Source organism: Clostridium sp. YIM B02500, from assembly GCF_022324665.1.
In the GTDB taxonomy this organism is placed as follows: domain Bacteria; phylum Bacillota; class Clostridia; order Clostridiales; family Clostridiaceae; genus Clostridium; species Clostridium beijerinckii.
In genome coordinates, this window is sequence record NZ_JAKGTE010000010.1 from 1 (window position 1) to 57,671 (window position 57,671).

Consider the following 57,671-nt stretch of genomic DNA (forward strand, 5'->3'; position numbering starts at 1 on the left):
TCCACATGAAAAAATGCACCTCCAAATATTAAATATGATTATATCATATGTCTAACATTTGGGGTGCACTTCAAAATGTTTATTGCCTTTCTTCACGTGGCACTATATTAATTATATATAACTCGGTCTGTATCTATGATAGTTACAAATATCATTAATTTATTAATTTTAATTGCTCTCTATAGTCAGATGGGCTCATGCCGGTAATTTGTTTGAAAGTTTTACTAAAGTGGAATTGATCTGGATAGCCAACTTTTTCACCAACTGTGCTAATTGGTAAAGAAAAATTCCATAATAATTGTTTTGAAATATTAATACGATACTCTTTAATAAATTTTGAGGGAGTCATATTCATGTATTTAGTGAATATTTTTGTTAAGTAAGAAATTGAAAATCCAAAATGTGATGCAAGTGCGGCTAGATCGATTGTTTCATGGTAATTATTTTTTATATATTCAGTCACAAGCTCCACGATTTCATTAGGCTTTTTGTAAGAAAACTCATCAACTTTAAAATCATTTTGATTTGCCAGAAGATTTTTTTCTATTGTATCTAAGGTTGTAGTTAATTCCCCAAGATTAATAGGTTTCAATAAATAGTCGGACACCCCATATCTTATGGCAGTTTTAGCATAGGAAAAATCACTATGTCCACTAATTATTACACAATGGATAAAAGGATATTTTTCGAAAATGAACTTGGAGAGTTCAAGGCCATCCATTACTGGCATGCAAATATCAGTGAGTACAATGTTTGGAAGAAAGGATTCTATTAGTTCTAATGCTTCTTTGCCATTACTAGCAGTTCCTACGACTTCAAAGTTCTCATTAGCTCTATATATGTTTTTAATTATGTTTTTAGCAATTAATCTCTCATCCTCTACAACAATAGCAGAAAAAGTAATCTTATTTGTCATAATTTAATCCCTCCCATAATAACAGTCGCCCCATTTGGAGTGTTATTGATTAATCTAAAAATTTGTTTTCCATTGTATAAAATTTTAAAGCGAATATAAATATTCATAAGACCCATTCCGTTTAATTCTAAGTTTGGAAGAACTCCATTTGCGTTGATTGAATCTATCTTTTCTTGCAATTGTTTTAAATTGTCTTCTGCAAATCCACTTCCGCTATCTTTAATTTGCATTTCCCAGTGAGTATCAGTTACATAACCTGTAATATCAATATGCCAAGGTAGCTCAGTTTTTGTAGTGAATTTTACTGCATTTTCTACAATGAGCTGCAAACAAAGTTTTGGGATTTTAATGTTTTGCATCTCATCAGGAATATTTAGGGTATATGTTAAATCGTTATCATAGCGAATCTGCATACACTGAAGATAATCAATGGTATGAGCTATTTCATCGGTTAAACTAACTAATTGTTGACTGTCTGATGAAATATATCTTAATATTCTTGAAATGCTTTGGCACATTATTATTATTTCTTCATTCATTTGTTCATCAGCCATAGCTTGGATGGTTGACAGGGCATTGTATAGAAAATGTGGATTCATCTGTGATTGAAGAGCCAACATTTTTGACTGCATTTCACGATTTTGAAGAATTAATTCATTTGTCATTGCTATTTTTGCTTTTTGCTGCATTTTTAAAAAGGCTTTGAATAAAGTATTTAATTCAGTAATATGTGTATCTATTTCTTTAAAATTAGTAGATGCATCGTCAGTTATTTGAAAACCTTTAACTTGATTATATATTTTATTCAATGGGGTGGTAATAATTTTTGCAATAAAATAAGATAATGTTGCAGTAGCGAAGGTAATTAATAACGATAGCACCACATTTGTTTTGATATATTCATAAATAGGAGACATAAGTTTTGAGTTGTCTATTGTTGCCACAATAGTGAAATCACTATATGAAGAGGTATCAAATAATACATATTCATTTTTATATTTAAATAAATTATTGCTTATATTTTTATCGACATTAGTAGAGATAAGATTATAATAATTAGTTGTAGATGAACTTTGATTTATAGGGTATATTGGTTGTCCATTTTTATAATAAATATAGACATTACTGCCATAAGTATTATTAAAATCTTTAATAATAGTAAAAATATTTTTAAATGACTTCTTAACTTCAATAATTCCTTGTGGGACATTAAGGGTATTATAGTAAACGCGATATAATGAAAGGAAATACTGACCTTCCTCATAAGGTGAATATCTGCCCAATCGATCATCTTTATTAAAGTAAATAACCTTACCGCCTTTAGAAGATAAAACATCATCATACCATGCTTTGTTATTCACTGAAATATAGGAAGAGGAATTATCTAAACCAACTCCTAATTCAAGATTATGCAAATCATAAAGATAAATCTGATCTATAGGATGGTTAGGTCCCATCATTGTGACCAATAAATCATATAAAATTTTTGTGTTCTGAATATTATCAATTTTTTGGTGTTCAGATAGATTGGACAAAGATTCAGAATTATAATTTATATATTTAATAAAATGATCCTTGATTAAATTAGAATAGATGATATTTTGAGATAGAGTATCTAAAGAATTAATCTCTACATCTAAATTATTATTAATATTTTTTATATTGCTATTAAGAGTTGTAAGAGCATTTGTTTTAATTTTAGTAGATTCATTCATTACAAAATAAAACATAAGAAAATTAAAGATAATTATAAATAATATGGTATATGGGATAAAGAGAGTTTTTAATATGCTACGTTGTTTCAAAAGTTTCATGCTAAATCAATCCTTACAATAAATAATTTAGTCAAAAATATACATGGAATAGGAGAGATATGAACATTCAAAATCAGCTTAGTACAGATATATAATATAACCATAGCAACAAATAGTCAATAATATATAAATTGGGAGGAATTATTATGAAACATTTTAAAAAGTTATTGTCAGTTGTGACTTTAGCCGGATTAACTATGTCATTAGTAAGCTGTGGTAATAGTACTAGTACTACAGAATCTAGCTCAAAGAACAATGACGTTACTATTTCTTTTATGGCAAGTCAGGATTGGATTCAAGATGCTGAATTGAATTTAGCAAAAAAATTTACTGAGAAAACAGGAATCAAGATTGATTATCAAATTGTTCCATCAGATCAATATAATAACTTGTTAATGACAAAATTAAATTCTGGAGAAGCTACTGATATTTTTGCTGTGAATGCTGGAAGGTTTGATTTAGAAACACAAGTTAATGCAGAAAAAAATGCGTTGGATTTAACAAATGCATCTTGGGCAAAAAATATAGATAAAGAAGTTGCTAATGAGCTGACTGTAAACGGTAAACTATATGGAGAACCTATTCAAGATGTATCATCTGTCTGGGCAATTGGTTATAATAAAAAGATTTTCAAACAATTAAACTTACAAATTCCTAAGAATTATCAAGAATTTAAAAACATATGTGAGAAAATAAAGGCATCTGGTGTTACTCCTATTTATGAAAGCGTTTCAGATGGATGGCATCACACATTATGGTTCCCAGAAATAGCTTTAGCAGCGGATACAGCAGATTCAGGATTAGTAGATAAATTGAATAATAATACTGAAAAGTTGGAAGGAAATAAAACATTTGAAACTATTTTAGGACAAGTTAATGAAATGGTGAAACTAGGATATTGGGGAGACAATTATATGTCTAACAAATATGCTGATGCTCCCAAAAATATCGCTTCAGGGCAATTTGCAATGACAATCGCTAACCAAGGTTTTGGTGCAGAAGTCAATAAAGCGGATTCTAGTTTTAGTGTAGATGATATTGGATATTTTGTGATTCCTTTAGCAGATAATCAAATATTAAATATTAATCCAGTAGGACCATCAAGACTTATATATTCGAAATCTAAACATGCAAAAGAAGCACAAGAATATTTAGATTTTCTTGCATCAGATGAAAGTCTTACTTATCTAACTGAAAACGTTTCTAAATTTAATAAGCTTCCATATAGTAATGCTCCAGTTAAATATACTGATACAGTCAAGGAATTTTATAAATCATATCCTAAGAATGCTGTTGTATTACAATCAGCAGTCAAGTATATAAATCCTCAATGGATGGAAATAGGTAAAGATATGTCTGCAATGCTAGTTGGAGAGATGGGGCCAGAAGAACTTCTAAAAAATATTGATAAAAATAGAGGAGATCAGGCAAAGGCTGCCGGGGATAAGGATTGGAAGTAAAATTCTAAATTATGTAACCAGATATACTTGTCTGGTTACAGTACTATAAAAATAAGGAGAAGTGTAAATGAATAAGAAAAAAATATATCCGAGTTACTTTATATGGGGAGCACTTATAATTTATGGAGTCTTATTTGTAATTCCGGGAATTATTGGCATTGCATATTCCTTTACAGACTGGTCAGCTTACAGTGATAAAATAAATTTTGTTGGATTTGATAATTTCAAAGTAATATTTTCAGGCAATGAGAATTATATGAAAATTTTAGGTAATACCTTATGGTTTACAATAATTACAACAATATTAAAAAATGCGATAGGATTGTTATTGGCAGTATTGCTAACAAAATCTATAAAATTCTTGAATTTTCACAGAGGGGTTATGTTTATGCCATCTGTGTTATCTACATTAATTATTGGTATGATTTTTACATCAATTCTTGATCCTAAGATAGGAATTCTAAACGTTTTTCTTAGAGGCATTGGTTTAGATACATTAGCAAAACAGTGGCTTACTTCACCACAATTTGCTTTTGGATCCGTAGTTGCAGTTGATGTTTGGAGAGGTATTGGATACATTATGACTATTTTTATAGCGGGTATTTTATCTATCTCTAGTGAATATTATGAAGCGGCTAATATTGATGGAGCAACAGGACTACAAAAATTTCGATATATTACATTTCCGTTAATACTCCCAACATTAGCTACTACTACAGTATTAAATGTAATTTATGGATTGAAAGTATTCGATATGATTTACGTATTAACAAATGGTGGCCCAGGAAAATCTACAACGGAAGTATTGTATACAATAGTATTTAAAAAATTTGGTATGGGTCAGTATGCTATTGGTACTGCATTATCATCTGTTATGTTCGTAATTATGGTGTTTATTGGAGTCTTTATGATTAAAATAATGACTAAAAATGAGGTGATGGAATAATGAGAATAAAAAAAACATTACAAAATATATTTTCTAATGGAATTGCATGGGTTATAACGATTATATCTCTTATACCATTAGTGTTAATCCTATTTAATGCTCTTAAAACTAGCAAAGCAGCTTCAGATATGAATCTGAAACTTCCTACATTTCCAATACCAGTTGAAAATTTTTCGACAGTAATAGAAAGAGGAAAACTTGCAACATCTTTTATTAATAGTTGTGTTTATTCTATAGGAAGTGTAATCTTATGTGCCATTTTAGCAGCAGCAGCTTCCTATGTATTATGTAGAAATAAAACAAAATTAAATCGCATCATTTACATGTTTATTATATTAGGAATTACAATGCCTATAAATTATGTAGCCTTAATGAAGGTAATGTCTGCATTACACTTAATGAATTCAATGCTTGGAATAGTGCTACTATATACTGCAATGCAGCTTCCGTTTTCGGTGTTTCTCCTTCATGGGTTTATAGCAAGAATTCCAGTGGAATTAGATGAAGCAGCTGTAATTGATGGATGTTCTCCAATTAGAATATTTATCTATATTATCTTTCCACTATTAAAACCAGCATTAGCAACAGTTGTAGTTCTTACTTTTTTAAATACATGGAATGAATTTGTATCTCCATTATACTTTTTAAGTAGTTCTTCAAAATGGCCAATGACTCTTTCAGTATATAATTTCTTTGGAATGTATTTTAAAGATTGGAATTTAGTTTGTTCAGATATCATGCTAACTAGTTTGCCAGTTATTGTAGTTTATTTATTAGGTCAAAAATATATCGTTTCAGGAATGACAGCTGGAGCAGTTAAAGGTTAATGAGGGCGGTGATTATATGGAGATTTTAGGATATCGTAAGGATGGCAGAATAGTAAATTTGAAATTAGAAAATGGAATAATTCAGTTATCTGCTGTGGGTAAAGAAATTATTCGATGTACTTATACTAAAGAAAAAAATATAAAGAATTCATCAGTTATTGGGATTAATTATGAAATAGAGAAATTAAATGAATTTGTTGTGGAAGAGACACAAGATAGTATTATTTTAAGAACTGGATTAATTACTTTAACTATTAATAAGAAGACAGGACAATTTGTATGGAAAAATGGCAAGAATAATGAAATATTGCTGCAAGAAAGAGATAAGGAACTTGTTTCAATCCCGGTTGAAAAATATTCTACAAATGGTGAAAAAGCTATTATTAAAAGAGTAAAAACCGTTGATGGGGAACGGAGTTTCGTTGAAAATTTAAAACCATATATTGATAGAATAGCATATAGAGCAAAATTATCCTTTGAGTGGCAAGAAAAAGAAGCAATACATGGACTAGGACAAGGAGAAGAAGGAATCTATAACTATAGAGGTAACTCTCAATACTTATATCAGCACAATATGAGAACTCCGTTTCCATGTTTGGTATCAAATAAAAATTATGGTATCTTATTTGATTGTGGATCATTGATGACTTTTAATGATGATTCAAGAGGAGCATATGTTTATTTAGATGTAGTGGAGCAATTAGATTACTATTTTGTTTTTGGTGAAAAGCTCGATGATATTGTGGGAGGTTTTAGAAAAGTAACAGGGCGAGCTGTCATGCTGCCAAAATGGGCGTTTGGTTATATTCAGTCGAAAGAAACATATAGAAACCAAGAAGAATTAGTTGAAGTAGTTAAGGAGTATAGAAAAAGAAATGTACCGATAGATTGTATTGTACAAGATTGGCATACTTGGGAAGAAGGTTTATGGGGGAATAAGCGATTAGATAAAAATAGATATCCTAATATAGGTAAAGCAAATAAAGAAATTCACGATTTAAATGCTCATACTATGGTTTCTATTTGGCCAAATATGAATGCAGGTGGAGAGGATTATGAAGAATTTTTACAAGCTGAATATTTATTAGGAGACAATTCTACATATGATGCTTTTAATGAAGATGCAAGAAAAATGTACTGGGAACAAGCAGAAAAAGAGTTATACAAGGGAGGCTTTGACGCTTGGTGGTGTGATTCAACGGAACCATTTAGTGGACCAGATTGGAATGGAGAAAAAATTAGAGAACCTTGGGAACGATTTATGTTAGTGGGAAATGAGCATAAAAAGTTTTTAGACCCAGCTAAAGCTAATTTATTTGCATTAATGCACGAGAAAGGCATTTTTGAAAATCAAAGAAAGGTAGCGCCTGATAAAAGAGTTCTTAATCTGGCAAGGTCTGGTTATATTGGCTCTCAAAAATATGGCGTTGTATTGTGGTCAGGTGATACTAATGCAACCTGGGGAACTTTTAGAAAACAAATTACAGAAGGTTTGAATTTATGTTTGAGCGGTTTACCTTATTGGACATTAGATATTGGAGCATTTTTTACAGTAGGAAGTGAATGGAGAAACAGAGGATGCGGTTGCAACAATAACCCGAACCCACTTTGGTTTTGGCAGGGAGATTATAATGAGGGTGTAAATGATTTGGCTTATCGTGAATTATACGTAAGATGGTTTCAATATGGTGCATTTTTACCAATGTTCCGCTCTCATGGAACAGATACTCCAAGAGAAATATGGAACTTTGGAGAAAAGGGAGAAATGTTTTACGATGCCATTGAAAAGTTTATAAATTTACGATATAGCTTAATTCCATATTTCTACTCTTTGGCTGGGAAAGTAACGCAAAATCATTATACTATGATTCGAAGTCTTTTATTCGATTTTAGTAATGATGAAATAGCAAAGGAAATTAGTGACGAATTTATGTGTGGAGATTCTATATTGGTATGTCCTGTTACAAATCCGATGTATTATGAGGCAAATAGTAAGTCAATTGACGAGCCTAAAATGAGAAAATGTTATTTGCCAAAAGGAGCTGACTGGTATGATTTTTGGACGAAAGAACGATTAAGTGGGGGAAGCTATGTAATAGCAGACGCTCCAATAGATAAGATTCCATTATTTATACGAGTAGGTGCTATTATTCCAATGGAAGAAGGGTTACAATATGCGGAGCAAGTGAGTGATAAACCATTTCAAATTCATATTTATCCTGGGGATGATTGCGAATTTGAATTTTATGAAGATAGTGGTGACGGTTATGAGTATGAGAAAGGAATTTATAATAAGATTTTAATGAAATGGGAAGATAAAGAAAGTAAATTTACTATTGGAAAAGCAGATTATGATTTCCCACAATCTATTAAAAATCGTTCTTGTACAATTTTTGTAAATGACAAGAGCGTAGAGTTTATTTATCGAGGTGAATCACTAACTTTTGTTATAAAATAATAAAGAATATCATATAGAGAACCAGTTTCATATTTAAACCCTCTTATTTTTTATATAATACTCTTATAAATTTACTATAAAAAATCTCAAACCTATTGGGTTTGGGATCTTTTTTTATTCTTAAGGAAATTATAATGCAATTAAATCTGGGGATAACTTTTATAGTAGTCTATTTTACTAGGGGAATTACTATAAAAGAATAAAAAAATAAATCATATTCGCCTGCCAAATTTTTCTCACATGCGTTCGAAAAGGCAGATGCGTGAAAAAAATCTACACATATGAAAAGAGTGCGAAGCACAATACGGAACTTAACCACAGTCGCTTGTGATTTTTTTATTCTCAATAAATTTATAATAAAATCAAATTTATGAATAGTTTATGGAATAATGTTACTTATAAAGTTGCATTTGGAAAGGAAATAAAAAAGGAATTTGATAATTAATGACGAAATCAAGGAGTATAGAGTTAATATGATTTAACACCTAGAGAAGGTTAAAATTTTTTAGAGGGCAGGAGGGAGATAAGTATGAAATTAAATTCAATAAAGTTCAAATTGATTCTATTTATTTTTGGACTAACAATTTTACTGTTTAGTGCTAATATAGCTATCAGTACAATCAGCTTTAATTCTTATTCATATCATAACAATAAGACGGAAGTAATGAATGCTAATGAAACAATAAGCGAAAAAATTAAGGAATTGAAAAATGAGTCTTTAAGTATTGGAAGTCAATTGGCCTTAAATCCTAGAATAATAAAGGGAATTGAAAATAAAGATAACCAGGAGATTTTTAATGATTTAAAAGATATATTAAAAGATTTAGATGTAGAATTTGTTACAATAACTGATGAAAAAGGTAATGTAATTGTAAGATCTTATGAACCAGATAAAAAGGGAGATAGCATTTTAAATCAGGCAAATGTAAGAAATGCTCTTGCTGGTAAATTAAACTCCCAAGTTGAAAGTGGAACTCAGATTAAACTTGCAGCTAGAGCAGGTGCGCCAGCAAAGAACGAAAATGGAGATATTATTGGAGTTGTGTCTGTAGGATATAGATTAGATTCTAATAATATAGTAGATTATGTTAAAAGTAAATTCGGGTGCGATGCCACTATTTTTATGGGAGATGTAAGAGTTGCAACAAGTATAATGAAAGATGGCGAAAGAGTTGTTGGAACTAAACTTGATGAAAAAATTGCAAAAGTTGTTTTAAGTAATAATGCATATTCTGGGGAGGCCAATGTTTTAGGAAGTAAATTTGATGCTTACTATTCGCCAATTACTGGAGATAACAATGAGGCGGCTGGAGTTATATTTACAGGTAAAAGTAAAGCTGAAAGTCAGCTATTTATAAAAAAATTTGTTATAAATAATATTATATCTTCTATTATCGTGTTAATCTTGGTTGGGATAGCAATATATTTATACATAGATAAAAAGGTATCAAAACCATTAGCAAGTGCAGTGACGCACTTTAAACACTTATCAGAAGGTGATTTTACTAAAAAGACATTAGAAAAAGATTTAAAACGCAAAGATGAAATTGGAGATATGTCCAGAGGAATTGAGCATATGAGACAGGATTTAATAAATTTAATTAAGAAAATAATGAATAATTCACAAGATATGAGCGCAGCGAGTGAAGAATTATTTGCCACAGTTGAAGAATTTTCAGCAATGTCTCAAAATATTAATTCTGGAATTGGTAATATTAATTTTGGTATTCAAGAAACTAGCTCAGCGGCAGAAGAAATAAACGCTTCAGTAGAAGAAGTTGAGGCAAGTATTAATGTATTAACTAATAAGGCAGTAGAAGGAAGTAATAATGCAAGTGCTGCAAAAACTAGAGTAGAAGATATGCAAAATAGATCTTTGGAATCCATTAAAGAAATAGAAATGGTGTTTAGTGAAAAAGAAGAAAAAATACTTCAAGCAATAAAAGAAGGACAAGTAGTAGAAAATATAAAAGTTATGGCGGATACTATTGCAGAGATATCAGAGCAGACAAATCTATTAGCACTAAATGCAGCGATAGAGGCGGCAAGGGCTGGTGAACATGGAAAAGGATTCTCAGTAGTTGCTGAAGAAGTAAGAAGGCTTGCAGAACAATCTTCAGATGCTGTAGAATCTATAAAAAGTACAATTTTAAAAGTTCAAGATGCATTTAGAAATCTTTCAAACAATAGTGATGAGGTACTAACTTTCATGAAGGAAAGAGTAAATCCTAAGTTTCAAGATATGATTGAAATTGGAAAAGAAAATCATAAGGATGCAGAATTTGTAAGTAAAATGTCAAATGAAATAGCTGAAATGACTAAAGAAATTTCAAGTACAATGGAACAGGTTACTAAAGCGGTGGAGAGTATGGCTGATACAGCACAAAAATCTTCACAAGAAACTGATGAAATGGTAAACAATATTGATGAAGTTAATAGAGCAACAGATGAGATAGCAAAAACGGCTCAAGAACAAACACGCCTTGCTCAGGATTTAAATGAAATGATACAGAAGTTTCAAGTTTAGTATTGCCCCCCTTTATAGTATGCAGTTAAAATAATAAAACTGTTTCTATAAAGGGGGGATTTCGTTTTTTATAAACTTAAGATTTCGTAAGGTTTATTTATAATTCTTGTAAAGTCTATCTTCTACAATGAAATTATGACATTTGAAAGGAAGTAGAGGATATGAGAAAAGTATATAAAAAGATATCAGGATTTATAATAATAATGATAATAATTTGCGGATTTTGGTATATTGAAGGAAATACAAGTAATTATGGTTCAAATGATAAAGACAAGTTGTTTGAAGTAAACACGGCTAATGGAAGCGAAAAAATACTATTAGTAAATGAGAAGTATGGATTAAGTGGAAATTATGTACCAGAAGGATTAAGCATACCTAACATACCATTTTCAAATGGATCAGATGATGAAGAAAAACACGTAGCAGGAACTGTTGTAAAGCCATTAGAAGAGCTAGTAAATGCGGCTAAAAAAGACGGGATAATATTACTTGGTAATTCGGGTTATAGATCTTATAAGTCACAAGAAGATGTTTATGAAAATCGAGTGATATCTCAAGGGAAAAAGCTTGCAGATGCATATGTAGCTAAACCTGGATTTAGTGAGCATCAAACAGGGCTGTGCATTGATATTACTAATAAAAATGGATATTTTGCAAAGGGAACTAAGGAGGCAGATTGGCTTGCAAAAAATTGCTATAGATTTGGTTTTATTATAAGATATCCTTATGGAAAGAAAAGTGTAACAGGAATTGAATATGAACCATGGCATATTAGATATGTAGGTAAGGAAGCTGCTAAGTATATTCATGATAATGGAATTACATTAGAAGAATACTTACAAAAATAATTATAAAAATGGAGGAATAAATGAATAATATTCTTGTAGTAGATGATGAAAAAGAAATAAGAAATTTGCTAGAAATAAATCTTAGAAATGAAGGATACAATGTATTTAAGGCAAGTTGTGGAGAGGAAGCCTTAGATATTTTGGAGAAGGAAGAAATTCATTTGATAGTTTTAGATATAATGATGCCCCACATGGATGGTCTGGAGGTTTGCAGAAGGGTAAGGGAAAAGTATAACATACCAATTCTTATGCTAAGTGCAAAATCAGAAGATATGGATAAGATTCAAGGGATTATGACTGGTGCAGATGATTATGTATGCAAACCTTTTAACCAATTGGAACTTATAGTTAGAGTTAAGGCATTAATGAGAAGATCATATTTTTTAAATTTAAAAATGCAAGTTTCAGAGGATCTAATAAGAATTGAATCAATGGTTATAGATAAGAGTAAGCATAAGGTGACTATAGATGATAAAGAAGTAGATCTAACAGCTAGAGAGTTTGAAATATTATATCTGTTAGCGACAAATAGAGGAAGAGTTTTTAGCGCGGAGGATATTTTTGAAAAGGTATGGAAGGAAAGATATTATCAATCTAATAATACTGTTATGGTACATATGAGCAGATTAAGGGATAAAATAGAACATCATATGGAAGGAAATAAGATAATTCATACTATATGGGGAGTTGGATATAAAATTGAGAAATAAAAGATTTTATAAATATTGGCTGTCACCATTAGGTGAGATTGTAACCACGTTATTATTAACTTATATAAGTTTAATGGTAGTTAGTAGAATATTAATATATTTATATTTAAATACTAAAATTCAACTCATTAATTATATTTTTAAATTTCGAAGACTCATTGACTCTGTAATGTTTGAAGGTGCAACCTATGTGATTGCTGGAATTTCATTATTTGTAGGAGTATATTTACTCATTACTTATAGAAAAACTAAAAGTTTGGTAGCTATTATAGATCAAACTGAAATGATGGCGAGTGGTGATTTGGACAGATTAATAGAAGTTGATGGAGAAAATGATATTAGGAATTTAGCAGAAAATATTAATAATATCTCAAGGCAGCTTAAGGAGATAACAATAGTAGAAAGAAAAGCCCAACAAACTAAAAATGACCTGATAACTAATGTTTCTCATGATTTAAGGACTCCATTAACGTCTATAATAGGTTATTTGGAAATAATTGATGCTGATAAGTATAAAGATGAAGTAAGACTAAGATATTATGCTAATATAGCATTTGAAAAAGCAAAAGCATTGAATTTACTTATTAATGACTTGTTTGAACTCACTAAAATGCAAAATAACACCATTAATTTAGATAAAGTTGATATTAATTTAGTAGAATTATTAGGTCAGGTAGTTGCGTATTTCGAATATCAATTTAAAAATGCAGAAATGCAATCAAGAATCAACTTTTCTGAGGATAAGTTAATTGTAAATGCAGACGCAGGAAAACTAGTTAGAGCATTTGAAAATTTACTATCTAATGCAATTAAGTATGGCCGAGATGGTTTTTATGTTGATGTAATAACAAAAATGGAAGAGAATATGGCAGTAGTTCAAGTTATAAACTATGGTCAATCGATATCAGCAATAGATTTGCCATATATATTTGATAGATTCTATAGAGTAGAAAAATCAAGAAATAGCGATATAGGTGGTTCTGGATTAGGGCTAGCTATCACAAAAAATATTATAGAGTTGCATGAAGGGACGATAAAAGCCTATAGTGATGATAATAGAACTATTTTTGAAGTAAGATTACCAGTTAAATAAAGAGATTTCCTTACAAGTAACAAATTTAGAGTAGTTAGAAGACTTGACTCATATTTAGAATGCCATAAGTGCAGTATACTAATTTTTGAATTTGATATTAGATTATAAAGGAGGAAAATTCAAATGGAAATTAAATGGTATGGTCAATCATGTTTTATGATAACATCTAAAAATGGAACTAAAATATTAACAGATCCTTATAAAAAAATGTTAGGATATGAATTACCTGAAATTGAAGCCAATATAGTATCTACAAGTCATAATCACGGCGATCATAATAATATAAAGGCAGTAAAAGGTAATTTTATGCATATAAATGAGACAGGTGGATTTTCAAAAGATGGGATTGAGATAAAGGGTGTACAGACATTTCATGATAAAGCTTCAGGAGCTAAGAGAGGTAAAAATACTATATATAACTTTAAAGTTGATGGAATAAATGTTTGTCATTGCGGGGATCTTGGACATACTCTAGATTCTAATTTTGTGAAGGAAATAGGCAATGTAGACATACTGCTTCTTCCTGTTGGCGGGAGAGCTACAATAGATGCTGTTGATGCAGTTAATGTAATGAAGCAGTTAAACCCTATAGTGGTTGTACCTATGCACTACAGAACGAAAGCATTGGGGATATTTGGTTTCATATTTGCCAAGGTTGATAAATTTATATCAGCTTCAGGATTAAAAGCAAAAGAGTATTCAGAACTGGGATTAACTAAGGAAAATATTAAAGAGTACTCAGGGATTGCTGTGCTTAAATATAATTAGGATTTGCTATATTTTATTAAATGTCATGTTAGAGTGATATAGTTTTTTTTCAAAATGCCAGTTAGTTCTAAGCATTTGTATCATATTAATACTAAAACACATGTGGAGACGGTTGTGATGATACATAAGAAATAGCCTGATATCAAATGGTTTGGAGGCTTTTAAGTGAATGTTGAAGTGTGTTTTATGTTCCCTCAAACTGTTGTTTGAGGGATTTTTGCTTCAGGTGGCTAACAAATACGCAGAACTAAGGATATTTGCGTTAAGGTATAGGTTTTGCGTATTTGTTTATGTTGATAGAGGAAAGATTAACCGTTAATCAAAAATAAATCGTATATCATTTTTGCCATGTCTTCATCACTTTCCTTCATACCGTTTTTAGTCCATTCTATTAATACTTTATAAAGACCTCCGGATACAAATTCAACACTATACTTATCTATTTCAGGAGAATGTAATTTCTTACATTCAAAATCCTTGGAAAATGAATGGAAAAATTTAACATACCTATCAAATATTAAATTGGTCAAATTTGCATTAATTAGATTTGTAATTAACTTTTTATGTTTTCTGAAGTAAGCAAAATACAAGCATACACTATCAAAGTTATTGTTTTTTTCGTGACTTGATATTTGTAAAGAATACTCTTCGAAAAGTTCATCAAGATAAGTTGTTATAATATCTTCCATTGAATTATAATTTCTGTAAAAGGACATTCGAGAAACACCAGCTTTTTTAGTTAGTTCAGTTATTGAGATATCTCTAAAATACTTATTCTCCATTAAAATCATAAGTGCTGTAAAAATACTTTCCTTTATTATCTTATTTTGCGAATTAATCTTTTTATTTACCATGAACAATATCTCCTCATTTGTCACACTTGATGTTTGTACTATTGTAGTGTTTTAATTATTTTATTATACTATATTAAGAGACGTGTTACAATTGTAACAAAATTGAGGAGGTATTGTATGAAGGTATTATATTTCACAGCAACTGGTAATAATTTATATGTAGCAAAGCAATTTGGAGAAGAGTACTATTCAATTCCTAAGTTATTAAAAGAAGGTCAATTTGATTTTGAAGATGAAAAAATAGGTATTATTTTTCCAGTTTATTCTTTTGGTGTTCCTAAAATAGTTGAGGAATTTCTAAATAAAGCAGTCTTGAATAGTAGCTATGTTTTTGCAATTGCATCATATGGATCTTTCTCAGGGGCGACAACAAGACACCTCTTAAAAATAGGAAAAAGGAATGGAATTGAGTTTTCATATATTAATGAAATATGTATGGTTAACAATTATATTCCAGATTATGATATGGATAAGCAAGTAAAGGAACAACACAAAAAGAATATAGATGGGAATCTTAAGAGGATAGTTGAAGAGGTAAAAGAAGGAAAGAAATATATAAATAAACATTCCATTGTTAGGGAACTAGCCAGGTTATTGGCTAAAAAAGTACATGATAAACCATTTGAAAAAAATTTCACTGTAGATAGCAACTGCAATAGTTGTGGAACCTGTGAGAAAGTATGCCCTGTAGAGAATATAAAAGTAGATAAGATACCATTGTTTATGAGTAATTGTCAACAGTGTTTAGCCTGTGTACATCACTGTCCAAAGAGGGCTATAAGTATTAGAAATGAAAAAAGTAAGGCAAGGTTTATTAATCAGAATGTTTCATTGAAGGAAATAATAGATGGAAATAAATAATTCTATAACCTATTCACCATTGCCAACATCATAATAACAACTGCAATAAGTGGGTTGGTTACTTTTAAAGCTCCTATTGCCTTAGGAATATATTTTATAACCACAAGCTTATTCTCATTTGTTGAAGAAGTAGTTTTTAGACTATATGCTAAAAGAAGAGGTTTGGCAGTTTAAAAAATTATGTTTGATACTATTAAGTAAAATTTATTTTAAACTTATAATTATAGAGAAATTCAGAAGGTAACTGAGTCTAAATTAGATTTAGTTACCTTTAATAATTTATAATATATATGTTGCAATTAAATTTCTAAATTTTAGTCTTAATTGAGTGCTTGGCTTAATGGAGATTTAAATGTAAATTTATTATTACAACATATATAGCAACCAAATTTTTAATGTTTTCTTTACATAAGTCTGAAATATATAATGCTAAAGAATAGAATAGTATAAATTCCATTTTTAAGGTTTAATCCTTTTGGTGAATTTTATATAGTAGTTGATCAGAGCAGTTTCTTAGAAAGTATAGAAACTGCTTTTTTTGCTGCATGGATATAGTAAAAAAATTTACAGTAGTTTATAAATAGTTTAACATTGATTTGCTTCTATTTTAACTTTCTATCCTATACTATGGTTATAAGAGATTGTGATATGAGGAGTGACGAAAATGAAAATAGGGCTTTTTACGGACACGTATTATCCACAAATTAACGGGGTAGCAACTTCTGTATTGATGTTAAAAAGGAATCTTGAAATGAGAGGTCATAAAGTTTATGTGTTTACAACCACAGATCCTAAGGCAGATAGTGAAGAAAAAAATGTATATAGAGTGCCAAGTATTCCTTTTATTAGCGCTAGGCGTGTTGGAATGTTCTATAATCCACGTTTATCCAAATTTATTAAGAAGCTAGGGCTTGACGTGATTCATACTCATACAGAATTTTCGCTTGGTATTTTTGGGAGAGCTATGGCTAAGGAATTAAATATTCCTTTTGTGCACACTTATCATACTATATATGAAGATTATACTCACTATATAGCAAAACTTGAAGTATTTGATCCGATTGCAAAAATAGCAGTAAGGAAATTAAGTATTAAATTTTGCAGCTCAGCAGACAAAGTTATTGTGCCAACAGGAAAAGTGAAGGAGTTACTTCTATCGTATAAGTTAAAAAAGGATATTTCTATTATTCCTACTGGAATAGAGCTTAATAAGTTCTCTAAACAAAATTACAATCTTAAAATGGTACAAGAATTACGCATAAACTTAGGAATTAAAGAAAAAGATAAGATTTTACTTTATATTGGCAGGATATCAAAAGAAAAAAATATTGATGAAATCTTAATTGCTATGAAATCTTATTTTAGTGATAGAGAAGATGTTAAGTTTATTCTTATTGGTGATGGACCAGAGAAGAGTGTTTTGGAGAATAAGGCAAAGGAATTAGGAATAGGCAATAAGGTGATTTTTGCAGGGGAAAGACCATGGAATGAAATCAATCTGTATTATCAAATAGGTGAGGTTTTTGTAAGTGCATCTCAAAGCGAAACTCAAGGTCTTACTTATATTGAGGCCCTAGCATCAGGGCTGCCTGTAGTAGCAAAAGCAGATAAATGCTTGGAGGGGGTATTGAAAGATAATATAAATGGATACATGTTTTATAATCAAGAAGATCTTATTATAAAGTTAGATTCAATTCTTTATAATGAGCTAAAAAGAGAAAGATTATCTGCTAGTGCTATGGAATCAACAAGAAAATTTTCATCTGAACATTTTGCATACACCGTAGAACAAGTCTATAAAGATATGCTTATAAGGCAAAACCAATATGAAAAAGTTTCTATATAGAAATTTTAGCAATATATTCATAGTTTTTTAGAATCAAAGTATTTATAATTTCGGTAAGGTATAACATAAGTCTGAATTATATATTGGGTATCTATAAATAGCTTTTTAACTAAAAATTAATAATAGATTGGAGAATTTTATTATGAAAGTTAGAACTCATGTTAAACTGGCGGAACTTGCACTTAGTAATAATATTAAAATGATACCTCAAGGATTTTCAAATTTTATGTTTAAATTCGGTTTAGTTATGGTTGATCAAAGTTGGCATGTCAAGACCCACCCTCATTATAGGCAGAAATCCTTTGACTATGTGCTAAAGAAGATAGAAAAGCTTATTTCAGCTAAAAATTTCAATGCATATTCTTCACTGGAATTAGGAATAATTATTCACTATTTATGTGATTTTTGTTGCAATGCTCATAAGTCTGGATCAGTGGGGAATATCGCAGCTCATATTAAATATGAACGTGATTTGCAAAAATATTTATTAGAAAACTTTCAGGTATTAAAGGATAAGTTTAAAAATCCTCTAAATAATAAAAGAGCTAATAAAAATTGCCTGTCATCAATAAAAGCATCAATTGAAAATATTTTAGATAATTACGCAAAAGGAGAAGCGTCATATTTACTAGATATTAAGCATTGTGTTGAAATAACATTTATGGTTTGCTCTTATGTTTTTAATTTAAATTTAAGTGTAGTGAAGAATTTTAAATTTGCAGCGAAACAATTGCAAACTTAGATTTAAAGCTTAAAATCAGATGGAAATAAATACGCAGAAGGAAAGTGGCTTTTGCGTATTTATTAAGGAAATGTGCGAAACTGATCTACACAGTAAATTGATAATGTAAAGTATCTTTTATGATTGAGCTGTCAATTAAGATGTATTATTCATTTGATAGAATATATTTTTTGTTTAAGCTTTTCTAATGTAGAAGGTGAAGCAGTATAAATCATCAATTTAAAATCAGGACAGTTTGATACTTGCAAATTCACATGTTCAAATTCCAATTCTCCAATCTCAGGGTGATTCCATAATTTATGACAATCAGTAACAGTTTTAACTTCATAACGAGGCCACCACTTGCTGAAGAATTCATTTTCTTGCTTAAATTTCTCAATCATTTCATTTAATCTTGCATCCTGGGGATACCTAGCACAATCTGCTCTAAATCTTGCAATCATGATTTTAGCTCGTTCTTCCCAATCTGGATTAATTTCTTTTTTGAATGGATCAATTAAAAATTGATGTAATATGTTTGGTTTTGAATCTATGCTGGTAGAATATGAAGGAAATCGAAATAAAAATTCTGCTGCACGATTCCATAATAATACATCCCAGTATTTATCCATTATATATGCAGGATTAGGTTCTAATGCGAAAACAGTTCTTTCTAATCCTGTACTAATTTTTTTATAAATTTTTGATTCTTCTATCTCATCAGATTTAGATAATAAAAAAAGATATCGGCGTTCATCTTCGGATAATCTTAAGGCAGTAGCCAAGCTTTCCAATATTTGATAAGAAGGGTGTACATCTTTTCCTTGTTCTATAGATGTGTACCAAGAAACTCCCACATTAGCAAGCTGAGCCACTTCTTCACGACGAAGTCCAGGCGTGCGGCGACGTCCATGTGAAGGTAATCCAACCTGCTCTGGAGTAAGGCGTTCTCTAATTGCACGCAAAAATTCACCTAACGACTGCTGTAATGTAATTTCTTTCATTTATTTTCCTCCTCCTATCCTACTACTCTCAATCGTAGGATAACCACAATATGGTTGAATTATTTTAACTCTGATATATTAGCAATATAACATAAAAATAACTGATGAACAAAACTATTTAGATTGGAGTGAATTAATTTATGAAAATATTTGTAACAGGGGCAACAGGTAAGGTTGGAAGTCGATTTGTACCGTATTTACTTAAGCAAGGCCATGAAGTTCGTATTCTTGTAAGAAACTTAGAAGGTGTATCCACTTTAAAAGAACAGGGGGCAGAAGTAGTATTAGGAGATCTTTTAGATAATGAAAATCTAATCGAAGCCGTACGAGGTGTTGATGCTGTTGTACATATAGCAGCTCAATTTAGAGGTGGTATTAGTGAAGAAATGGCTAAAGCCATCAATATAGATGCAACTATTACACTCGCTAAAGCAGCATTAGATGCAGGTGTCACAAGATTTGTTTTTACAAGCACGGGCAATGTATATAACAATTCTCTAGTAAATAGACCATGCAGAGAAGATGATGTTCTTACAGCAACGGCATTATATCCTAAAACAAAAATGGCTGCAGAAGAAGCTCTACTTAGGTTATATAGTGAACAAGGACTAGATATTCGTATTATGAGACTAGGATTTGTTTATGGTGATAATGACCCACACATTCAAGAAATTTTACCGTTTCTAAGTAACTGGAACCCTTCAAAAGCGATGTCAGTAGTGCATCACCAAGATGTCAGTCAAGCATTACTGATCGCTGCTAGTACACCAGGTATTGGAGGTCGCATATATAATGTTGCTGATGATAATCCTATTACTGTAAGTGAATTTTATAAGCTACAAGGTGAATCAGAGCAGGTACCTCCAAATGGTGGGTGGCCAAGTTTTAACCAATGGGATATGATATTAGATACATCGCGTATTAAAAGTGAACTAAATTTCAATACTAAATATCCTTCTCTTTATATTGCTAGAGATATGGGTGCATTATAGTTGTGATTTGAAAAAGTGGTATATTAAAATGTATGTAAACAATGATTATAATATTAGTTCTTTATAAAAAATCATGGCAAAATTATCAATGTCATAATTCTAATTAAATTATTTTTTATTGTAAATTGTTTATATATGAAAATTAAGAAAAAATAGTCGTATCAAAGCCTTTAGTACATGACTTTGTAGAAGTTACTGCTAGCTAAAGACTCATTGATATGACTATTTTTTTGTTTAATGATTTAGAGCTTGCCTTAAAGCTACATCAATTATACATCTTAATAAGAAAAATTCTAGTTTATAAATAGTTTAACTGTTGTCTTCAAATTTTCTTATTCTATCAGCAACTAATTGAGGAGGTAAATGGAAGTAGAATTATGTATAAGAGCATAAAGTACTATTTTTTTATACATAATTCTCTTACACTTATAGCTGTAAGTACAATTAATCCTCCTATAAAGGCATAAGTTCCTGGTATTTCACCAGTGAATAAAAAGACCCAAAATGGATTGAGCAGAGGTTCTAGGACAGGAATTAGAATTGCTTCAATAGGAGAAACCTGCTTAACAGCTAATGTATAAAATATATAAGAAATTCCTAATTGGAATATTCCCAAGATTAATAATCCTAAAATGCTATTTAAGTTTGGAACTGATTGAAAGAAAAAAGGTATAGCTATAATAAATGTAATTATATTTCCAAGAAAAGTAATTTCAACAGGAGAACCATCTTTTATAAGTTTTAGAAATATAACAGTTCCAGCCATTGAAATACCACTGAGTATTGCAATAAAATTTCCTATAATATTGCCACGTCCTAAATCTCCTATAAAGAATAAAATCATTCCAAGTATAACAAAAATAATTACGACCAAATCAGATTTTTTAATCTTTTCCTTTAGGAAGAACTTTGAAAATAATAATACCCATATAGGCGCTGTAAACTGTAGAAGTATAGCGTTTGCAGATGTTGTGAGTTTGTTAGCAGTAACAAAAAATATGAGAAGGGATGAATACGTGCATGCGCCTAATAGCTTTGTCTTTCCTAAGTGTATTACTGGCTTTTTTAAGTATAATAACATAACTATTGCAGCTATACCGCTACGTGCTCCGGCAATAGCAATAGGATTCCAATTTACTAATTTGATAAATAGGCCTCCGATACTCCATAAAATTGATGCAATTACAAGATATAATATTGCTTTTTTTTGATACTTTTCCATACTTAACTCCTTTATGTTTGTTGTAATTTTATTAAAAGATAGATTAAATAGTATATATTGAAATTAAATGAGTAATTAATTTACAATTTATTATTCATTAACTATATAATGGAATTATAAGAATTTAGAGTATGCAGTACAATCTTTAAAAAAGCATTTTGTACCGGTATAAAAGTGTTAAGATGCTTGGGAAATTAAGATAAATAGAAAGGATACGATTATGAAAAAGAAATATGAAATTATCATAGAATATATTGAGGAACTTGCAGAAAGAAATGAATTAAAGCAAGGACAAAGGTTACCGCCAATAAGAACTTTGGTTGATAAGTTTGAATGTAATAAGTCCACAATAATAAGAGCTTATAAAGAACTTGAAATGAATCATAGAATATACTCTATTCCTAAGAGTGGATATTACCTTGTGGAAAATAATTCTGAAGAGAATGATGAAAATGGCATTATTGATTTTTCTTTAGTAGTTCCTGATTCTAGATTACTTCCGTATAAGGAATTTAATCATTGTATAAATAGAGCGGTTGAGTTATATAAGAATGACTTGTTTATATATGGTGATACTGAAGGATTTAAATCTTTAAGAGCATCATTGGTTAACTTCTTTTCTGAATATCAAATATTCACCTCCATGGACAAAATATGTATTACATCAGGTTCACAACAGGCAATAAGCATTCTTTCAAAAATGTCTTTTCCAAATGGGAAAAAGAATATTTTAGTTGAGCAGCCAACATATAGTTTGATACACAAATTGGTAGAGATTAATGGAGAAAGATTAATAGGAATAAACAGAGATTTTAATGGCATAAATTTGGAACAACTAGAGAATATATTTAAAAATCAAGATATAAAGTTTTTCTATACAATCCCAAGATTACATAACCCTTTAGGGACAAGTTATTCGGAAAAAGATAAGAGATGTATTGCAGAGTTAGCTGAAAAATATGATGTTTACATTGTTGAAGATGATTATTTAGCTGATTTAGATAAAAACAAAAAATCATTACCAATTTATTATTATGATATATGGGAACGGGTTATATATTTAAAAAGCTTTTCTAAAACATTTATGCCTGGAATAAGGCTAGGAGCAGTATTACTTCAAGAAAAATTAAAAAGTGAATTTTTGAAACATAAGAGATATTATGATTTAAGTACATCAGCATTAGAACAAGGAGCTTTAGAAATTTATATTAATAGTGGGATGTATAAAAAGCATATTCAAAAAATCCAATTTGCATATATGAAAAAAATGAATTATTTAAAGGATTGCTTAAAAAACATAGATACAGAGAGAGTGGAACTATTTATTCCAGATACAGGATTTTTTATATGGATGCAGTTTACTAAGCATATTGATATGGAAACGCTAAATAAAAGATTAAATGAAAAAATGATTTATATAGCAGAGGGAAAGGCGTTTTTTATAGATAATAGTTCAAGAATAAGCTGTTTTAGATTGTGCATATCTAAACTTACAAAAGACAAGATAAAGTTAGGACTTCAGATATTATTTGAAGAGATACACAAATTGATTTAGTATATTATTAATTTAAGTATCAGAGGAGAGCCAAATCCATATAGAGGAGGTTCTCTTAATTTTTGCAGATCATTAATGCATCTTATTTTATTTAAATTGCATCTTAAGCAAAATCTATGGTTTTAATTCATGTTTTCTAATAGAATGGAAATATAAAAAAACGGAGGTATTGGTTATGAAAATAGTTGTTTTAAATGGGAGTCCGAAGTTTGAGAAAAGTGTTACAATGCAATCAATGAAGTATTTGGAACAAAATTATGAAAAACATGAATTTCAGTATATCCATATTGTTAAAGAAGTAAAAAGTTATGAAGAAGATGCTGAAAAGTTAAAAGCTTTATGCACAAAGGTTCAGGAAGCAGATGCAGTTATATGGGCATTTCCACTATATCATGCTTTAGTGCATTCTAATTATAAGAGATTTATTGAACTTATATTTGAAAATAAATTTGAAAGCTATTTTAAGGATAAGTATACTGCTGCATTTTCTACATCTATTCATTATGCAGATATTCATGCACATAATTATATCAGGGCAATTTCTGAAGATTTAGGCATGAACTATGTAGAATATTTATCTCATGAGATGCAAGATTTAACTAAGGAAAATAGAAGAAAAGAGCTTAAAGTGTTTTTTGAAAATTTGCTTGATTTTGCAAATGAAGGTTTAACAACTAGTAAATTGTATAATTCAGTAAGTAAAAGTAACTTTAAATATAGTGGAGGAGTAACAGACAAAGTTATTGATACAAATAAAAAAATAATTATAATTACAGATGCAACTAAAGAAGATGCGAGTCTTAATGAGATGATTGACAAATATAAAAGTTGTATAAAAGGTTCTGTAGAGATTCTTAATCTTAATGATGTTGATATAAAAGGGCCATGTCTTGGCTGCTGCAAATGTGCTGCTGAAAATAAATGTGTTTATGATGGTAAAGATGGTTATAGGGAGTTTTTAGACCATATTATTAATAATGCAGATATCATAATTTTTTCAGGAAGTATAAAAGATAGATATTTATCTTCACGTTTTAAGCTTATTTATGATAGAAGTTTTCGTTATAACCATGTTCCTATATTCAGAGGTAAACACATAGGATATATAATTTCAGGGAAATTAAGTGAAAATCAAAATTTAAGACAGATACTAGAGTTTCATACACAAGGAGGCAATTTAATAGGATTTGTCACTGATGAAGCTGAAGATAACTCTCTTATAGATAATCAAATATATGCGTTGGCTAAAATGAGTATAAATTATGCTGAAAGAAACTACTTCAAGCCTGAAACCTTTTTAAATATAGCTGGAAGTAAATTATTTGCAGATGCATTGGAAGGAGAACTAGGAGCTATTTTTATAGAAGACTATAAATATTATAAGAAAAATAAGCTGATTAAAAAAGTTCCATTAAAAGAAAAAGCTCAAGGGAAAGTAATGAGATACCTTATGAAAAGAAAAAAATTCAAGGAGCATGTACAGAAAAATATGGTTGATTTCATGATCACAGGCCATAAGAAGGCACTTGAGAAAGATACAGGAAAGAATAATGGGTAGCAGTTTAAAAGCATTTTTAAATGTAACCCTAAGCTTTCTGCCTTTAATGCTTTTTTGGAGTATTTCGAGTAATTTATGCCTTGTTTTAGGATTTGCTTCTATACTGATGCTTTTTATAAGAGATATAATTAATAAGAATATAGGAATTATGTCAAGCGTTCTAGTAGCTTATTTTGCTATTTCTAATATATTGTATTTTTATTTAGGAATTAATTCTGTTATGGAATATAAATATTTAACTTCATATACGGTATTAGCTTTAACGGGTTTCATTTCAATTATGATGGGAAGACCTTATACAATGTATGATGCTAGAAGAGGATATGAAAAGGAATTTGGAAAATCTTCTTTATTTATAGAAGTTAATATAGTAATAACAAAAATATGGGCTACAATTTATTTGATTAATGCTATTATAGAATTATCAGGGCACAATATTATGACTGTTATAATTATGAATGGGCTGGTGATTTTAGGAATTATGCTATCAATTATAATTCCAGGGGTATTGCCTGAAGTTTAAAGTAGGGGATGTGAAGGAAAATAACAAGTAAAAGATGCAATGGGAAATTCTTATATGCAGCATAACTGCTATTTTTAAGGTGTAAATTTTGTGTTAGACAAGGAGCTAAAGTTGCAGGATATTAGTGAGATTTATAGGCGAAGTATAACACAAAATAGACTAGCATACTGATTTGTTATTTTTTTGAACATCCTCGAGAGGATAGATTTTAAGTTTTTAATATATCCTTGTCAGAAAGGCATTGCTTAAAGTTTAAAGCAAAAGGGGAAATTACATGGAGTTAGATTTAATTTGCAGCGAAAATTTAAAAAGAATGCTGGAAGAAATCCTTACAAATCGCAAAATAAAGATTAATGAAAATGCTGATGTATGTTTAATTGAAAAAGGATTTGATTTAAAGAGCGGCAAAATAGGGATATACTTTGATATAGAAACCATAAATATTTTGATTGGTTATTTAGATTCTATTTCGGGCAGCAAAGAAGAAGTTAAAAATATAATCACAGGAAGATGTGACGAGGATGAGCTTAAAGTATTAAATTTTGATGAGATATATTATTTTGAGGCTATGGGAAATGAGGTCTTTTGCATGGCCAAGGATAAAAAGTATAAAGTAAAAGAAAAGCTTTATGAACTTGAAGAAAGATTGGAAGCAAAAGGTTTCATAAGAGTAAGTAAATGCTTTGTTGTAAATATAGTGAAAGTAGATAGAATAATTTCATGGTTTAACAGCAAGCTTATACTAAAGCTCATAGATATGGATGAAGAAGTATATGTCACAAGAAAATATCTAAATAACTTTAAGCAATATCTCGGATTGTGAGGTGTGTAAATAATGAAACAGAATTTAAAGGATTTTTTATTTAATCTTATTATATCCATGCTCCTTGGAATAGTTGTTGGAATGACTCAAATGATTGTTAAAAATATAAATGCAGGAATTATAGAAGAATTAATTATGTTTTCAATTATTGGAGGTGTTATTGGTACTATTTCTAGATTTGTTTTTATTTATCTAATTGGAATAAAACAAAAAAGTGCATTACTAGCTTTTGTTTGTGTATTTATAGTAATAGGGGGGATTTCCTGTTTACCATCTATTTACTACTATTTTGTATATAAAAAAATTGCTTCAATTATAGAGCTAATATCTATTTTAATAACTGCAGAATTTTTGGGGATGAGTTTTTGCTATTATTCATATAAAAGAAATTTAGAATTTAATTCAAAACTTATGAATAAAAAAAATCAGCTATTAAGAAAAAACTAAATATAAAATTGGGAGAGGTTGCAATATTCAGAGTGAAGTTGCGACCTCTCCAATTTTTTTGTTTGAAAGGCTTTATTTTATTTAAAGGTTAACCTAAAAGGCAAAGTATTATTTTTAAAAGTTTGAATTTTTTTCAAATGAGGATAATTTAAATTTAAGTTCCAAATAATAATTTAAAGATATGTTTATCGTTTTAAAGGAGATTTTTATTTATGAAAAAAATATTTACTTCAATTGTTATTGTAAATATTATTGGAATAATAATTGGATTTATGATAGCACCTAGGGAAACTATAATGGCAAATAGTTCAATAGAAAAAGATAGATTGGAAATGATAAAAGAAAAAGGAATAATAACTATTGCTGCACCATCAAAGGAAATTCCATTCTTTTGGATAAATGAAGAAACGAATGAGATGAGTGGAATTGATGCGGATATTATGAATGAAATTACACGGCGGCTTGGAATTAATAAAGTTGAAATTAAGGAAGTAACATTTGCAGATTTGTTAGATAAATTTAATGCTGATGATAGTATAGATATAGCAGTTGGTGGAATATTTATGACTCCTGAAAGTGAAAAAATAGTAGCGTTTACTAAGCCATTGTATAAAGAATCAGAAACTGTTATTGTACCAAGATTTTCAAAAATTAATTTTATGAGTGATTTAAAAAGTGCAGTAGTTGGAGTAGAAAAAGGAACAATATTTGAAGATCTAGCGAAAAAGTGGAAGGAAAATAACTTAATAAAAGATGTATTAAGTTTTGATAGTACAACTGATTTATTTAATGCTATAAGTAGCGGGAAAATTGATGCGGGTTTAGCTGATTCTATTATTATAAACTACTATATAAAGGAAAAAGATCCTTTGTTAAGGCAGCTAAAAGGCTATACGCCTGAATTACAAGGAGTAATGGGAATAGCAGTTAAAAAAGATGATGTTTTCTTATTAAACGCATTAAATAAAGCAATTAATGATATGAAAGCAGATGGTGCGTTATATTCTATTCTTGTAAAGAATGGATTAGATAAAAATAATATGATTAGTAACTGAGTACACAATTCTAAAATATTGTTAAGAATATATCTTCTTAACAATATTTATTCTTCAGAATATTAGAATATATATTCTGATATTCTAATATTCTGAAGAATATGCTTGTATAATGCGGGTTTGAGGATTATTTGCTTGAGAAAGCCCTAGGTTTTTACATAATTTTAAGATGGAAAAACAGATCTTTAGATTAGAAAAGAAAAATATTTGGGTGATAATAAAATTATAGCGTTTTTTTTATTGGCTAAAATGTAAATCATTAAGATCAAATTCTCATTACTTAGAACATGTAGATGGAAACTTAAAATATATTGATACTTAATTATTGATCATTTGAGTGTAGTTTGTTAACTTCATTTGTATATCTACTTACATATAAAGTATTTTTGTATCGTAGCCAATAATTCGTAAAATACCCTATGGTAACTAAAATGCATAGAAGCATATCAAAACCAATGAGTAGTTGATAGCTCTTACTGATATCAAAGGAAACACCTCCGATTAAGCTACCAATGATCCCGCCTGCTTGATGGAATAGAAGGAGACTTCCAATGAACTTTCCTTTTTCTTTTGTATTCTCGTTAGCAATTAACATTCCTCCTGGTACAGCACCTAGGTAAGTAAATCCGAAGAAGACTGCAAACACAATTGGCGACCATGGCGAATGTACAAACAAAATTATAAACGCTAAGATGCGTATCCCGTACAACAACGACATCGCTGTAAATTTATTGATACGATCCAAAAGATATCCGAAAATAAAGGAACCGATTATTTCCATAATTCCTAAGGTACTCATGGATACGGCAATCAAAGCAGGCTTTACGCTAGACAATTGATAAATAGCCACTAAATTCATTTCTACAGTACCCATATTAAACCCACATGTAAATAATGCAAAACCAATAAATAGAAATAATAACATATGAGAACCTTTGAAAAGCATTTTCACTTTTGGTTGTTCGGATTCTTTTGCTTTCTTCTGTGGATTTTGAGGATTCCGAATAAGAAACTGAATAACTGGCAATGCAACAAAAAGGCTGAGCAGGCAAGAAATCAGAAATGCGTCCTTCCATGTTAACCAAGTGTTCGAGATAAAAATTGGAGTGCAAACGGCGAGACCAATAGATGATGAGCTTGCCAGAAGTGCAGTAGCTTTTGCTCGATGATGTTGGAACCAGTCAAATATTAGAATATATGTGGCAGAGGCTCCTATACCGTAAAAACCTGATATGACTCCATATCCGATAAAAAACAAAGTAGAATTATGCCCCACAAAAACGATACTTGTCCCTAAGATACTAAACATTGTACTTAGTAGCATTAATTTCTTAGGTCCATAGCGGTCCGCAATCCATCCTCCTATTGGGGTGCATAATGCTGCAATTAGTAGGTTGGTTGACCATGCCATAGAAATCAAGCTTCTACTTATATTCAAATCTTGAGAAATTTGAACTTGATAAGTAGCCATAATGAAACGCAATAATGCGCCAATAAAGCCGATAATCCACAAAGCAGCCAAGCCGATCCAAGCATACTTACGTTCTTTAAACCATGTGTCGTTCATTTTCTTCACCTCATTTTAATATAATAAAAAGATACTGAACGATATCTTTTTTACTATGTTAACACAACCATTAAGAAAGTGCAAATTTATATTCATATTTCTGGTGTTGAGAATATTTTTTATTATTTATAATTATATAATTGGCATTTTGGATTAATAGATCAGGTTCATCCAAGAAATAAACCCTGGCTTGCAATAACTGTTTAAATTTTTGGAGATATGCTATAATAATTAAAAAAATAACATGTGCAATGAGGAGGAAATTACGAAGAATTACATTCCTTGGAGGATAGATACTATGACTAAAGGAGAAAATACACGCAAGTATATAATTAAGAAATCGGCTGAACTTTTTAACCAGCGAGGTTACGCAGGATCTTCGCTCTCTGATATTACTGAAGTAACTGGAATCAAGAGAGGGGGGATTTATCGTCACTTTGCATGTAAGGATGAGATTGCGCTTGAGGCATATGATTACGCAGTAGGAATTGTTAATGAAAAATTTACCGAAGCCGTAAATGAACAACAATCAGCGATTAATAAAATTCTAGCTATATTCAAGGTTTATGAACAAGTTGTTGAGTTTCCCCCTTTCAGTGGAGGATGTCCTGTATTAAACACGGCTATTGAAAGTGATGATACTCACTCTGAATTACGAAAAAAAGCCCAGCAAAGCCTTGAAAGGATGCTGCAATATATTAAGGAAATTCTTTATCAAGGTATACAGAACGGTGAGTTAAAGCCAAATCTTGATACCGACGCTCTTGCTACTTTCATTTTTTCCGCCTTAGAAGGTGGGATAATGCTAAGTAAACTTGAGGGGAATAATCGTCATATGCAATTTAATATTGAAAGTTTATCCAAGTATTTAGAACAATTTTCATTACAATCATCTTAGTTCTTTAATTCTAAATTGTAACGTTAGTGAATATGAATCAGAACCACCGGTTAAGCCGGTGGTTTCTTAGTTTTTTAGAAATTTATATTCCAGTAAAATCTGTGGACGAGGCACTCCTTGAGGGAATAACTTAAAAAAGGTTGATTGAATAGTTTTGGTATTTTAAACAGTGGAATCTGTTCATTAGGTATTACAAGTGCTTAATTAAATCTAAGAGTAAGTCTTTAAAGTAAAAAATGTTGACATGGAAGAAATAATATTATAATATGATATTACTTCCGAGGAAGTAATATTGGGGAGGAAATTAATATGGATATTGTTAATGAAATTATATTTTCACTAAAGGAAATACAAGAAAATAATGAAATAGATGTTCCTAATATAAAGAATAAACTTACTTTTTCACAAATTCATTGTATTGCAGCTATAGAATATATCGAAGATGCAAATATAACTAAGCTATCACAAGAATTAGGAATGACAACAGGTGCTATAACTAAAATGTGTAAAAAGTTATTAAACGAAGGCTATGTATCGAAGTATCAAAAGGAAGGGAATAATAAAGAAGTATATTATGATTTAACGGAATTAGGATTAAATGTGTCTGAAATTCATAAAAAAATTCATGAGAAATCATATAATAAGAAAAAAGATATTATAGCTCAATATAATGATGAGGAGAAAGCTACCATATTAAAATTTTTACATGACATGAATTCAGTGACAAAGGATACGTTTATAGAAATTGCAGAAAAATATATTAAAAGTGGTGATTAAGTCTAATAAAATATGAGGAGGATTTTATGAGTAATATTACTGTAGTTAGCTATATTTGGGGCATATTTTGGATTTACTGGATATTAGCAGCGATAAAAACTAGGTCAAATGTAAAAAAAGAATCAAGTGGTCAAGGGAACATACCAAGAGTAGTGCATTTAATATTAGTAATAGTCTCTTATGCCATTACCTTTTTTCAGTTTAAAAGTATATTCTTATGGAATAGGATATTACCTAGTTATGAATATGTTGACTATATAGGTATCGCAATTTTAATATTCTCTCTTTTATTTGCAATATGGGCTAGAATAGTATTAGGTAGAAATTGGAGTGGAGCCATTCAAAAAGTAGAGGAGCAAAGATTAGTTCGTAGTGGCCCATATAAATATATAAGAAATCCTATTTATACAGGAATAGTATGTGGCTTTTTTGGAACTTTTCTTACATTTGGAAGTTTAGCTTCTATTATTGGATTTTGTATCATTTTAATTACTTATATTATAAAAATAAATAGGGAACAAAGATTTTTAGTATTAGAATTTGGTAAAGAATATGAGAAATACATAAAAGAATCATGGGCGTTAATTCCACATATATTCTAAATTTATAATATTTATTACAGCGTGCTTAACTAAGTGAAATTATTAGGTTTAGTAAAGGTGTCATTATTAGAGACAACTGTATCCAAGGTAGGCATAAAAATTAGGTTTACAATTACTGTTAATAATGAGACTTTAAAAGATAAGCTATTGAGAGATTGTTATTATCTACAGTTCCAAAGTGTTTGCATTATTATATCAGAAAATTTTGAGTAATAGAAAATAAAGTTTAGAGGTGGAATTAGTGTCAATGGTTTATATTTTATTGATTTTTATAGTATTAAAGTTTTTAAGGATACTTAATGGGAAGAATAAAAGAATTAAGTTCCCTAATTTATGGTTGTTACCTATACTACTTATTCTAATGATTGTTGAAGACTATGCAAAAACATTAAGTTTTTCATTGAAAGAGATTATGATAATAATTATTTGTTCAATTATTGGTCTAGGAGTGGGAATAATTCGTGGAAGAACATTAAAATATAGTAAGGATGAAGCTAGAGGTGAGGTTTATTATAATGAATCGTATTTAAGTCTTGGAGTCTATGTTTTCCTTATCGTTGTAAAATCGGCTTTTAGATATATTGGCGGAAATATAACTAGCTTTATAGGTATAGGAATTCTCGCATTTGGGTGTGCTTCAATGGTAGGAAGAAGTTTATGGCTATCATATAAGTACTTTAAAATATTAGGGGATGTTCAATAGTTATTTTATGAAATTAGGAGTATCCAGTTCTTGAAATAAACAAATGAGAAATTATGTTTAAGGAAATGTATCAACTAAAGTCAGCTCAGACTAGAAAGTGGGGGACTTTTTATGTAAATGCATTTCTATGATAATATTTTAGACATTGTATGGGAGGATGACTCCAATAATGCATTATTAATATATTCTTAAATTAGAGTTAAGTCAGTAGCGAATCTTTCTTATCCATTTCCCATACTTCGTATATATCTTGGATTTAATCAGAAATCTGTTAAGGTGATTCCAGCAATATGATTTGAAAGCCTCTCATGAACAATTTCTGCCATCTTCTCGTCACTCTCTGTCATACCACTTTTGCACCAAATCATCAATACATTAAAAAATCCGCCTGCAATGAATCCAATATTATATTTTTCAAATTCAGGAGAGCAATCCATGGTGCATGTTATAGTTTTTGAGTATATATTAAGAAATTCAATAGATCGTTCAAGTATTAAGTGGGTTAATTTAGACCTTAGTAGGTTTTCAATAAATTTTTGATGTTGTCTAAAATAGTAAAAAAATAAACGTGTCATTTCATAATTACTTATTTCTTTATGATTTAAAAGGGTTGAATACTCTCTAAACATATCGTCTAGATGATCAATAAGGATATCTTCCATTATGCTGTAATTACGATAAAAAGCCATCCGTGATACACCAGCTTTTTGTGATACTTCTGTAATAGATATATTCTTGAAGTCCTTTTTCTCCATTAAAGACATAAGAGCACCTAAAATACTCTCTTTTGTAATCTTATTCTGTTCAGCATTGTATTTATTAGTCATAAACAATATTCCTCCTTTTGTAACAGCTAGCCTATATTCACTTGAATTATTTATGTTATCAAATTATACTATAGTCCATAAGGAGTTACAAGTGAAACATCTGAAAGGAGCGCATTATGAAAATATTTTATTTTACAGGAACTGGCAACAATTTATATGTGGCAAAGAGAATTGTAGGAGAAAGTTATTCTATTCCTAAGTTAATGAAACTAGGACAGTTTGAGTTTGAAGATGAAAAGATTGGTATTGTATTTCCGAGTTATTATGGAGGAGTTCCTAAAATTGTTGAGGAGTTTCTAAATAAAGTTGAACTAAAAAGTAAATATATTTTTGCCGTAGTGTCTTTTGGATCTTTTTCAGGAGCAGTCATACCTGAGCTTTTAGAAATTGGAAAAAGAAATCAAATCCAGTTTTCATACATTAATGAAATACTTATGGTTGACAATTACCTTCCAGTGTTTGATATGGCTAAAGAGATAAAAAAAGAGCCGAAGAAGAATATAGAAGAAAGTCTTGCACAAATAATCAATGATATCCAAGTTAAAAAAATATATATCAAGAGACATTCTGCAGTTATAAAATGTATTGAAGCAATAATAAAAAAGTTTCATTCTAAGACTAAGGCTAATGCTAAATATGATAAGAATTTCTATGTAGAAGATACCTGTAATAGCTGCAAAGTTTGTAAGAAAGTTTGTCCAGTAAATAATATTAATGTAGATACTAAACCTGTTTATAAAGGAAATTGTGAGCAGTGTTTAGCCTGTATTAATCATTGTCCACAGAATGATATACGGCTTAAGCAAGAAAAAAGTAAAGCTAGATTTATTAATCAAAATGTTAAATTGAAGGAAATAATAGAGGCAAATAATTGATCTATTTTAAGAGGTTAAGAAAATGTTTAATTAAAAGGGAAAAGTTATCTTGGTTACAGAAGCGTCATCTGGTATTGGAAAAGCATATGCAGAAGAATTGGCTTCAAAGGGATGACGTTATATTAAGATCAAGATCAAAAGAGAAATTAGTATAAACCTATTTAGTGAAGTGTTTTAGGCAGAAAATTGTAGGCTAGGGTAGGGGCTCTTGTGTTGTGCCAGGTAACTTTTCTTTCCAGCATGTAATGTGCGAAAATATAGGTATGATTAAGTATGTAAATAATTCTTGACCGATCGTTCTCAAAATGCTAATATTAATTGTATAAAGGAGGGAACTTGATGGGACGAAGCAGAGAATTTGATGAAAATGTAGTTCTTCAGAAAGCTATGGAATTATTTTGGAAGCAAGGCTACGAAAAGACATCTTTAAATGATTTAGTAGAGCATATGGGAATACATCGTAGAAGTTTATATGATACCTTCGGTGATAAACACACATTATTCTTAAGAACTGTAGATTTTTATGCAGAATTAATAAAAAATAAAATGCAGGCTGGAATTTCACATGCAGAAACAGCAAAACAAGCTATAAAATTTATATTTGATTTTACAATCCAAGGATATGAAGATAAACAATGGGGTTGCTTAATTGTAAATTCAGCAACAGAGATGGCTCTTAGGGATAAAGAGATAGAAGAAAAAATTGAAAAGATATTTATGCAAACAGAACAACTACTTGCTGATCTTGTTCGAAAAGGCATGGAGACAGGTGAATTTTCTTGCAAGTATGATCCAGAAGTTTTATCAGAAATACTTCAAAATACATTGCTTGGAATTCGTGTGCAGTTAAGAATGTCAGCGAGCAAAGAAAAATTACATCGTATAGCAGATTTTTTTATGGATTTATTAAATAGTTAATTCTTTTATGCTAATTAGAATGAACGTTCTCAAAACTGTTTATGTTCCGCTGAGCCCTTTTGCATATTAGAAGAGTATAGACACTATTCAAACCAATAATATAAGAAATTTAGTGAATAAAGAAAAGTGAATAATATTGTAGATTTTTTGAATACATAATTTTTTTAGATCAATTAGAATGATTGTTCTCAAAAAGATACTAAGCATGGCTAAAGGAGGTGATAATGAGAGTGATACATTTGTGGAAAAGTAATGGACATGAGTTAAAATGAAAAATTAATGGAAAGAAGCAAGTTTTGGAAAAATTTTTTAACATGTATTATAAATTAAATAAAAATTAAGTGTATTCGTATCATTATGCGAGTGCAAAAATTAATAAGGAGTGAATAAAAATGAGCTTAATAACTGTAAGTAAAGAAAAATGTATAAAATGTGGAATGTGCGTGGTGGAATGTCCAACAGGAGTATTAAAACTAGAAGCGGATGGCCCAAAAGAAGTCAATCCTAATGCATGCATAGAATGTGGTCATTGTGTGGCTGTATGTCCAAAAGAGGCTATAGATAATAAGAAATCTCCATTAGCTATGCAAAGTGAGATAGGAGAAATCAAAAGGCTAAATCCAGAAGAAGTAAAGAATTTTATTAGATCACGAAGATCTATTCGTTCATATAAGAATATACCAGTTGAAAGAGAAAAGTTATTGGAACTTGTTGATGTTGCACATTTGGCCCCAACAGCAAGTAATTCACAAGGTATATCATATCTAATAGTAGACGATAAAAAAACAATTGAATTAGCAGTTGAGGAATGCATTAATTGGTTTGAAAATAATGAAACTTTGAGCAAGGTATTAGCAGGAATGATTAGTGGCTACAAGAATACTAAAGTTGACACTATCTTAAGAGATGCACCTAGTATAATTATAACTTTGGCTGATGAAGATTTTCGTAATGGTAGAGAAAATTCAATTCTTTCATTATCGTATCTTGAATTGTATGCTCCATCTCTTGGACTTGGATCATGTTGGGCAGGAGTATTTGAAATTTGTGCTCGTGGTGATAATTCACCAATGTACAGGATTTTTAACATTCCAGAGAAAAAGAAAATAACAGGAGTTGTAATGGTAGGATATCCTAAACATAGCTTTAAAAGATTTACAGAAAGACAACCGCTATCAGCTTCCTTTTTTGAAAACTAAATTATTAAATAGACCAAATAAGTGAAATTAGTTTTATTTCCTTTGGTTATATTTGTCATTATTCAAAAAGGATAAAAGAGCAATAACAAATTTGTTATTGCTCTTTTATATCAAGTTTGTTTGTTGAAATAATCTTTAATGCTCATAACTATAAATTAAATTATACAAGCTGAGAAGTAAGTTCTTCTATAATAGAAGGATTGAAAGGTCTGTCAATAAGAGCTGTACCTTTATTTAAAACAACATTTCTTTCACTAAAGCTTTCCTTATCTTCTCTATATAGAATTCCAGTTGGAATCTTATCTCCAAACTCCATAGCTTTTTCTAGTGCAGCAAGTTTATTGCTAGGGTCGTAATTTTCATCTAAAGAATAAACTCTATTTTTATAGAAGGAGAAAGTGTTAATATGATTAAAAGTTACGCAAGGTTGAAAAATATCCACCATAGCATATCCTTTATAAGAAATTGCTTCCTTCATAATTGAAACAAGCTGATCCATATCTCCACTAAAGGCTCTGGCAACAAAGCCTGCTCCAAGTGTTATAGCTAAAGCTACAGGATTTAATGGGGCATTGATATTTCCAGTAGTTTGAGCCCCAGTTACTAGACCTATTCCAGAAGTAGGAGAGGCTTGACCTTTTGTAAGACCATATATTTGGTTATCATGAACAAAATGAGTTATATTGGTGTTCCTTCTTATATTATGGATAAAATGATTTCCACCTTCTCCATAGGTATCACCATCACCAGAATCTACTATAACTGTTAGCTTATCATTTGCCATTTTAGCAGCAACTGCAGCAGGTATTGCTCTACCGTGTAAACCACAGAAACTATTAGCACTTATATATTGAGGCAACTTAGCGGCTTGGCCAATTCCTGCAACCATTAAAACTTCATAAGGGTCCTTTCCTAATTCAGTTAACGCTCTTTTTAAACTTTCTAATATATTAAAATTACCACAGCCTGGGCACCAAGCTGTTTCGTAAGTATGAAATTGTTCACTCATATCCTAAACCTCCTTTATAATTCTATCTACAATTTCATTTGCAGATATTTGTCTACCATCATATTTCAAAATTTTATAATCGCAGTTTATTCCTGTTTGTTCTCTTATAAGATCCGCTAATTGACCAGTAGCATTTTGTTCTATATCAATAATTTTTTTAGCCACTTTAGCCTTTTCATTAAGTTTTTTTTGAGGTAATGGATACACATCTCCAAATAAAAGGGCTCCAAAACTGCCAACATTTCTTCCATTTAACAATTTTACTGCTTCCTTTATAACACCATAGGTAGATCCCCAGCCTAGAAGCAAATTATCACAATTTTCATCACCAAAAAATTCTGGCTCTTCTAAATCAAGTTTTAAATTACTAAGTTTTCTCATACGCTTATCCATCATTTCATTTCTTACTTCTGCAGATTCAGTAATCTTACCCATTTCATCATGTTCATCACTATCTGCTGTTACAAAGTTTTTTGTTTTTCCTGGAATAAGTCTTGGAGATACACCATCTTCAGTTATTTTATATCTTAAATATTCTCCATCTTTTATATTTACTTCAGCAGGTTTATAAACTTTAACTCTATTTAAATCGAAAGGCTTAACAGAAGCTATACCATCACCTAAGTATTGGTCACTTAAGAGTATTACTGGAATTTGGTATTTCTCTGCCATGTTGAAAGCCCTAATAGTCTGATAAAATGCATCTTCAATCGTACGTATTGCTATAACCATTCTTGGAAATTCACCTTGTGATGCAGAAATGACAAACTTAAGATCGCTTTGTTCTGTTCTAGTTGGAAGTCCAGTAGTAGGGCCTGGTCTTTGAACATCAACGACTACTAAAGGTATTTCGGCCATACCAGATAGTCCAAGGGCCTCAACCTTTAAGCAAAATCCTCCTCCAGAAGTTCCGGTCATAGCTCTTGCGCCTGCAAAAGAAGCTCCTATAGCCATATTTATTGCTGCGATTTCATCCTCTGCTTGCTCAACTAGCACATCTGCTTTTTGTGAAATCGATGCGAGATATTCTAGAATTGATGTAGAAGGAGACATAGGATAAGCGGAATAGAATTTTAATCCTGCAGCTATAGCTCCTAAAGCTAAAGAAGTATTACCGTTTAATATCAAATAATCTGAGAAGCTCCCAGGTTGAGAGCTAAATTTAGATTCTACACTATCGTAACCTATCAAAGCAGCTTTAATATTAACTTCTAAAAATCTTTCTTTTACTGATGATTTTAGAGATTCTTCTATATTTGTATTTTCAATTCCAAAAAGCTTTATAGCTGCACCAACAGCAATGGTACCAGTAACCTTAGGATTTCCAAGTTCTTTAGCTATTTTCTTCATAGGAACTTTTATAGCTCTATCATCATTAATATCAAAATCAGAGTCACCCAATATAAAACCATTTTCCTTTAGCTTATCTTTATGAAGTTCAGCAGTATCTTCGTTTAATGCAATAATTCCATCAACTTCATAAGTATGGGAAAGTACTTCTTCATTTCCGAATCGTATAAGTGAAAAATTATGACCGCCTCTTACTCTAGACATCAAATCTTTTACAGTAAAAACACTATATCCTGACTTTTTTAACAATTTTTCAAGTATGGAAGCAGTGGTATCAACGCCTTGACCTGCAGCGCCTCCAATAAGAATATTATAATTCATAATAAAAACCTCCTTATTTATTTATTAATTTATCTAAAATAATGTTATTATTTATATTCTTAAATTTATAATTATTATTAATTGATAATAATTATCGTTATATTAATATTAGCACTTATTTCTATTGTTGTAAAGAAAGTGTTTTGTTAGTTAATGGATAAGTAGGTGATATATTACCAGTAAAATATATTTGAGAACTTACTGAAAATGAGCAACTTTTATGAAATTAATAATGATTAATGGAAACAGGTTATTTGCTTGGAACTGGACTAATTTATGTTGAAGAAGAGTATGAGAAATTTGAGATAGCATATAATTTGGGTAAAAAAGCATGGGGCTTTGGCTACACAACAGAAGCAATGTAGGAAGTTATAAAATTTGATAAAGAAGATTTAGGGATAAAAGAAATAATGGGGAGATATGCAGAAGAAAATCCTGCTTCTGGTAAAATATTGGACAAGTTAGGATTTTTATATATTAGGAACATACCATATGAATGTAATGGTGGAGAAAACTTATACGAGGGTAAAGAGTATATTTTGAAGTTATAGAAAATGAATAGAACTCACCGAATGAGTTCTATTCATAATATCCTTCATTATTAACACTATTATTTAATATAGCCTAAAAAATAAAAGCATTGAAAAAAATTTAAAATTCATATATGATGTAACTATACTAAAATATAAACATGAAAAGAATATAAATGTAAAGGTGATGTAAATATGCGCAAAGAGGTAGTTTTTAACTAAACTAACTGAATAAGGATTATTTTAAAAAGTATATGAAAAAAAGCTTGAATGACTCAAGTTTTATTTGTGTACTCTAAAAATAATCGGTATTATAATGAGCATGTTACATCTTTATCTGCATAGTAGGAAGCCGTGTTCTAGACACGGTATTTTTATGCCTATTTTTGCTACATTTATAGATATGTTATGAGATTTTAATTTATATAGTTTACCTTAGTCATAAGTTATATGAATTAAAGTTGTATATTTCATGTTTGTATTTAGGTTATATGATTATAAGGCTGTAAATGAATTATTATGTTCATTTGCGGCCTTTTTTATTTATTTTTAAGGAGAATGTTATGATAATTTATATATTTAAAATTGAAGATTGCAAAAGAAAGACAAATTTTTTAAGAAATACTAGGATGGTGATTATTAATGGTTAATAAACTTTCAGCATATAAAATTTATTTATTATTTTCAGCTATTACTGCAATGTGTTTTTCATTGACAGCAACAGTTATGATAGTGTATCACATTGAAAATGTTCATTTAAATCCACTTCAGCTTATACTTGTTGGAACTACTTTAGAAACGGCATGTTTTATATTTGAAATTCCAACAGGTATAGTTGCAGATGTTTATAGTCGTAAACTATCCATTATTATAGGTGTAGTTTTGACAGGACTAGGCTTTATTTTAGAAGGATCTATTTCAAGTTTTGTTTTTGTACTAGCAGCACAGATTGTATGGGGATTAGGCGCTACTTTTATTAGCGGATCTCTTGAAGCATGGATTGCGGAAGAAGAAAAAGTTATGGATTTGGATCGAATTTATATGAAGGGAGCACAAGTAGGACAAATAGCTTCAGTTATTGGAATAGTACTAAGTACTATAATAGCTAATTTTTCTATAAGACTGCCTATTATAATTAGTGGTGTTGTATTTATGATTTTTTCAGTATTTTTAGGAATAAACATGCCTGAAAATAATTTTAAGCCAGCTGCTCCGGATGATTTAAATACATTTAAAAAGATGGGGTATACTTTTAAGTCTGGCCTTAAATTTACAAAAAGTAAATCTATAATTATGATTTTACTTTCTGTAACTTTGTTTTATGGATTGTCTAGCGAAGGGTATGATAGACTTTCTAATGCACATTTTCTGCAAGATACTATGCTTCCTAAGCTTTGGAATCTTAATCCAGTAACTTGGTTTGGGATTTTTGGAATTGCAGGAATGCTATTAAGTGCTATAGTTATGCATTTTATGTCAAAGAGGCTTGATGATAATAAGAAGCATAATGGAAAGCTTCTACTAGGTATAAATATATTTTATATATTATTTATGTTTATATTTGCTATTACGAAAAATTTTAACTTAATGTTAATAGCTTATTTAGCAACTAATACTTTTAGGGCTACAAATGAGCCTATATTCAGCGCATGGCTTAATGGACATATAGATGATAAGGCTAGAGCTACTGTCCTTTCTATGAATGGACAAATAAATTCTTTAGGTCAAATTTTAGGTGGACCAATTATAGGAATTATAGCTACAAATATTTCAGTAAGTGTTGGTATAGCATGTACTTCGTTATTAGTAACGCCAGTATTAGCGCTTTATATTGTTTCTATGAGAATGGATAAAAAGGTGGCTGATAGAGTAGGAGGTGGCGATTATGAAGAAAATAATTAATATAGGAATAGTTGCACACGTAGATGCTGGGAAAACAACTATAACAGAAAATCTATTATATTGTAGTGGAGCTATAAAATCAGTTGGAAGAGTAGATTTAGGGAATACACAGACAGACTCCATGGAGCTTGAACGCAAAAGAGGAATTACTATTAAATCGTCGACCGCATCTTTCACTTGGAATGATGTTAAAGTAAATATTGTTGATACACCAGGTCATGTAGATTTTATTTCAGAAGTTGAACGTTCATTAAGCATTTTAGATGGGGCAATAATAGTTATATCAGGAGTAGAAGGGATTCAATCGCAAACAAGAATACTATTTAATACCTTAAAGCAGTTAAACATTCCAACAATAATTTTTATAAATAAATTAGATAGAGTTGGAGCAAATTCTAATAAAGTACTAGAAGAGATAAAGAAGAATATGTCCAATAAAGTAGTTAAATTACAAGAAGCATATGATGAAGGAAGTAAAGATGTTTATATAAAAAATCTATCTGATTCAGGTATGATAAATGACAATGTTATTGATGTTTTATCAGACTTAGATGAAGGTTTTCTGGAAAAATATATTAGTGGTATGGAAATTAAAAAAGAAGAATTACATGAAAAGTTTGTATCATATGCAAAAGAAGGAGGTTTATATCCAGTATTTTGTGGTGCAGCAGCGATTGGCCTTGGAATTGAAGATTTATTAGATGGTATTTGCAGTTATTTTCCATGCGCAAATGGTGATTCTGAAGATGATTTATCTGGAGTGGTATTTAAAATCGAGAGGACAAATACCAACGAGAAGAAGGTTTATGTAAGATTATTTAAAGGAAAAATATCTGTAAGAGATAAAATTCAAATTCCTAATAAGGAGGCAGCAGAAAAGGTAAAGAAAATTAATAGCTTAGAAGACGGGAAAGTTCTTGAGGTGCAGAGGATAGAAGCAGGGGATATAGGTATTTTATATGGACTTGCAAGTTTCAAAGTTGGGGATATAATTGGAATTTCAAATAATAAAGTTAAAAAGATATCTATGGCTAAACCAACATTAAAAACAACTATTTCTGCAATAGATAAAGAAAAAAATACTGAGTTATTTAGGGCGCTAACATTTCTTTCAGAGGAAGACCCGTTATTACAATTAGAAATGAACGATTTAGATAAAGAAATTCATGTTAATTTATTTGGTGAAGTTCAAATGGAAATACTGAGTTCTATAATAGATGATTTCTATGGAATAAAAGTAGAATTTTCAAATGTTCAGACCATTTATAAGGAAGCACCTAAAGGTGTTGGAACAGCAATAATGTATATGAATGACGAATTAAATCCTTTTTATGCAACAGTAGGCTTGAAAATAGAACCCTTGGGAAGAGGTGAAGGACTTAAGTATATTTCTAATGTTTCAGTAGGATCACTGCCAAAATCTTTTCAAAATGCAATTGAAGAGGCAGTTATTAAGACTAGCAAACAAGGGCTGTTTGGATGGGAAGTTACGGATGCAAAAGTTACACTTACCTGTGGTGAATTTTTTAGTCCAGTAAGTACTCCAGCAGATTTTAGGAATGTGACACCTATGATATTTATGGAAGCATTATTTGAAGCACAAACTGTTTTATTAGAACCATTACACGAGTTTGAATTAAGGATTCCTCAAAATGTTTTAAGTAAAGCTATTTGGGATTTGGAAACTATGAGGGCAACTTTTGATAATCCTGTTGTTATAGAGGATGAATTTTCAATAAAAGGACTAATTCCAGTAGAAAATTCAAAAGAATATAAAATGAAAATAGCTTCATATACACAAGGTAAGGGGATGTTTATAACAAAAATTTATGGATATAAGGAAGTTCCAGCTGAATTTGCAAAGACACGTCAGAAAGTAACTTATGATCCATTGAATAAAAAAGAGTATCTCCTTCATAAATTAAACACAATTAGAGATTAAATTTAAATGATAACTTAAATTTTTATATAAGATTTAAGTATAAGAGTATAGAAGTCTTAAATGATTATTACAAATAAATGAAATTAGTTATTAAGTAAATTGGATTATGTTAAAATATAACGAACTAAATTAGAATAAAAAAAATATATGTTGCAAAAATAATTCTTCATAATGATTATAAAAGAATTGTAAGGATTTTAGCCGCAATTGTGTATTGTGAATTGCAACATATATATTAATAATCTTGTGAAAAATGAATATTTAGAGAGATAAAAGCTTTGAATATTCATTTTCTACTTCAAGGAGGTAATTATGAATAAACGGAAACGAATCAAAACATTCTTTTTATACGGTGTTTTCATTTGCTACATACTTTTATTAATTAAAATATTGTTTTTATCAAGAATCTCTAATTTTGAGCATAGGTCAATCAATCTCATTCCTTTTTATAGTATAAAGGGATATCTATTTAGTAGCTCTGCCTCTATAAAAAAATTCGCTTTTGGTAATGTAGTTGGAAATATAGTTATCTTTATTCCTCTTGGTGCATATTTGTTATTATTCAAAAATGATAAAAGAGTAATAATAAATTTGTTGTTTGTATTTATAGTAAGTTTGTTTGTTGAAATCATTCAGGGGATTTTTGGCATTGGGGCATCAGACATTGATGACATAATTCTAAATTGTATGGGTGGATTCATTGGCATTTTAGGATATAAGTTTTTCTTATTTATATTACCAGATGAGAAAAAAGTACATACTGCAATTGCAATACTATCTGTTATTGCATTACCCCGTATATTATTTTATTTATTCATAATGAAAATGAGATTCTAGATATCGTTATTAGATATTCAATAATATGCTCTATAAAAAAGAAACCCAGGAATTAACACAATCTGTAACATATATATGTTGCAAAAATAATTATTCATCATAATTCTGAAAATATTGCAAGAATTTTAGTCGTAATTGTAAATTGTGAAATGTGCATTGTGAATTGCAACATATATAACATTCTTATATTGTTAAGAAGATATATTCTTAACAATATTTATTCTTCAGAATACTAGAATATATATTCTGATATTCTGAAGAATATGCTTGTATAATGCGGGTTTGAAGGCGTGGAATTAAAAAAGTTATTGTGAATTTGCTTTTGTGATATGAAAACAGATTTTTATATTGAGAGAGAAAAAATTTTGAGTAGATAATAAAATTGTGGAGTTCATGGTGGAATTATTAATGAGGAAATCAAGATGTAATCTATAAAGAGATAAACCTTTGGCGAAAGAATAGATGCTCTGGATAATTAGAAGCCTTGTCTATGATTATAGATTGGATTGTTTTATATTTAGAAGAAAGTATTATAGGAATGTCTGCAATAGGTAATTTAATGTAACTAAATAAAATTTTTAATTTATAAAGAAAGCTTAGGATAATGAAGGGTGAAGCGTACCATAAGTAAATGAGGTTTTTATGAAAATTATTTTAGGAGAACCAATGATGGTAGCAGCTCCTAAATTAAGTAATAAAAAAGAGAAAATCTGCTCTTTTTTATTTGCTCCTCTATGTTGTAGATGCTATAGTGTATGGGTTAAATTTATATTTTACAATTAATCGAAATATATGTCGCTAAATTCAATTGATGCAGCTTGGATAACCCGTTCGTCGTAGCTTATAAACTGGCTACTTGCATTACAAAAGCTTTTTTCTTCAAACGCACCTGGTTCTTCTATAGGTAAAAGAACCGTGAATGTGCTTCCTTGTCCTGGTTCGCTGTCTAAAAGTATTTCTCCCCCCATTACTTTTATTAAAAGATTTACAAGGTACAAGCCTAAACCAGTACCTTCTGCCCTTCGAGAGAGACTTGTATCAGCTTGTCCAAAACGTTCAAAGATAACTCTTTGCTTATCAATGGGTATGCCTATTCCTTCATCCTTTACACTCACACCAATAAACTCTTTGTTTTTATGATTTGTAATCGAAAGAGACACATGTACATCCTTACCATTTGGTGTAAACTTTAAGGCGTTTGACAATAGGTTTAATATTATACGTTCAAATTTCTCGTCGTCCACATAAATTTCCTTCTTTATCAAGCTTGACATAAAATTTAGGTTGATCTGCTTTTGTCTTGCGAATATTTCTATTGAGCTTACGATGGATTTTGTAATAGAAACTATATCTCTAATATTATTATTCAGCTTAATATGTCCAGAATTATATCGTGTAATGTCAAGAAGATTATTCACTAGTCGTAATTGTCTATTTGTATTCACTTTTATAATATTTAAGTATCTACCTAATCTTTCTGATATGCTATCTTTCAGCACTGCTTCTATTGTCTGAAGGGCCGAGCTAATAACAGCAATTGGTGTTTTGAATTCATGGGAAATAAGATAGAGGAATTCATCCTTTAACTTCATTGCAGCTTCAATGGTTTCCCTTTTTTCCTTCTCTGCTCTCCAAAGACTTTCTTCGTATTGTCTTTGGTCAATTAAATCAGCGGCTTGACGAGCAAGCACATCAAGAAGTCTCAATTCACGATCTAATGGCTCATGAGGTTTTTTCCAGTGAGTAGAGAACATTCCTAGCATTTTACCACTTCGGGAAATTAGAGGAGTTGACTGGGCAGAATGAATGCCAACTTCCAAAAATGTCTTAAGGTCTTCACTACCTTTTAGCAAATCTGACTCTTCCATATTAGACACAACGATTCGGTGTCCCCTTCGTAAGGCTTCTGCGCAAGTAGTACAGGCGGTTTTGCCGTCTACCCATTCCCAAAATTTTGCATCTTCTGGGTCAAATCCTCGAAGGGCTATAATTCTAAGCCTGCCAACGCCGCCTTCTTCAGTATGCAATTCTTGCAGGGTTGAGTAATCCGAGTGCATTATTTGCATTGCAGCAGCAATAATTCTTTCATATAGTAATTGAATATCTCCACCAGAAACAAGCTCCATGCTTATACTTTGTAAAAGTTTGGCATCTTCAAGCTCTGATTCAAGCTGTGCCTGGCTTTCTAAAAGAGTGTTCATATGGAACCTGCATTCCATATGATCCATTTCAATAGAATTAGGAAGGTTTTTTTCTTTCAATTGCAATTCTAGTTCATTATTCCTCTTCTTTAACTTGACCAATTCAAGCATAAGATTCTCTTTACTACAATCCTCAACTATCATTACTTCATCCCCCTCGTAAAAAAGATGTCAGATATAATCTATGTATTTTAGTTCGACCAATTATTCTATAATCCACTTAAACTAACTTTCATCTGAGCTTATTAATGCATTACGCTTTTTTATGTAATAAATGTCAACTATTAAAAATAATTCGAGTAACGTGAGAACTTATTACATTATACACTGAATTTACCAATGGTGCCATAACTTTTATAAGTTGGATATTGGCTCAATGTTTTTTAAAACTAATTTATGTATTTAAAGTAACTTATATCGGACTAATAGCGTTGTCACTTGAAGTTAGGTTTGTGTATATACAAGTTGCAAAAGACGGAAATAAGCAGATTTGTCCTTTGATGGAGGTACTGATTCAAGTCAATTATTTTGGTGGAGAGATTATAATGAGGTAAAGCACAATAGGATTGAAAATTATGAAGTGGGAAAATTTGAAAATCTATTAAATTCATTGGGTTCATTATATTTTATGGAATTATATCTTGTGAGAAAGATAGGAAGAAACACTAATGATAGAGATGTTCCTAATAGTATTTCAAAGTTATTTGAAATAAAAAATTGGGAAACAAAAGATACTGTAGTAGGATATGATACTTATACTATGAATAATGATGATATTAACGAATTAAAAGAAATCTGTAAAGTACAGATATAGTTGTTATCACTTATTACTGATACGGTGAAATGTATCATAAGTAAAAGATAGCATGTAAAAAAGAAATATTATAAATATAAAAATAATTATAAGAAATAAATATTGACACTTGCAACTCTAATTGTTAAACTATAAATAGTTAGAATTCTAAGTGAAGTTTAGGAGGGATTTGAATGACTAATTCTGGATACTCTATAGAAACACCATATTCAGAAGTAATTAGAAGTATTGCGATAAAAATGAAACTCAGTTCTGATGAAAAAGTAAAAAAGTTAGGATTGAATTCTCAACAAGGACGTATGATTGGTTATATTTATGAACACCAAGACAGTGGTATTATTCAAAAAGATTTGGCAAAAGTCTTTCAACGTACAGAAGCAAGTATTACAAGTATGCTGCAAGGATTAGAGAAAAAAGGATATATTGAAAGAAGAATTCCTAAAGAAAATGAGAGACAAAAATATATATATGTACTGCCTAAAGGTGCTGAACTCATAGAAGATTTTAATAAATTGGTAGCTGAGGCAGAGGAAAATATTATTGCAAACTTGACGGAACAAGAGAAGGAAACTTTGTTAGCTTTGTTATTGAAAGTAGATAGAAATCTATAAGTTATTAATATAATAACTTATAACTAAAAACTTAGAATTCTAAGAATACGAATTCTAATAATACTTATTATGGAGGATGAAATTATGAAACAAAAATTTTCAAACGAATATTATTTAGAAAGTGCACCGATTACTAAGGCAATTGCACATTTATCTATTCCTATGATGATCGGTATGTCAGTAGGTACAATATATAACGTTATTAATGCTTTTTTTATTGGACTATTAAACAATACAGATATGTTAACTTCTATCACTTTAGGACTACCAATCTTCACTATACTAATGGCTTTTGGAAATATGTTAGGGGCTGGAGGCGGAACATTTATAACTCGTCTTATTGCTAAACAAGATAAAGAGAAAGCTAAGAAGATAGCTGGATATTCTTTTTATAGCAGTATTATCATAGGAATTTTGCTTGGAATAATTGCTATAATAGCACTTAATCCTATTGTTAAGATTTTGGGGGCAGATACTTCCGCTATTATTAATTATACAAAAAGTTATTCTTTAACTATGTTTATTGGTGGTTTTGCAATTATAATGAACTTCGCATTGGAGCAAGTTGTGAGAGCAGAAGGAGCATCAAAAGAATCAATGTTCGGAATGGTTGTAAGTACAATTTTTGGTCTTATATTTGACCCATTATTTATACTAGTATTTAAATTTAATGTTATTGGAGTAGCAGTATCAATGATTTTAGCTAATATAGCTTCATCAATTTATTATATTTACTACTTGGAAACAAAAAGTGAGAATTTAAAAGGATTTATTAAGAATTTTAATATTTCCCTTAAAGATAAAATAGAGATATATAAAGTTGGAGTTTCTGAATTGTTCCTAGCTGGTTTTCTAATTATTACAACTCTTCTTTTGAATAATTATTCAATTAGATATGGAGAAAGTGTGGTAGCTAGTTTTGGTATTGCCTTGAGACTTGTACAAGTACCAGAATTTCTTGCAATGGGACTCGCATTAGGAATCATCCCTTTAATTGCATATAATTTTTCTAATGAAAACTTTAAGAGATTAAAAGACAGTATAAAACAATCAGCTTTATGGATTTTAGGATTGTCAGGCGGATTTGTTACTTTAGTTTTTATTTTTAGAAATGTAATTATTCGTCTGTTTTCTAATGATTCAGCAGTATTAAGTGTCGGAGTTTATATCATGGCAGCCATGCTTATTTCCGCACTTTTCAATGGATTTACTACATTATTTACAGGAATTTTTCAAGCATCAGGTCAAGGAATACCATCAACAATTATGGGAATTACACAAGGAATTCTTTTTATTCCTGTCATAATAGTATTGAATAATTTCTATGGATTGCATGGTGTTATATGGTCTATGACCATTACAGAAATAATTACCTTTTTAACTGGAGCAATACTATATATTATTTTTAATAATAAAATAAAAAATAATCAAGTAGTAGCAAACTAGGATTAATTAAATAAATTAGTTTTTTTGCCTATCAGTTGCTCTAAATATATATAAGATAAACAGCTCATTAGCATATGAGCTGTTTATTATGCTGTATAAGGAATTTTATGGTATAATATTTAATAATACGCTGAATTATTGAATTAGTTTATAGTGTTAATTTATTGATTAAACGCATATATAAACATACGTGGAATAAATAAGATAAAACGGTGGAAGGCGAAATATATGAAATCTATTTTTGATTTTTTAATAAGAAAATTTGTTAAAGACCACAAAAATGTAAATTCCCAATCAGTAAGGCAATCTTACGGGACTCTTGGAGGAAATGTCGGGATAATAATAAATTCTTCTATTCTTATTCTAGAAATTGTTATTGGTTTATTTCTAAACAGTATAGCCATTACGGCAGATGCTTTTCATAATCTAACAGATGCATTATCTTCGTTAGTTACAATATTTAGTTTTAAACTTGCAAATCGTCCGGCAGATGATAAGCATCCTTTTGGTTATGGAAGAATAGAGTATATAACTGCGCTTTTATTTTCTGGTGCCATACTTGTAGTAGGATTTGAATTTCTAAGAAGCTCATTTTTGCGTGTTTTACATCCTGTAACTATACCTTTTGATAAAGTAAGTTTTATTTGCATGCTGTGTGCAATACCATTGCAAATTTTTCTTAACAGGTTTACAAATTATATAGGTAATGTTATTGATTCGTCTGCACTCAAAGCATCAGCATTAGAATCATTTACTGATATATTAGTTCTATCTATGGTTACATTTTCTTTGCTTATTACAAAGTTTACAACCTTTCCCATTGATGGATATATAGGATTAATTGTATCTCTCTTTATTCTCCATTCAGGTATAGGACTTGGAAGAGAAATGCTTGGTACTATAATTGGGAAAGCACCAGAAAAGGAATTTGTAGAAGAACTAAAAAGCAGCGTAATAAGTTATAAATATATATGCGGAGTACATGATCTTGTAATTCATAATTATGGTCCAGGTAGATATATGGCTTCTTTGCATGCTGAGGTTCCAAGTAATATATCTATTATGGAACTGCATGATGTTATAGATAAGGCTGAGAAGGAAATTGGTAAACGAATGAATGTATATCTTTCAATTCATATGGACCCAATTAACACAGACAGCCCTGAGATTACAGCCTTAAAAGAAGAAGTTTATGAAAAGATTAAAGTAATAAAGGGCGTAGTATCTATGCATGATTTTAGAGTTGTTGGAAAAAGTGAAGAAAAAACCATATTATTTGATGTGGTATTGGACAAGACTAGTTTTAAAGATAGCGAAAAAAAGGAACTACAAGCTCAAATACAAGATGTGATATATGGTATTAATCCTTCTTATAGGAGTATCATTACTTTCGATAGAGAGTTTTACTAAATGATATATAAAATAAATGCTATAGATAGCCTTAAACATTGATATAAAATGTTTAAGGCTATTTATAATTCTTTGGAGACGATGCTTCTACTCCTCAATGGAGATTATATCGACATACTTTTTATAGAAAATTACCTACTCCATTAAAAAGAGCACATAAGTGAGTATTTCTTGAAATATGACTTCTGATGCTGACGTTATGTGTATCAATTTATTGTTATACATATTAAAAGTATTTTGGCAAATAATAATTTTATTATAATTTAGTTAAAACTTAAGGGAGTAGATAGTTATTATGAATATACAGTATGTGCAGGGAGATTGTTTCTTTAGAAGAATTAATAAACTTAAAAAACAATATGAGTATCTAACAGAAGATATTAATACAGAGGTTATAATAGTTGGAGGGGGAGTCACTGGAGCAATCTTAGGGTATTATTTTACTAAAAATAATATTGATGCTGTTATTCTAGAGAAATCAAGAATAGCCCATGGCAGTACTAGCATAACTACTTCACTTCTTCAATATGAACTCGATAGTAAGGCTATGGAATTAAAAGCCTATACATCTATAGATAATGTTATAAAGTCATATAAATTAGGAATAAAAGCATTGAATGAAATAGAGAAATTTATAAATGAGTATGGAAATACATGCGACTTTAAGAAAACTGATAGTTTCTTGTATACAGATAAAAAGATTGAGATAAAGGAAATTGAGCAGGAATATAAGATTAGATATGAGTCTGGATTTCCGGTAGAATTTATTGATGAAACTAATAATCCTTTTTCTTTTGATGTAAAGGCTGGAGTACTTAGCAAAGGTGGAGGAGCGCAATTTGATCCATATAAATTTACTCATGCACTACTTGATTCAAGTTGTGAAAAAGGATTAAGAGTATATGAAAACTCAGAAGTAACATGTATTAATTACACTGAAAATGAAGTTATATCAGAAACCGTGTATGGGCATAAAGTTAGAGGTAAAATTTTATTAGTAGCAACAGGATATAATACTGAACTTTTTACAAAAAGAGCATTTGGAATCAAAACCACAGCATTCAATATAGCAACAAAACCAATAGAAAACCTTAGAGAAATCTATAAGGATGTAGTAATTAGAGATAATGAGGTTCCATACAATTATTTTAGGACTACTAATGACAATCGGATAATAATTGGAGGAAAAGATATAAATTTTATGCCAGACATATTTAATGAGAAATTATGTGAAAAACAATATGATAAATTGGAACAAAGACTTAAAAATTTATTTCCGGACTTGAATATAGAAATAGATTATAGGTATTGTGGAGCATTTGCATCAACACAAGATAATTTAGGCTTTTTAGGAAAGGACCCAAACAATAAAAAATTATGGTATTGCTTAGGTTATGGAGCAAATGGTATTTTATTTGCTATACTGGGTGGAATTATGCTTAGTCAATTGTATTTAGGAACTGCTTCTGAAGATTTGAAACTTTTTCAGATTAATAGATTTGATTAATGTATATCTTTCAATATAAGGCGCCTATGATAATAACTTAGACTATTTTATATCTGGAAAAAAGAATTATAAGAACTATATAGTCAGAAATTTATATGACTATACAAACTTTTTAATCAGTAAAAAGAGTTTAGAATAATAAAGAGTGAATTATATTATAAGTAAATAAGATTTATAGTCTGAGGTATGTATATGACTTGCTTCGGACTATTTTTATAGGTAAAAATACCGTATCATAAGTAATGTGAAATTAGTATATAACAATTAATAGTTAGCAGAATTTAGCGTATATGTTTTAATAATATCTTCTTGAAAAATTGTAAATAGCTAATCTTAGTAGAAGAAATAATGGTTAGACATTGAATATTTGATCTATTGTAATTTTTATGAAGAATTGCAATGCATTTACATATGAACTGTTTTATAACTTATTATATGTTTATAGAAGAATAGTTTCAAATATAAATATGTACTATTAAAACTGTTTTATAGTACATATATAAATATTTAGAGGAAGTAAGAGGTTTAAACGGAGCAAGTTTTATTACTATATCAAGTTATTTTCACGTTTTTCATCATAAAATTTTTTTCTTTCTTCGTTAATAATTTGGACTGAGTCAGGAGATGAATATCTTTCTATTTTAAAATGAATAAGGTCTAAATTTTCATTGAGTTCATTTATTTGGTTTAAAATTACTTCTTGATGTTCTAAAAGTAATTCTTTTCGTGAATCTATGGTGCTAGTACCTTCCATGCAGAAATCAATATACTTTTTTATATCCTTAAGTTGCATGCCAGTATTCTTTAGACAGCAAATTGTTCTAAACAGACCTACATCTGATTCAGTAAAAACTCTGTTTCCTGACTTGTTTCTCATGACAAATGGTAGAAGTCCTTCTTTATCATAAAAACGAATTGTATATATAGAAATTCCAAACATTTTTGATATATCTTTTATTGTATAAGTCAATTTTAAAATCCCCCTTAAAATTTATTAAAAAAAGCTTGACCTAGAGATATCTCTAGGTATTAACATGAGTATAAATCATAGGAAATTAAATTTCAAGTAACTTATACCTTCTTGGATTAACATTAAAACTGATGACTAATACTATCTTTGAAATATAAGTAGCAGTATAAATAATGAGATATTAATTTCTAAATGGTTAATAAATATTTAAAGGAGAGGTTTTTATGAACCCCAATAATAAAATTGCATTAGTTACAGGTGGAAGTCGTGGAATTGGCAGAAATTCTGCAATATCATTATCCAAAAAAGGAATAGATGTAATTATCACTTACAATAATCAAAAAGAAAAAGCAGATGAAGTTGTAAAAGAAATTGAAGCAAATGGTGGTAAAGCTGCTGCTATTCAGCTTGATGTAAGTAATATATCTTCATTTGATTCCTTTGCATCTAAGTTATCAGATGTTTTAAAGGATAAATGGAATAGAGAGCAGTTTGATTTTTTAATTAATAATGCTGGGATCTCAAATCACACTCCTATTTTAGAAGTTACAGAAGAGGAATTTGACAAAATAGTTAATATACACTTTAAAGGAGTTTTCTTTTTGACACAAAAACTAATTCCGCTTATTGCTGACAAAGGTGGAATTGTGAACACTTCAACAGGATTAACTCGCTTTACATTCCCAGGTTCTGGACTTTATGCTTCTGCAAAAGGTGCAGTAGAAGTTTTTTCTAGATATTTAGCTGTAGAATTAGGAGCTAGAGGTATAAGAGTGAATACTATAGCGCCTGGAGCTGTTAACACTGAATTTAGTGGAGATACTTATATTAAAAATCCAGGTTTGAAAGATATGATTGGCTCTTATGCTGCACTCGGAAGAATTGGAGAAGCTTCTGATATTGGAGGTGTTGTCGCTAGTCTATGCACGGATGAAATGGGATGGGTTACAGGTCAACGTATTGAAGCATCTGGCGGTACTTTAGTATAATTAAACCGTTGGTATCCGTTTCGCTAAATACTGATGAAAAGCTACAGATAATAATACTATGATTGGACTAAAGATTTTAGATAAAATGAGGAATATGCGTTGACTAATTTAAAAAGTAAAGTGGCGCTGGTAACCTTCCGACACTTGATATTACGGAAGAACAATTTGGCAAATAAACATACGGTAATATGTTTTAAAACAATATAGCATATAATTCTAGTTACTTAGGCAACTGGTATCACTATAATTTTATAATAGTTAAAAAATTAGTAGCTATCCATGTGCCATCATGGGGCTACTATTTTTTTGTTTGGAGTTCAGAAGTCCAATTTTTCCTAATAATTTGATTGAGAGTTAGTGCTATAGATTGTAAATTCGTGAATTAAACAGTAGATTGGATATACTCCAATTCATTGCTACATTTGATAAAGAGCATGGAATTAAATTTAATTTATGGTATTATATAGTATATGTAAAAATATTGGAGGAAATAAAATTGAAAAATATTATTATCATCGCCAAAGTAATAGTAGGGGCTAGACCAAATCCCTTTGGAATGGATAGAGGATTAAATATTTTTAAAAAATCTCTTTCTGAAACTCTGAAAGAAAAGTTAAATCAAAAACTGAAAGAAAAAAATATGGATTATGAAGTTTATGTTGATTCTACATATGATGGACCAAAAAAATTAATTCAGGATGAAGATACCTTACTCTTAATATCTCCATATATAAAAGACAAGGTTGATATAGATGGTATAAGTAAAAATAATTATTATATATTAAGCGAAAACGAGTTTAATGATGGATATGTAGAAGATATTATTACCTACCTAGAAAATAAAAAACATTGAATGGTAAATTAGGTAGACTATTAATAATGATAGGCTCAATTTAGGGGAAGTATCTCAATGATCTAAATATATAGTAGAAGAAAAATATAAGATTTGTAAGAATAGAAAAATTGATGCGTAGTTGAAGTGTGACCTAATTGATAAAATGAACCTACCAGAAAAGTTCATATTTTCTGATAGGTTCATTTTATAGAGATATAGATAACATAATTATAAACTATACTTAGACTATGAAATATATTCCAATCAGAAATGAGTAATATACTTTTGTGGAATGTTTCATTGGCAATTTTGATGGAAGTGATTTTTTGGCTATAAGTTGTTCCAAATGTGCTAGTTCAAAGCTTGTTCTTTGAGGCTAGCACTTTGGGTGCAACTTTATAGCCTTAGAATCACCCATCAGAATTACCTAGAAACTGGAACAAAAGTATGTTATTCATTTCGGCGAGTTATATGCATAAGTTCAGGTCTTAGTTGGGTTATCTATAGTTATTGAATATTAAAATCTTTTCTCACCAATTCAATAAATAAAGACATTGCAGGGCTGATCCACTTATTCTTGTGATAAGCATAAATTGCCGTGATTTTAGCATTTAAGTCGCCTGCTTTGAGTTCTTTTAATTTACCATTTTCAAGCTCCTCCTCTATTGTAAAACGAGGTAAAAACGAAATTCCAAGATTACTTGCAACACATTTTTTTATCGCCTCAATGCTGCCAAGTTCGATTGTATTATCTAGGAATATATTTTTATCAAAAAAATAACTTTCAAGTATTTTTCGATAAATGGATTCAACTTCATTGATGATAAGGCTTGTATTTATTTTTTGGTTAGGTGTGCTGAAATCTAATTTTTCTTGTTCAAATTGCGGTGAGCATACTAAAGCTACATCAAAATCAGAAAGCTTCACAGCATTTAAGCTTTCATTTTTACTTCCCACATTATACATCAAGCCAAGGTCTATTTCACCACTGGCTAACATATTTTTTATGTCATAGCAATTGAGCGCAACCATAGAAAGTCTTACATTAGGAGCTTTTTCTTTAAACATAGCTAATACATTTTGTAATTTATAAGACATTAAAGATTCTGCAACAGCAATTTTTAATTCTCCTGTAATGTTATCACCATATTTACCAATGCTTTCAATCTTTTTCACTGTATTAAGCAATTCATCGGCGTATGGTATTAATTCTTTTCCTAAAGGAGTTAGTACCATATTACGTCCAATTTTTTCGAATAATTTTATTGAGAGTTCCTGCTCTAACTGCTGAATTTGTGAGGTAACAGTAGATTGAGTATACCCTAATTTCATTGCTGCATTTGAAAAATTACCTTCTTCTATAATACTTTTAAAAGTTTTGAAATGTCTTATATCCATTAATTTCACTCCGATCTTTATGTTAATTCAATAATATATTGAAAAAATCGAATTGTCAATTCGAATATATCAATTTTACAAATATATAATCATCTGATAATATAAAGTCATAGAGCAGCTACAAATTAAACTATTAAGTTTTATGAAAACTCTTAAATAATTAATGCGAATAAATTTTTTATATCAAAATTTGTTAAAAAAATAACAAGTGAACTTTTCAATATGGGAGGAATAAGAAATGAAAGATGTAGTAATAGTAAGTGCAGTAAGAACTGCAATAGGAGCTTATGGAAAGACTTTAAAAGATGTACCAGCAGTTGAATTAGGTGCAATAGTAATAAAAGAAGCTGTTAAAAGAGCAAATATTAAACCAGAGGAAATTAATGAAGTTATCTTTGGAAATGTGCTTCAAGCAGGCCTTGGACAAAACCCAGCAAGGCAAGCAGCTGTGAAAGCTGGACTACCTGTAGAAATACCTGCATTTACAATTAATAAGGTTTGTGGTTCAGGATTAAGAGCTATAAGTTTAGCAGCTCAAATTATAAAAGCTGGTGATGCTGATGCTATCGTAGTAGGTGGTATGGAAAACATGTCGAGTGCACCATTTTTACTTGATAATGCAAGATGGGGACAAAGAATGGGACATGGAGAATTCATTGATGAAATGATAAAAGATGGTTTATGGGATGCATTCAATGATTATCATATGGGAGTAACTGCAGAAAACGTGGCTGAGAAATGGAGTGTAACAAGAGAAGAACAAGACGAATTTTCACTTTTATCACAACAAAAAGCTGAAAAAGCTATAAAGAGTGGAGAATTCAAAGATGAAATAGTTCCTGTAGTAATTAAAACTAAAAAAGGTGAAATAATATTTGACCAAGATGAATTCCCTAGGTTCGGTAATACTATAGAAGCATTAAAAAAACTTAAACCTATTTTTAAGGAAAATGGTACAGTTACAGCAGGAAATGCATCTGGATTAAATGATGGAGCAGCAGCATTAGTAATTATGAGTGCAGATAAAGCTAAAGCTCTAGGAATAAAGCCACTTGCTAAAATCACTTCTTATGGATCAGCAGGATTAGACCCAGCAATAATGGGATATGGTGCATTTTATGCAACAAAAGCTGCCTTAGATAAAATCAATTTAAAAGCTGAGGATTTAGATTTAATCGAAGCAAATGAAGCCTATGCATCACAAAGTATAGCAATAGCTAGAGATTTAAACTTAGATATGAATAAAGTAAATGTTAATGGGGGAGCCATAGCTCTTGGACATCCTATTGGTGCATCTGGAGCACGTATTTTAGTAACTTTGCTACATGCTATGGAAAAAAGGGATGCAAAAAAAGGACTTGCAACATTGTGCATTGGTGGAGGTCAAGGGACTGCCTTAATAGTT

General features: G+C 30.0%; 52 protein-coding genes (1 of these 52 running past the window's edge). 40 read left to right on the top strand and 12 right to left on the bottom strand.

The genetic code is table 11. The annotated features are described in order from the left end of the window. Positions 1 to 154 precede the first annotated feature (154 nt). Complete coding sequence (locus tag L1S46_RS10325; RefSeq protein ID WP_238899904.1) at positions 155 to 916, bottom strand: AraC family transcriptional regulator; 762 nt, start codon at positions 914 to 916, stop codon at positions 155 to 157. Beyond that, positions 913 to 2,631 (bottom strand): sensor histidine kinase, encoded by a 1,719-nt coding sequence (locus tag L1S46_RS10330; protein WP_238899905.1) that lies wholly within the window; start codon positions 2,629 to 2,631, stop codon positions 913 to 915. Before L1S46_RS10330 ends, L1S46_RS10325 begins: the two co-directional genes overlap by 4 nt. A gap of 245 nt (positions 2,632 to 2,876) precedes the next feature. Between L1S46_RS10330 and L1S46_RS10335 the strand changes: the two genes are divergently transcribed. The 9 genes from L1S46_RS10335 to L1S46_RS10375 all read left to right on the top strand — a co-directional run bounded on the left by L1S46_RS10335 (position 2,877) and on the right by L1S46_RS10375 (position 14,367). After that, the gene (locus tag L1S46_RS10335) at positions 2,877 to 4,190 is read left to right on the top strand and encodes an ABC transporter substrate-binding protein (RefSeq protein WP_238899906.1); all 1,314 of its coding nucleotides are present in this window, start codon (positions 2,877 to 2,879) and stop codon (positions 4,188 to 4,190) included. Positions 4,191 to 4,257: 67 nt separating this feature from the next. After that, positions 4,258 to 5,136, top strand: coding sequence for a sugar ABC transporter permease (locus tag L1S46_RS10340; RefSeq protein WP_026885625.1), 879 nt, complete (start codon positions 4,258 to 4,260; stop codon positions 5,134 to 5,136). After that, a complete protein-coding gene (locus tag L1S46_RS10345) occupies positions 5,136 to 5,963 on the top strand; it encodes a carbohydrate ABC transporter permease (RefSeq protein ID WP_077308332.1) in 828 nt (275 codons plus the stop codon). The genes L1S46_RS10340 and L1S46_RS10345 overlap by 1 nt, the downstream gene beginning before the upstream one ends. 16 nt (positions 5,964 to 5,979) lie before the next feature. Further along, positions 5,980 to 8,421: a TIM-barrel domain-containing protein gene (locus L1S46_RS10350; protein ID WP_238899907.1), complete on the top strand. Its 2,442-nt coding sequence runs from the start codon at positions 5,980 to 5,982 to the stop codon at positions 8,419 to 8,421. Positions 8,422 to 8,950: 529 nt separating this feature from the next. After that, entirely contained in the window at positions 8,951 to 10,948 is a 1,998-nt protein-coding gene (locus tag L1S46_RS10355; RefSeq protein WP_238899908.1) for a methyl-accepting chemotaxis protein, read from the top strand. Positions 10,949 to 11,109: 161 nt separating this feature from the next. Next, a complete protein-coding gene (locus L1S46_RS10360; RefSeq protein ID WP_238899909.1) occupies positions 11,110 to 11,796 on the top strand; it encodes a M15 family metallopeptidase in 687 nt (228 codons plus the stop codon). Between the two features lie 20 nt (positions 11,797 to 11,816). Further along, on the top strand, positions 11,817 to 12,506 hold the full coding sequence (locus L1S46_RS10365; protein ID WP_023974520.1) for a response regulator transcription factor: 690 nt from the start codon (positions 11,817 to 11,819) through the stop codon (positions 12,504 to 12,506). After that, positions 12,496 to 13,599, top strand: coding sequence for a HAMP domain-containing sensor histidine kinase (locus L1S46_RS10370; RefSeq protein WP_238899910.1), 1,104 nt, complete (start codon positions 12,496 to 12,498; stop codon positions 13,597 to 13,599). Before L1S46_RS10365 ends, L1S46_RS10370 begins: the two co-directional genes overlap by 11 nt. Positions 13,600 to 13,722: 123 nt before the next feature. After that, on the top strand, positions 13,723 to 14,367 hold the full coding sequence (locus tag L1S46_RS10375) for an MBL fold metallo-hydrolase (protein ID WP_238899911.1): 645 nt from the start codon (positions 13,723 to 13,725) through the stop codon (positions 14,365 to 14,367). Positions 14,368 to 14,675: 308 nt separating this feature from the next. On the opposite strand, the gene L1S46_RS10380 is transcribed toward L1S46_RS10375, so the two are convergent. Continuing rightward, on the bottom strand, positions 14,676 to 15,221 hold the full coding sequence (locus L1S46_RS10380) for a TetR/AcrR family transcriptional regulator (RefSeq protein ID WP_238899912.1): 546 nt from the start codon (positions 15,219 to 15,221) through the stop codon (positions 14,676 to 14,678). A gap of 117 nt (positions 15,222 to 15,338) precedes the next feature. Between L1S46_RS10380 and L1S46_RS10385 the strand changes: the two genes are divergently transcribed. From L1S46_RS10385 to L1S46_RS10395, 3 genes are all read left to right on the top strand, one after another. Further along, positions 15,339 to 16,082, top strand: a complete 744-nt coding sequence (locus L1S46_RS10385) for an EFR1 family ferrodoxin (protein ID WP_238899913.1) — start codon at positions 15,339 to 15,341, stop codon at positions 16,080 to 16,082. Between the two features lie 664 nt (positions 16,083 to 16,746). Continuing rightward, positions 16,747 to 17,928: a glycosyltransferase family 4 protein gene (locus tag L1S46_RS10390; RefSeq protein ID WP_238899914.1), complete on the top strand. Its 1,182-nt coding sequence runs from the start codon at positions 16,747 to 16,749 to the stop codon at positions 17,926 to 17,928. 142 nt (positions 17,929 to 18,070) lie between these two features. Further along, positions 18,071 to 18,670 (top strand): zinc dependent phospholipase C family protein, encoded by a 600-nt coding sequence (locus L1S46_RS10395; protein ID WP_238899915.1) that lies wholly within the window; start codon positions 18,071 to 18,073, stop codon positions 18,668 to 18,670. A gap of 149 nt (positions 18,671 to 18,819) precedes the next feature. On the opposite strand, the gene L1S46_RS10400 is transcribed toward L1S46_RS10395, so the two are convergent. Continuing rightward, positions 18,820 to 19,653, bottom strand: a complete 834-nt coding sequence (locus tag L1S46_RS10400; RefSeq protein ID WP_238899916.1) for a helix-turn-helix transcriptional regulator — start codon at positions 19,651 to 19,653, stop codon at positions 18,820 to 18,822. 140 nt (positions 19,654 to 19,793) lie between these two features. Here L1S46_RS10400 and L1S46_RS10405 point away from each other — a divergent pair, with 140 nt between their 5' ends. Continuing rightward, the gene (locus L1S46_RS10405; RefSeq protein WP_238899917.1) at positions 19,794 to 20,645 is read left to right on the top strand and encodes an NAD(P)-dependent oxidoreductase; all 852 of its coding nucleotides are present in this window, start codon (positions 19,794 to 19,796) and stop codon (positions 20,643 to 20,645) included. A 397-nt stretch (positions 20,646 to 21,042) separates the two neighbouring features. Here the strand turns inward: L1S46_RS10405 and L1S46_RS10410 are convergent, their stop codons facing one another. Beyond that, a complete protein-coding gene (locus L1S46_RS10410) occupies positions 21,043 to 21,867 on the bottom strand; it encodes a DMT family transporter (RefSeq protein ID WP_238899918.1) in 825 nt (274 codons plus the stop codon). 220 nt (positions 21,868 to 22,087) lie between these two features. On the opposite strand from L1S46_RS10410, the gene L1S46_RS10415 reads away from it, so the two are divergent. From L1S46_RS10415 to L1S46_RS10440, 6 genes are all read left to right on the top strand, one after another. After that, a complete protein-coding gene (locus L1S46_RS10415) occupies positions 22,088 to 23,422 on the top strand; it encodes a PLP-dependent aminotransferase family protein (RefSeq protein WP_238899919.1) in 1,335 nt (444 codons plus the stop codon). A 175-nt stretch (positions 23,423 to 23,597) separates the two neighbouring features. Further along, complete coding sequence (locus L1S46_RS10420; protein WP_238899920.1) at positions 23,598 to 24,980, top strand: NAD(P)H-dependent oxidoreductase; 1,383 nt, start codon at positions 23,598 to 23,600, stop codon at positions 24,978 to 24,980. Beyond that, positions 24,973 to 25,503: a hypothetical protein gene (locus L1S46_RS10425; RefSeq protein WP_238899921.1), complete on the top strand. Its 531-nt coding sequence runs from the start codon at positions 24,973 to 24,975 to the stop codon at positions 25,501 to 25,503. The genes L1S46_RS10420 and L1S46_RS10425 overlap by 8 nt, the downstream gene beginning before the upstream one ends. A 274-nt stretch (positions 25,504 to 25,777) precedes the next feature. Beyond that, complete coding sequence (locus tag L1S46_RS10430) at positions 25,778 to 26,326, top strand: LytTR family DNA-binding domain-containing protein (RefSeq protein ID WP_238899922.1); 549 nt, start codon at positions 25,778 to 25,780, stop codon at positions 26,324 to 26,326. 12 nt (positions 26,327 to 26,338) lie between these two features. Then, a complete protein-coding gene (locus L1S46_RS10435; RefSeq protein ID WP_238899923.1) occupies positions 26,339 to 26,773 on the top strand; it encodes a hypothetical protein in 435 nt (144 codons plus the stop codon). A gap of 212 nt (positions 26,774 to 26,985) precedes the next feature. Continuing rightward, complete coding sequence (locus L1S46_RS10440) at positions 26,986 to 27,828, top strand: ABC transporter substrate-binding protein (RefSeq protein WP_238899924.1); 843 nt, start codon at positions 26,986 to 26,988, stop codon at positions 27,826 to 27,828. Between the two features lie 322 nt (positions 27,829 to 28,150). Here L1S46_RS10440 and L1S46_RS10445 read toward each other — a convergent pair whose 3' ends face one another. Continuing rightward, the gene (locus tag L1S46_RS10445; protein WP_238899925.1) at positions 28,151 to 29,395 is read right to left on the bottom strand and encodes an MFS transporter; all 1,245 of its coding nucleotides are present in this window, start codon (positions 29,393 to 29,395) and stop codon (positions 28,151 to 28,153) included. Positions 29,396 to 29,693: 298 nt separating this feature from the next. On the opposite strand from L1S46_RS10445, the gene L1S46_RS10450 reads away from it, so the two are divergent. The 4 genes from L1S46_RS10450 to L1S46_RS10465 all read left to right on the top strand — a co-directional run bounded on the left by L1S46_RS10450 (position 29,694) and on the right by L1S46_RS10465 (position 32,375). Then, complete coding sequence (locus tag L1S46_RS10450; RefSeq protein ID WP_238899926.1) at positions 29,694 to 30,293, top strand: TetR/AcrR family transcriptional regulator; 600 nt, start codon at positions 29,694 to 29,696, stop codon at positions 30,291 to 30,293. Positions 30,294 to 30,602: 309 nt separating this feature from the next. Then, a complete protein-coding gene (locus L1S46_RS10455) occupies positions 30,603 to 31,070 on the top strand; it encodes a MarR family transcriptional regulator (RefSeq protein ID WP_238899927.1) in 468 nt (155 codons plus the stop codon). Between the two features lie 26 nt (positions 31,071 to 31,096). Further along, a complete protein-coding gene (locus L1S46_RS10460; protein WP_238899928.1) occupies positions 31,097 to 31,672 on the top strand; it encodes an isoprenylcysteine carboxylmethyltransferase family protein in 576 nt (191 codons plus the stop codon). 247 nt (positions 31,673 to 31,919) lie between these two features. After that, positions 31,920 to 32,375, top strand: coding sequence for a DUF1453 domain-containing protein (locus L1S46_RS10465; protein ID WP_238899929.1), 456 nt, complete (start codon positions 31,920 to 31,922; stop codon positions 32,373 to 32,375). A gap of 260 nt (positions 32,376 to 32,635) precedes the next feature. On the opposite strand, the gene L1S46_RS10470 is transcribed toward L1S46_RS10465, so the two are convergent. Further along, positions 32,636 to 33,202, bottom strand: coding sequence for a TetR/AcrR family transcriptional regulator (locus tag L1S46_RS10470; protein WP_077829761.1), 567 nt, complete (start codon positions 33,200 to 33,202; stop codon positions 32,636 to 32,638). A gap of 116 nt (positions 33,203 to 33,318) precedes the next feature. Between L1S46_RS10470 and L1S46_RS10475 the strand changes: the two genes are divergently transcribed. The 3 genes from L1S46_RS10475 (at position 33,319) to L1S46_RS10485 (ending at position 36,194) form a co-directional block, all read left to right on the top strand. After that, positions 33,319 to 34,077, top strand: a complete 759-nt coding sequence (locus L1S46_RS10475) for an EFR1 family ferrodoxin (RefSeq protein ID WP_238899930.1) — start codon at positions 33,319 to 33,321, stop codon at positions 34,075 to 34,077. Positions 34,078 to 34,416: 339 nt separating this feature from the next. Further along, complete coding sequence (locus tag L1S46_RS10480) at positions 34,417 to 34,995, top strand: TetR/AcrR family transcriptional regulator (protein WP_238899931.1); 579 nt, start codon at positions 34,417 to 34,419, stop codon at positions 34,993 to 34,995. A gap of 392 nt (positions 34,996 to 35,387) precedes the next feature. Next, a complete protein-coding gene (locus tag L1S46_RS10485; RefSeq protein ID WP_238899932.1) occupies positions 35,388 to 36,194 on the top strand; it encodes a nitroreductase family protein in 807 nt (268 codons plus the stop codon). Positions 36,195 to 36,354: 160 nt separating this feature from the next. Here L1S46_RS10485 and L1S46_RS10490 read toward each other — a convergent pair whose 3' ends face one another. Further along, complete coding sequence (locus L1S46_RS10490; RefSeq protein ID WP_238899933.1) at positions 36,355 to 37,203, bottom strand: 2-oxoacid:ferredoxin oxidoreductase subunit beta; 849 nt, start codon at positions 37,201 to 37,203, stop codon at positions 36,355 to 36,357. A 3-nt stretch (positions 37,204 to 37,206) separates the two neighbouring features. Next, entirely contained in the window at positions 37,207 to 38,874 is a 1,668-nt protein-coding gene (locus L1S46_RS10495) for a 2-oxoacid:acceptor oxidoreductase subunit alpha (protein ID WP_238899934.1), read from the bottom strand. Positions 38,875 to 39,113: 239 nt separating this feature from the next. On the opposite strand from L1S46_RS10495, the gene L1S46_RS10500 reads away from it, so the two are divergent. The 6 genes from L1S46_RS10500 (at position 39,114) to L1S46_RS10525 (ending at position 44,868) form a co-directional block, all read left to right on the top strand. Then, positions 39,114 to 39,239 carry a GNAT family N-acetyltransferase gene (locus tag L1S46_RS10500; protein WP_143765762.1) on the top strand — a complete coding sequence of 42 codons (126 nt, stop codon included), beginning with the start codon at positions 39,114 to 39,116 and terminating at the stop codon, positions 39,237 to 39,239. A 45-nt stretch (positions 39,240 to 39,284) separates the two neighbouring features. Further along, complete coding sequence (locus L1S46_RS10505) at positions 39,285 to 39,425, top strand: hypothetical protein (RefSeq protein WP_238899935.1); 141 nt, start codon at positions 39,285 to 39,287, stop codon at positions 39,423 to 39,425. A gap of 621 nt (positions 39,426 to 40,046) precedes the next feature. After that, positions 40,047 to 41,306, top strand: coding sequence for a tetracycline efflux MFS transporter TetA(P) (tetA(P), locus tag L1S46_RS10510; RefSeq protein WP_238899936.1), 1,260 nt, complete (start codon positions 40,047 to 40,049; stop codon positions 41,304 to 41,306). Continuing rightward, positions 41,290 to 43,248, top strand: a complete 1,959-nt coding sequence (gene tet / locus L1S46_RS10515; RefSeq protein WP_238899937.1) for a tetracycline resistance ribosomal protection protein — start codon at positions 41,290 to 41,292, stop codon at positions 43,246 to 43,248. The genes tetA(P) and tet overlap by 17 nt, the downstream gene beginning before the upstream one ends. A 312-nt stretch (positions 43,249 to 43,560) precedes the next feature. Beyond that, positions 43,561 to 44,085 (top strand): VanZ family protein, encoded by a 525-nt coding sequence (locus tag L1S46_RS10520; RefSeq protein ID WP_171787835.1) that lies wholly within the window; start codon positions 43,561 to 43,563, stop codon positions 44,083 to 44,085. A gap of 642 nt (positions 44,086 to 44,727) precedes the next feature. Next, positions 44,728 to 44,868 (top strand): hypothetical protein, encoded by a 141-nt coding sequence (locus tag L1S46_RS10525; RefSeq protein WP_238899938.1) that lies wholly within the window; start codon positions 44,728 to 44,730, stop codon positions 44,866 to 44,868. Here the strand turns inward: L1S46_RS10525 and L1S46_RS10530 are convergent. Further along, complete coding sequence (locus L1S46_RS10530) at positions 44,865 to 46,430, bottom strand: GAF domain-containing sensor histidine kinase (protein ID WP_238899939.1); 1,566 nt, start codon at positions 46,428 to 46,430, stop codon at positions 44,865 to 44,867. The genes L1S46_RS10525 and L1S46_RS10530 overlap by 4 nt on opposite strands. Positions 46,431 to 46,776: 346 nt before the next feature. Between L1S46_RS10530 and L1S46_RS10535 the strand changes: the two genes are divergently transcribed. The 5 genes from L1S46_RS10535 (at position 46,777) to L1S46_RS10555 (ending at position 52,074) form a co-directional block, all read left to right on the top strand. Beyond that, complete coding sequence (locus tag L1S46_RS10535; RefSeq protein ID WP_238899940.1) at positions 46,777 to 47,100, top strand: hypothetical protein; 324 nt, start codon at positions 46,777 to 46,779, stop codon at positions 47,098 to 47,100. 173 nt (positions 47,101 to 47,273) lie between these two features. After that, on the top strand, positions 47,274 to 47,711 hold the full coding sequence (locus tag L1S46_RS10540) for a MarR family transcriptional regulator (protein ID WP_171787836.1): 438 nt from the start codon (positions 47,274 to 47,276) through the stop codon (positions 47,709 to 47,711). 84 nt (positions 47,712 to 47,795) lie between these two features. After that, entirely contained in the window at positions 47,796 to 49,157 is a 1,362-nt protein-coding gene (locus L1S46_RS10545) for an MATE family efflux transporter (RefSeq protein ID WP_039773662.1), read from the top strand. Positions 49,158 to 49,385: 228 nt separating this feature from the next. Continuing rightward, the gene (locus L1S46_RS10550; protein ID WP_238899941.1) at positions 49,386 to 50,567 is read left to right on the top strand and encodes a cation diffusion facilitator family transporter; all 1,182 of its coding nucleotides are present in this window, start codon (positions 49,386 to 49,388) and stop codon (positions 50,565 to 50,567) included. Positions 50,568 to 50,862: 295 nt separating this feature from the next. Continuing rightward, the gene (locus tag L1S46_RS10555) at positions 50,863 to 52,074 is read left to right on the top strand and encodes an FAD-binding oxidoreductase (protein ID WP_238899942.1); all 1,212 of its coding nucleotides are present in this window, start codon (positions 50,863 to 50,865) and stop codon (positions 52,072 to 52,074) included. Positions 52,075 to 52,621: 547 nt separating this feature from the next. Here L1S46_RS10555 and L1S46_RS10560 read toward each other — a convergent pair. Further along, positions 52,622 to 53,044 carry a MerR family transcriptional regulator gene (locus L1S46_RS10560; protein ID WP_238899943.1) on the bottom strand — a complete coding sequence of 141 codons (423 nt, stop codon included), beginning with the start codon at positions 53,042 to 53,044 and terminating at the stop codon, positions 52,622 to 52,624. Positions 53,045 to 53,268: 224 nt separating this feature from the next. Here L1S46_RS10560 and L1S46_RS10565 point away from each other — a divergent pair, with 224 nt between their 5' ends. After that, on the top strand, positions 53,269 to 54,033 hold the full coding sequence (locus L1S46_RS10565) for an SDR family oxidoreductase (protein WP_238899944.1): 765 nt from the start codon (positions 53,269 to 53,271) through the stop codon (positions 54,031 to 54,033). A gap of 496 nt (positions 54,034 to 54,529) precedes the next feature. Continuing rightward, positions 54,530 to 54,886, top strand: a complete 357-nt coding sequence (locus L1S46_RS10570; protein ID WP_238899945.1) for a hypothetical protein — start codon at positions 54,530 to 54,532, stop codon at positions 54,884 to 54,886. A 489-nt stretch (positions 54,887 to 55,375) separates the two neighbouring features. On the opposite strand, the gene L1S46_RS10575 is transcribed toward L1S46_RS10570, so the two are convergent. Next, entirely contained in the window at positions 55,376 to 56,266 is an 891-nt protein-coding gene (locus L1S46_RS10575) for a LysR family transcriptional regulator (RefSeq protein WP_103697966.1), read from the bottom strand. A 238-nt stretch (positions 56,267 to 56,504) separates the two neighbouring features. Here L1S46_RS10575 and L1S46_RS10580 point away from each other — a divergent pair, with 238 nt between their 5' ends. Continuing rightward, a protein-coding gene (locus tag L1S46_RS10580; RefSeq protein ID WP_238892769.1) for an acetyl-CoA C-acetyltransferase crosses the window boundary here: on the top strand, positions 56,505 to 57,671 show its 5' portion. It continues 12 nt past the right edge of the window; the window shows 1,167 of its 1,179 coding nt (coding positions 1-1,167); its start codon is at positions 56,505 to 56,507; its stop codon lies off the right edge, out of view.

Bases quoted from the DNA above. Each gene is read 5' to 3' on its own strand.
- L1S46_RS10525 (WP_238899938.1), top strand. From the start codon at position 44,728: ATGAAAATTATTTTAGGAGAACCAATGATGGTAGCAGCTCCTAAATTA.
- L1S46_RS10435 (WP_238899923.1), top strand. From the start codon at position 26,339: ATGAAACAGAATTTAAAGGATTTTTTATTTAATCTTATTATATCCATG.
- L1S46_RS10345 (WP_077308332.1), top strand. From the start codon at position 5,136: ATGAGAATAAAAAAAACATTACAAAATATATTTTCTAATGGAATTGCA.
- L1S46_RS10460 (WP_238899928.1), top strand. From the start codon at position 31,097: ATGAGTAATATTACTGTAGTTAGCTATATTTGGGGCATATTTTGGATT.
- L1S46_RS10445 (WP_238899925.1), bottom strand. From the start codon at position 29,395: ATGAACGACACATGGTTTAAAGAACGTAAGTATGCTTGGATCGGCTTG.
- L1S46_RS10390 (WP_238899914.1), top strand. From the start codon at position 16,747: ATGAAAATAGGGCTTTTTACGGACACGTATTATCCACAAATTAACGGG.
- L1S46_RS10325 (WP_238899904.1), bottom strand. From the start codon at position 916: ATGACAAATAAGATTACTTTTTCTGCTATTGTTGTAGAGGATGAGAGA.
- L1S46_RS10440 (WP_238899924.1), top strand. From the start codon at position 26,986: ATGAAAAAAATATTTACTTCAATTGTTATTGTAAATATTATTGGAATA.
- L1S46_RS10455 (WP_238899927.1), top strand. From the start codon at position 30,603: ATGGATATTGTTAATGAAATTATATTTTCACTAAAGGAAATACAAGAA.
- L1S46_RS10530 (WP_238899939.1), bottom strand. From the start codon at position 46,430: ATGATAGTTGAGGATTGTAGTAAAGAGAATCTTATGCTTGAATTGGTC.
- L1S46_RS10395 (WP_238899915.1), top strand. From the start codon at position 18,071: ATGAAAGTTAGAACTCATGTTAAACTGGCGGAACTTGCACTTAGTAAT.
- L1S46_RS10500 (WP_143765762.1), top strand. From the start codon at position 39,114: ATGGAAACAGGTTATTTGCTTGGAACTGGACTAATTTATGTTGAAGAA.
- L1S46_RS10575 (WP_103697966.1), bottom strand. From the start codon at position 56,266: ATGGATATAAGACATTTCAAAACTTTTAAAAGTATTATAGAAGAAGGT.
- L1S46_RS10420 (WP_238899920.1), top strand. From the start codon at position 23,598: ATGAAAATAGTTGTTTTAAATGGGAGTCCGAAGTTTGAGAAAAGTGTT.
- L1S46_RS10540 (WP_171787836.1), top strand. From the start codon at position 47,274: ATGACTAATTCTGGATACTCTATAGAAACACCATATTCAGAAGTAATT.
- L1S46_RS10565 (WP_238899944.1), top strand. From the start codon at position 53,269: ATGAACCCCAATAATAAAATTGCATTAGTTACAGGTGGAAGTCGTGGA.
- L1S46_RS10465 (WP_238899929.1), top strand. From the start codon at position 31,920: ATGGTTTATATTTTATTGATTTTTATAGTATTAAAGTTTTTAAGGATA.
- L1S46_RS10550 (WP_238899941.1), top strand. From the start codon at position 49,386: ATGAAATCTATTTTTGATTTTTTAATAAGAAAATTTGTTAAAGACCAC.
- L1S46_RS10410 (WP_238899918.1), bottom strand. From the start codon at position 21,867: ATGGAAAAGTATCAAAAAAAAGCAATATTATATCTTGTAATTGCATCA.
- L1S46_RS10475 (WP_238899930.1), top strand. From the start codon at position 33,319: ATGAAAATATTTTATTTTACAGGAACTGGCAACAATTTATATGTGGCA.
- L1S46_RS10330 (WP_238899905.1), bottom strand. From the start codon at position 2,631: ATGAATGAATCTACTAAAATTAAAACAAATGCTCTTACAACTCTTAAT.
- tet (WP_238899937.1), top strand. From the start codon at position 41,290: ATGAAGAAAATAATTAATATAGGAATAGTTGCACACGTAGATGCTGGG.
- L1S46_RS10350 (WP_238899907.1), top strand. From the start codon at position 5,980: ATGGAGATTTTAGGATATCGTAAGGATGGCAGAATAGTAAATTTGAAA.
- L1S46_RS10360 (WP_238899909.1), top strand. From the start codon at position 11,110: ATGAGAAAAGTATATAAAAAGATATCAGGATTTATAATAATAATGATA.
- L1S46_RS10415 (WP_238899919.1), top strand. From the start codon at position 22,088: ATGAAAAAGAAATATGAAATTATCATAGAATATATTGAGGAACTTGCA.
- L1S46_RS10400 (WP_238899916.1), bottom strand. From the start codon at position 19,653: ATGAAAGAAATTACATTACAGCAGTCGTTAGGTGAATTTTTGCGTGCA.
- L1S46_RS10545 (WP_039773662.1), top strand. From the start codon at position 47,796: ATGAAACAAAAATTTTCAAACGAATATTATTTAGAAAGTGCACCGATT.
- L1S46_RS10470 (WP_077829761.1), bottom strand. From the start codon at position 33,202: ATGACTAATAAATACAATGCTGAACAGAATAAGATTACAAAAGAGAGT.
- L1S46_RS10520 (WP_171787835.1), top strand. From the start codon at position 43,561: ATGAATAAACGGAAACGAATCAAAACATTCTTTTTATACGGTGTTTTC.
- L1S46_RS10485 (WP_238899932.1), top strand. From the start codon at position 35,388: ATGAGCTTAATAACTGTAAGTAAAGAAAAATGTATAAAATGTGGAATG.
- L1S46_RS10425 (WP_238899921.1), top strand. From the start codon at position 24,973: ATGGGTAGCAGTTTAAAAGCATTTTTAAATGTAACCCTAAGCTTTCTG.
- L1S46_RS10555 (WP_238899942.1), top strand. From the start codon at position 50,863: ATGAATATACAGTATGTGCAGGGAGATTGTTTCTTTAGAAGAATTAAT.
- L1S46_RS10480 (WP_238899931.1), top strand. From the start codon at position 34,417: ATGGGACGAAGCAGAGAATTTGATGAAAATGTAGTTCTTCAGAAAGCT.
- L1S46_RS10340 (WP_026885625.1), top strand. From the start codon at position 4,258: ATGAATAAGAAAAAAATATATCCGAGTTACTTTATATGGGGAGCACTT.
- L1S46_RS10505 (WP_238899935.1), top strand. From the start codon at position 39,285: ATGGGGAGATATGCAGAAGAAAATCCTGCTTCTGGTAAAATATTGGAC.
- L1S46_RS10450 (WP_238899926.1), top strand. From the start codon at position 29,694: ATGACTAAAGGAGAAAATACACGCAAGTATATAATTAAGAAATCGGCT.
- L1S46_RS10385 (WP_238899913.1), top strand. From the start codon at position 15,339: ATGAAGGTATTATATTTCACAGCAACTGGTAATAATTTATATGTAGCA.
- L1S46_RS10490 (WP_238899933.1), bottom strand. From the start codon at position 37,203: ATGAGTGAACAATTTCATACTTACGAAACAGCTTGGTGCCCAGGCTGT.
- L1S46_RS10430 (WP_238899922.1), top strand. From the start codon at position 25,778: ATGGAGTTAGATTTAATTTGCAGCGAAAATTTAAAAAGAATGCTGGAA.
- L1S46_RS10495 (WP_238899934.1), bottom strand. From the start codon at position 38,874: ATGAATTATAATATTCTTATTGGAGGCGCTGCAGGTCAAGGCGTTGAT.
- L1S46_RS10375 (WP_238899911.1), top strand. From the start codon at position 13,723: ATGGAAATTAAATGGTATGGTCAATCATGTTTTATGATAACATCTAAA.
- L1S46_RS10335 (WP_238899906.1), top strand. From the start codon at position 2,877: ATGAAACATTTTAAAAAGTTATTGTCAGTTGTGACTTTAGCCGGATTA.
- L1S46_RS10355 (WP_238899908.1), top strand. From the start codon at position 8,951: ATGAAATTAAATTCAATAAAGTTCAAATTGATTCTATTTATTTTTGGA.
- L1S46_RS10365 (WP_023974520.1), top strand. From the start codon at position 11,817: ATGAATAATATTCTTGTAGTAGATGATGAAAAAGAAATAAGAAATTTG.
- L1S46_RS10380 (WP_238899912.1), bottom strand. From the start codon at position 15,221: ATGGTAAATAAAAAGATTAATTCGCAAAATAAGATAATAAAGGAAAGT.
- L1S46_RS10405 (WP_238899917.1), top strand. From the start codon at position 19,794: ATGAAAATATTTGTAACAGGGGCAACAGGTAAGGTTGGAAGTCGATTT.